We start from the raw sequence: 57,671 nt of genomic DNA, 5'->3' as shown, positions 1-57,671 counted from the left end.
GTAAGAAAACCCTCTTAAGAAATAATCTTAGGAGGGTTTCCTTTGCTTGAAATAAGCTGCAACCATCAAACAAGTAGGAGTTGGGGTTTGTTGAAGGTTACAATGCTCAGTGTCATTATTTTGAATGTACAAGTTGTTTTTCAATAATTGAACGATTTTTTTCTTTGAACATCTCATTATGAGAAGATACGACCGCATTACGATAGGCTGTTGGTTCTAGGTAAGTTTTCACCGAGTTGACCGCATTTGCGGCATCTTGGAAAGTACCTAATAGGAGATGTATTTTCCCTTCGAATGAAAGAATGTCGCCTGCTGCGAAAATACCTGGTTGTGCAGTTTCACCAGTCGCTTTTCCCTCGTAATAATAATTATCTTTCTTCGGTATCGTCATAGATTCTTCAAAAGTTAACGATGCCTCACGATTATAGCCATGACTGACAATAACTTCATCTATTTGACGTGTATAACTTTGTTTAGTTTTTGAATTTTCACATGTGACTAATTGAATAGCTGTTTTATCGGTATTGGCGGATAATTTTGTAATGGTTGTATTACATTCAATTTGGACACCGGCTGCCAGCGCCTCTTTGATAGTTGCTTCATGCGCAGAAAGTGTTTCTTTACGGTATACAACGGTTACGTTTTTGGCAATAGGGCTAAGTTCAACTGCCCAGTCAAGTGCTGCATTACCACCACCAGAAATAATAATTTCCTTGTCTACAAAGCGCTGATAGGACTGTACCGTATAGTGTAAGTTTGTCATCTCATATTTTTCAGCGCCTTCGAGCGTAAGTTTTTGAGGGTTAATAATGCCACCACCAACCGCTAAAAGAATTGTTTTCGAGTAATGCTTGTCACCTAGAGCTGTATGTATGACAAAATTATCTTCTTGACGCTCAATGTAGTCAACCTTTGTTCCAGTTAGAATGGTAGGGTCAAAAGTCTTTGCTTGCGCAATTAATTGTTTGACAAATTGTTCACCTAAAATTGGCGGATGACCACCAATATCCCAAATAAGCTTTTCTGGGTAAAGCAAGACTTTACCACCGAGTTGATCCTGACTTTCAATAAGCTTCGTTTTTAATCCCCTTAAACCACTATAAAAGGCACTATATAGACCTGCAGGCCCACCGCCGATAATTGTTACATCGTATACATCTTGCATTTTTATCGCCACATCCTTAAAAAATAATAAAAAAGTATTTGACAAAACCTTATCTGATAACTAGACTAATTTTAGTGATAATGATTATCATTAACAAACTTTGATTATCATAGCATGTCGAGAAGTAAAAAGAAAGAGAGGTTACGATTTGCGTTTACAAATTGAATCGATTCGTGTTGGTTATGATAACAAGACGATTGTGCACGATCTATCATTACAAATTCCAGATGGAAAAATTACAACTATTATTGGCTCAAATGGCTGTGGTAAATCCACACTATTAAAGGCTATTACGAGAATATTGAAGCATGATCAGGGACATGTCGTTTTGGACGGCCAAGATATTTCAAAGATGAAAACAAAAGAATTGGCCAAACAGTTGGCCATTTTACCACAAAGTCCTGAAAGTGCGCATGGGTTAACGGTGGAAGAGCTTGTCTCTTACGGTCGGTTCCCTTATCAAAAAGGCTTTGGCAATTTATCGCAAAAGGACAAAGACATGATTGAGTGGGCCTTGCAGGTAACTAAAACGGATGCATTTCGCCAACAAACGGTTGATGCACTATCTGGTGGACAACGTCAGCGTGTGTGGATTGCGATGGCATTAGCACAAGAAACGGATATTATATTTTTAGATGAACCAACTACTTATTTGGATATGGCACATCAACTAGAAGTATTAGAATTACTAAGCAAGTTAAATGAGGATGAAGGACGCACGATTGTCATGGTGCTACATGATTTAAACCAAGCAGCACGTTTTTCTGATTATATTGTGGCGCTGTCAAACGGAGAGCTTGTGAAGTTCGGTACTGCAGAAGAAGTGGTTGTACCAGAAGTTTTACAGAAAGTGTTTAATATTGATGCGGTCATTGGCAAGGATCCTAGAACGGACAAACCAATGTGCATTACATATAACTTATTACAAACAATTTAAAGGGGATTTACACATGAAAAAGTGGCTTTTACCAATGTTTATGATGGTTGTACTCGTGCTAGCAGCATGCGGCAACAAAGAAGAAAGTGCTGAAAAATCGGGTGAGGGTTCTAAAGAGGCTTCTTCAGCAGAGACGATTACGTATGAATCTGAAACAGGTCCTGTGGAAGTACCAGCTAATCCAAAACGAGTAGTTGTGTTATCTTCATTTGTTGGAGATTTATTAAAACTTGATGTTAATGTCGTTGGTGTTGATTCATGGGCGACAAAAAACCCAAACTTCCAAGATGACATTAAAGATGCAGTGGTTGTTGAAAATACAGATATTGAAAAAATTCTTGAGCTAGAACCCGATTTAATTCTTGGTTTAAGTGGTATTGAAAATGCTGATAAATTAGCTGAAATCGCTCCTACAGTGTTATTTACTTACGGCAAAGTGGATTATTTACAGCAATTTATTGAAATTGGTAAGGTAGTAAATAAAGAAAAAGAAGCAACAGCATGGGTAGAAGATTTTAAAGTACGTGCTACAGAGGTAGGTACTAAAATTAAAGAGAAAATCGGTGAGGACGCAACCGTTACTGTCGCAGAAAACTTCAATAAACAATTGTATCTTTATGGAGATAACTGGGGTCGTGGAACAGAAATTTTATATCAAGCAATGGGCTTAAAGATGCCTGAAAAAGTGAAAGAAGTGGCGTTGGAACCAGGTTATTTCGCGATTTCTCAAGAGGTATTAGGTGACTACGCTGGTGATTATGTTATTTTCAGTATGTTTATGGACCAAGATACTTCGTTTACAGAAGCTACATGGTTTAAAGATTTAGAAGCAGTGAAAAATGGTCGTTTATTTGAGGTCAATGCCAATGCATTTTACTTTAATGATCCGATAACATTAGATTATCAACTCGATTTCTTTGAAGAGAAGTTTTTACAATAAATCAGTAGAGAGTAGCGAAGGCAATGACAAAGTTTCGACAATTACCATTTTGGCTTCAGATGTTGCTTGCACTGATTTTATTACTAGCAACGGCTAGTATTTCACTGTGCGTTGGTGCAGCAAATACGAGCATTCAAGATGTCTATCAAGCCATTGTTGGACAAAGTGGTGGCAAGCATTATGCAGTGTTACGGGAAATTCGATTTCCACGTATCATTGCAGCAATTTTTGTCGGCAGTGCACTAGCAGTGGCTGGGGCCATTATGCAAGGGGTTACCAGGAATCCTTTAGCAGACCCAGGGCTTCTTGGTCTTACAGCAGGGGCGAATGCTGCACTTGCTGTAACCATGGCTTTTGTGCCAAATATCTCATACTATATCCTAATTTTTGCATGCTTCATCGGAGCGGGCATAGGGATGATGATTGTATATGGGATTGGCACATCGACGAAGAGCGGTTTTTCGCCGTTGAAGCTGGTGCTAGCAGGGGCGGCTGTTTCTGCGCTATTACAGGCCGTTGCAGATGGCACGGGGATTTTATTTAATATCGCTAAAGATGTATCCATGTGGACGAGCGGCGGTTTTATTGGTACGACATGGACAGCACTCATCATTGTACCGTTTATTGTAGTAGGGCTAGTTGTTGCGTTTGCTTATAGCCGTCAGTTAACGATTTTAAGCTTAAATGAAGATGTAGCAGTTGGCTTAGGACAAAATACTACTGTCATTAAAGGTGTTCTGATGGTGGTTGTTGTCGTTCTAGCCGGTGCTGCCGTGGCGCTTGTAGGAAATTTGGCGTTTGTCGGCTTAATGGTGCCACATATTGTACGTGCCTTTGTTGGCACAGACTATCGTTTGGTGTTACCGATGAGTGCACTTGTTGGCGGTTGGTTTATGTTAACGGCAGATTTCCTTGGCCGGATGATTAATGCACCATTCGAAACGCCTGTTGTAGCCATCGTTTCTATTATCGGACTGCCGTTCTTCCTTTTACTTGTTCGTAAGGGAGGTCGTCAATTTGCTTAATGCAGGTCGAAAAAAGCAACGAATTTGGCTATTTGTGTGGCTGATATTAACGCTAGCTATTTTTGTATTAGGCATTTCACTGGGGGCTGCCTCGGTTTCCATTGATCGCATACTACCGATTTTACTTGGAGACGGTAGTTTTAAAGAATCATTCGTCTTGTTTTCTGTGCGATTGCCAAGAATGTTTGTCTTGGCAGCGGCAGGGATGGCGCTAGCACTTGCAGGTGCCGTATTGCAGGGGGTAACACGTAATGATTTGGCAGACCCTGGTATTATTGGTATTAATGCGGGTGCTGGTGTTGGGATTACATTGTTCTACTTAATTGTCAACGGGAATTTACCTAACTTTGCCTATGTACTACCAGTCGTTGGGTTTCTAAGTGCAATGTTCACAGCACTATGTATTTACTTTTTCTCGTATAAACGGAATATAGGCGTTCAACCCATACAGTTCATTTTAGTCGGGGTAGGTGTGGCTTCTGCGTTATCGGGTGTGATGATTATTTTAATCTCCTCTGCGGAGCGCAGTGATGTGCAGTTTATCGCACAATGGTTGGCAGGCAGTGTATGGGGTACCGATTGGCCGTTCTTTTGGGCATTAGTGCCGTGGCTCGTGCTAGGCATCCCATTCATTTTCTATAAAGCGAATGTGTTAAATGTACTGGCCATGACCGAGCAAACAGCAATCGGCTTAGGCATGAATATTGGCCGTGAGCGACTACAATTATTAGTGGTGGCTGTAGCATTAGCTGCGGCGGCTGTATCAGTGACTGGTGGAATTGCCTTTATCGGTTTAATGGCACCCCACATCGCGAAACAGCTCGTAGGACCACGCTATCAATTCTTTTTACCGTTAACACTATGTATTGGGGCTAGCTTATTAATGCTTGCCGATACAATCGGACGCGTGGCGATTTCAACGGCAACTGTGCCAGCAGGAATTGTGGTAGCATGCATCGGTGCCCCTTATTTTTTATATTTATTACGCAAAAATGACTGAACGGCTCGCGCTGTTCAGTTTTTTTCTGTTCGGGCAAGGAGGAGGCCGATAGAACGGTTGAAGTGACGGATAGAACCCCAAAAGTGACGGATAGAACCCCAAAAGTGACGGATAGAACCCCAAAAGTGACGGATAGACCCCTAAAACTAGCGGATAGCGAGCCCGTATCCTAACTTTAGGCTAGACAAAAGGCGAAGTTGGGTATATAGTTACCTAGGCTAACTAATTTAATTTGTAGTGCTAAGAAAAGTAAAGGAGTGATACTTTGACGATTGAACAGAATTTTTTTAATGAGTACCGACTGATGTACCGACCGTTTACAAATCAGCTTAATGTGCAGTTGGAGAAATATCAGCTGTATAGTTCTCAGTGGGCTGTCCTGCGATTGTTGATCGATAAAGGGCCACATTCGCTTGTGGAAATTGCGAACTTTATGTTCATTGAGAAGCCAAGTGTGACGAGACTTGTACAAAAGCTTGGGGAGCTTGGGTATGTTGAAACAGTGGCAGGCAAGGATAAGCGAGAAAAGCTTGTACAATTAACCGCTCATGGTGAAACTATCGTGCAGGAAATTCAGGAACATTTAAAACCTTTTTTAGAAAAGGCATTGGCAGGAGTGCCAACGCAAGATATTGAAATTGCTACACAAGTTTTAGCAAGAATTTGTGCAAACATTCATCAGTAGGAGAGGAAACAAGTGGAAGCAACTAGACATAAACTTTGGACAAAAGATTTTTTAATCGTTTCACTTATCAATTTTACCATTACGTTAATTTTTTATTTATTAATGGTGACGATTGCGGGCTACGCTGTGGAACAATTTGGGGCTTCAACGAGTACCGCGGGACTTGTGTCAAGTATTTTTATAATAGGGACGCTATTTGGGCGACTTGGTACAGGACGGATTATTGGCGATTGGGGGAGTAAAAAGACATTATTTTGCGGACTCTTATTATTTATGTTATCAACAATGTCCTATTTTCTTGCAGGGAATTTACCATTATTAATGCTGAATCGTTTAGTGCAAGGCATTGCGCTAGGGGTAGCAAGTACGGCTACAGGTACAATTATTGCTCAAATTTTACCAGCGGATCGACGTGGTGAAGGGATTGGCTATTATAGTTTAAGTGCCATTTTAGCGACGGCTATCGGGCCATTTGTCGGAATTCTTTTAACACAGTTATTTGCAGATTATCGCATGATTTTTGCGGTCGATTCAGTTTTAGCCATTATTTGCTTTATGATGTATTTTATAGTGACAGTGCCAGATGCACCGAACAAGGCAAAAGATCTTGCGGCGAAGACAGGCTTCAAAGTGTCCAACTTTATTGAAATGCGTGCTGTGCCAATTGCATTTGTAGCGCTCGTTATTGGTTTTGCATATTCAGGCGTTATGTCGTTTATGACGTTCTATGCCAAAGAATTGGATTTAGTAACGGCGGGGAGTTACTTCTTTATCGTTTATGCAATTGTCATTTTAGCGACTCGTCCATTTACAGGGAAACTACTCGATGCAAGAGGCGCAAATATTGTTATTTATCCGTGCCTTGTGCTATTTGCCATTGGCATGTACGCCTTTAGTGCCGCAACGAGTACTGTTGTATTTTTAATAGCGGCTGCTTGTATTGGAGTCGGTTATGGGAACTTCAACTCAGTAGCACAAGCAATCGCTATTAAAGTTACACCAAATGAACGACTAGGACTTGCGACATCGACATACTTCATTTTGTATGATTTAGGATTAGGCGTAGGGCCTTATTTCTTAGGGTTTTTTGCGCCGACAATCGGCTATAGCGCCATTTTCTTAACTATGGTATTTGTTATTTTACTGTCAATTGTGCTGTATTATTTCTTATATGGAAAATATGAAAATTTGAAACAAGCAAATATTTCATAGATTAGAATCATTATATCATGGAAAAAACGTCTTTTTGCTAGTTGTTTATAAAATTCAACTGCGAAATGACGTTTTTTTCTTTAAATAAAAATACTTCTTGCAATCAATTATGATAATCATTATCATTCACATATAAAGTGAAACTTAAATCGCTGTAGAGGTCTTTATACCCTATCGATTAGTAGTCGAACGAATCGGGTACTGCCGGGTGCTTACTCTGTCACTTTAAACGAGCTGGACTTCAGCTTGATGTGGTAGACGTAGCAACCGTTTGTACGGGATAAACTAATTCGGAAGTAGGTACTTAGCATGAAAAACAAATCATTACTGTCAGTATTAGTGGTAGGTGGCATTATTATGACGGGTTGTGGTAATACAGAAGAAGCCAAAAAAGAAGAAAAACCAGCGACAGAGCAGGCACAACCAACAGCAGAGGTTGATTTAACTACTGAGCTAACAGCTTATCAACAGTTTGCTTTAGAACAAATGGATCAATTTCTCATGGAAACAGAGAACTTTGTGAAATTATTCAAAGCAGGTGATATAGAAGGAGCAAAAGCTGCATATGCTCCTGCGCGTATGTATTTCGAACGTTCTGAGCCAATCGCTGAGAGCTTTGGTGACCTTGACCCACGCATTGATGGTCGATTAGCTGATATCCAAGAAGAGGGTAAAGGTGAAGAAGAATGGACTGGCTACCACAAGCTTGAATATGCGCTGTGGGAAGAAAATACAACAGCGGGTTACGAAACAGTAGCAGATCAATTACTTGCAGACGCCAAAGAGTTACACGCACTTGTACAAACGGTAGAAGTAACACCAGATTTAATGATGACAGGTGCAGTTGACTTATTGAATGAAGTATCGACTTCTAAAATCACGGGTGAAGAAGAAATCTACTCACACACGGACCTATATGACTTTAAAGCAAATATTGAGGGTGCAGAAAAAATCTTTGAAATTCTTCGTCCTAAATTAGAAGCAAAAGATAAAGAGTTAGTAGCAACATTAGATGAAAAATTCAAAGCAGTCGATGATTTACTAGCACAGCATGCAATAGCTGATGGTGGCTACATCTCTTATGAAGAATTAACTGAAGAACATACAAAAGCTCTCGCAGCAGCAGTTAACCAACTTGGTGAACCATTAAGCCAAATGGGAATTATTTTGGAGTGATGAATAATGACAGCGTCAAACGATGAAAAATGGATCGATAAAAAAATATCTCGTCGTGACATGTTAAAGCTATCTGGCATCGGAGTGGCAGGGGTTGCTATTGGTGCTTCTGGCTTTGGCGGGGTTATGAAAGCTATGGGTTATGGTGTCTTCGAGCCTGTAGCAGATAGTATAACAGCACGTAACAAAGTAGATTTCTATGGTGCGCATCAATCCGGCATTATTACACCTGTACAAACGCATATTTATTTTGCTTCTTTAAATGTCTTAGTTACATCCAAGAAAGAGTTACAAGAGTTGTTCCAAAAATGGACACCTCTTGTTGTGCGTTTAATGAATGGCGAATTAATCGTGGATTTAACGACAAATACAAGAATACCGACAGGGGATACAGGTGAGGCAGAAGGGTTAGATGCTGCCTATTTATCTATTACATTTGGCGTTGGTCCGTCACTTTTTGACAAACTGGGCATCTCTCACTTGAAACCAGCAGAACTAGTAGATTTACCGCACTTCCCAAAAGACCAGTTACAAAAAGAATTTACGGGTGGCGATCTGTGTATTCAAGCGTGTGCAGATGATCCGCAAGTTGCCTTCCATGCTGTGCGTAATTTAGTGCGTGCTGCGTCTGGCAAAGTGGAGATTAAATGGTCGCAGGCAGGTTTTAACTCATTCCCGGCAGGTGGAGGGACACCTCGTAATCTATTTGCCTTTAAGGATGGCACGGTAAACCCTGCCATTACAGATGACAAAGATTTAAATAAAGTTGTGTGGGTGGATAAAGGCTGGTTGAAGGGCGGCTCATATTTAGTAGCACGTAAAATCCAAATGCATCTTGAAACGTGGGATCGTACTTCTTTAAAGGACCAGGAAGCAACATTTGGTCGTTATCGTGATAGCGGTGCCGCATTCGGTAAAACAAAGGAATTTGAAGATTTCGATGTAGAAGCGAAGGACGACAAAGGCGAGTATGTAATGCCAGATACATCCCATGTCCATTTAGCAAGGAAATCAGGTGCGCGGATACTACGCCGTTCGTATTCTTATGCTTCAGGTGTCATGTCCAATACAGGTGCCCATGATGCTGGGCTATTGTTTGTATCATTCCAAAAAGATCCCGCTCAGTTTACTACGGTGCAAAATAGTTTAGGGCGCATGGATAAAATGAATGAATATATTACCCATCGAGGCAGTGCAGTGTTTGCGTGCTTCCCTGGTGTACAAAAGGGGAGTTATTTAGGTGAAGCACTTTTTAACGCGCTGTAGCATCATCCTTTGTTTGTTAGTGGTACTTGCAGTGCCAGTGCAAGCAGCGCAGTCTTACAGTCACTTATACATTTCTATTAGTGATGCCCTTATGAATACAAAGCAGGACAAGGAAGCAGAAGCAAAGCAGGCACTTAAACAATTTACAATCGACTGGGCTGCCGTTACATCTGAACAAACCGAAGCGCAAGAAAAGGTTGATAGCATACTAGCACAAGCAATAGAAGCAACATCTAAAGAAGAGCGTTTATCGGCCTTATCGGCCTTATCGAATGCCTTACGTTCACTAGAAAAGTTAGAAAATCCAGTGGATGAAGCGGCACAGCGCGCAGAATTTGGCACGAAATTTAAACCCATTATGTCAGAGTTTGAGAAAGCTCTAGCTAGTGGCGACATCACTGCAATCGATGCTGCTTACAAGGAATTCAATGTTAGATGGAATAAAAACGAACGGCCAGTTCGTGAGCAAAGTATTGCTATGTACGGACAAATCGAAACACAGATGGCCTTCTTACGCATTACAATTTCCGCTGAAGAGCCGGATATCGCATTAATGCAGTCACAATACGCTGAGCTAAAACAAACGATTGAGGATTTTGTGGCGGGAGAAGAAACAGCACAAGTTGTAGAAGGCGAGTATTCGCTCACAACTTTGATTGCCTATATTGATGAGGCAAATGATTTCATTGATGCAGGCGACTATAAGGCTGCATCCGATAAAATTCGTGAATTCATTACAATTTGGCCAAGCGTAGAAATCGAAATTTCAACTCGCAATAGTAGCCTCTATACAAAAATCGAGAGTGATATGCCAATACTTGTGAGTGACTTATTAAAAAGCCAAGTCGATGAAGAAAGAGTTAAAAGTAAGTTGGATACTTTCCGTACTGAAATAGAACTGATACAAGGTGATACTGACTATACGTTGTGGGATTCTGCATTAATCTTGCTACGAGAGGGCTTAGAGGCACTGCTCATCATTTTAGCGTTGGTTTCGTTTTTAAATAAATCCGGTCAAACAGCCACGCGTAAGTGGATTTATGTTGGGGCGTTTGTTGGGGTATTATTGTCGGCTGTAGCAGCTATTTTAATGTCAACGATTTTTAACTCTGCTACTGTTGATGCGAATCGTGAAATGATGGAAGGCTATGTTGGTCTACTTGCTGCTGCAATGATGATTGGCGTTGGTATTTGGCTTCATAGTAAATCAAGCGTAACGAGCTGGAATCGATATATTTCAAAACAGATGGGCAATGCCATTTCGAGTGGCTCAGTATTCGCAATGGCTTCTGTCAGCTTCTTATCGGTGTTCCGTGAAGGAGCAGAAACATTGGTATTTTATGCAGGAATTGCCCCTAAAATGGAAACATCTCAATTTGTGTTAGGCATTGTAGTGGCACTCGTCATCTTAGTTGTCATAGCTATTGTGTTATTTAAAGCGAGTGGCAAAATTCCAATTCATAAGCTTTTTGCCGTAGCAACGGTGTTAATTTATGTCTTGGCATTTAAAATTATTGGTGTTAGTTTGCATACCTTACAATTGACAAATAAAATTTCTACAACAATCGTGGATGGTCTGCCAGTGGTTAGCTTCATAGGCTTCTATCCAACGGTGGAAACAATGATTGGACAAACGATTTTACTTGTTTTAGTTATTGTGACGATTCTATATAAGAAGAAACCAAGGAAATAACGAAAAGCTGTGGCCTCAAAACCACAGCTTTTTATTATGGAAAGGCTTTGTTTGATGGAACTGCCACTTCACGACTTTCCTATTTTTCAAGCTTGAGCGAAAAGAAGGTACAGACTGTATAAACGAACTTTACGATACTATAAGGCAATTAATAGCGTAATAAATATTTTGGGGATAATTGTCAAAATGAAAGCTATAATGAGAAAATGGAAAAATTTTTTTATCAATCATTGAGCAGAACTTGATGAGGGAATGTAAAATGAAAAAGTTTTTGACTGTTGCGTTAGTCATTGCGTTACTAGCTCCATTTTGTACAGTACAAATCAACAAGCAACTGTATGCTAAACGAATCGAAAACTATTTGATAGAGGATATGTCTTATCGGAAGGAAGCAATACAATCTATTGAATGTAAATGGCACTTTGCAGGTCTTCCAAGTTATTGGCTAAACGTTGTTTTTGCGGATGAACCAAATGTCGTCTATCTTTATTTTGCTCATAATAAAGACCGTGTAGGGCAATTTGAGCATTACACAATTGATGGCACGACTCTTACGACAGAACAATTAAAACACTTTAAGCCTTATGAATAAATTTGGGTTATTAGAAATGAAAGCGTATTTGAGCATGAAAGCTTGAATACGCTTATTGATTAATAGCTGTGAAAAATGCATTTAGGTTGAAGCGATGTTTACCCCGCACGAACAGTTAGTAAGACGCTCACCTCAAGTGGGAAGGTGAACATTAAGTAGGTGGTCGATGTACTGATCGTAAAAGCCCAATTGCTCCAACTACCAATCAGTGGGGCCAAAGAAAATCCCTACTGATTGAAGTTTCACTTCACTAGTCGTTCCAATGAGAGGGTCGCTTCAAATGACCGGGCAATATTGTTTTGCTATTGCCTTTAGCAGAGTTAATTTGCATTTGCGTAAGAAACATACTAGTAGATAAGTTTGCACCGCTTAACTCGGCATCTCGTAAATCTGCACCAATAAAATCGACGCCTCGTAAATCCGCATTTTGCAAATTCGCGGCAATTAGATAGGCTCCTCGAAGGTCAGTCGCTGCCAAATTTTTGCCCTTGAGGTTTTTCCCAACCCAATCGACCCCTCTATAATTGTATTTTCGCTTATTTTTAGCTTCACAAGCCTTAGCCATTACGCCAAGCCGTATTTGTTCACTTGTTGCTAAAAGCAATGCATTGACGGGCATTCGGTATTTCATAATATCAATGGCTAACAGTGTATCCGCATCTTGCCTTATTAGTTGCTGTAGTTGCGCTAATTGGCTGTTTAGTTTTTCAGACAAGGAACTTGATACCTCATAAGACAATGCCTCTGCCAAATACGCAATCATTTCATATAACTGTTCCATAATTGGAAATACACGAAACATTTTTGCGGCAACTTGCGGGTTTTTTCGCCAGTCTTGTCCACCAAATGTCGTTTGAGAAACCATTTGTCCAGCGCCTAAACAATCAAATACGGTACAACCCTTAAAGCCTTTTTCTCTTAGACTACTGTGAATGTGACAGCTATAATCTGCCTGCAAATTTTGGCAAGGTGTGCCCGCTGCCTTATTCATGGCAAAATCACTAGATGCTACAATATTGAGCGCCGTGCAACAAAGGCCAAAGCAGTTCTGACAATCTGCTTGTAAGCTCTCTCTCATCTTTTTCGCTGTGTTACCTTTAATTTTTTCGCCAAACATAATTGTTTCCCCTCTTAACGAATAACTGAAAATAGAATTCTATTTTTATTTTACATGATTTTTATTAAAATAACTTAACTTAATGCTGTCAAAAATGAAATTTATCCCGCAATAACGGTCAGTAAGACAACCACCTTCAAGTAGAAAGATGAGAACGAATCAACTAGGTGGTCGATCAACTGACCGTAAAAGCCCGATTGGTTCAACTAACAATCAGTGGGGATGAAGAAAACCTCCACTGATTGAAGTTTCACTTTATCCCGCATTAACGGTCAGTAAGACAACCACCTTCAAGTAGAAAGATGAGAACGAATCAACTAGGTGGTCGATCAACTGACCGTAAAAGCCCGATTGGTTCAACTAACAATCAGTGGGGATGAAGAAAACCCCCACTGATTGAAGTTTCACTTTATCCCGCATTAACGGTCAGTAAGACAACCACCTTCAAGTAGAAAGATGAGAACGAGTCAACTAGGTGGTCGAACAACTGACCGTAAAAGCCCGATTGGTTCAACTAACAATCAGTGGGAGATGAAGAAAACCCCCACTGATTGAAGTTTCACTTTATGCCAATATTTAATTTGAACTAATATGTCGCGATGTGATATAGTCGAGATACGATATAGTCACAGTGTGACATATGGAGGTGAACAATTGGAAAAGTTATTAAAAAAATATGTACCGATGACTGAAACCGCATTTTATATATTATTATCGCTTACTGAGCCTCATCATGGGTATGGCATTATCAAACGCGTAGAAGAATTAACGAACGGTCGTATAAAGCTTGGCTCGGGCACCATATACGGTACGCTAACTAAAATGCAACAGGACGCAATGATTTCAGTCTTTGCGGATGAACGCAGAAAAACCATCTATGAAGTAACGACAATTGGCAAGCAAGTAATGCAGGCTGAAATGAATCGTTTAAAGGAAGTACATGCGCATGTATTACGCTTTGAGGAGGATTTTAGGTGAAGAGGATGAAATGGCTGTGGAGCTATCGAATCGATAAAACTGAAAAATGGCTAACAGATATGGCGAGTAAGGGCTATCATTTATGTGATTTTAATGCGGTGACACGTATGTTTACCTTTGAAGAGGGGGAACCAAGTGCAGTAGCATATGCGATTCGTTTGGATAAAAATATGTTGCCCAATGCTTTGAGACAGGCGGGATGGCAGGTAGTGACGTCTTCGAGTCGATGGCAATTTATGAAAAATGAGCAAATGACAGAGGCTCCTGTCTATCCATCTCGGGAAACCATTGTAAAACGAGCTAGACTGCATACGTATTTATTTATCCTAATAGGCATATTTTTTGTAACAGCACAGTTGAATATAATTTTAATAACGGCAATCATGTCGAACGTGATTGGCGGTATAAGCTGGTGGTCGATTGCGATACCTCTTGCTATTATTACACTTTTCATTAGCTTATCAATTTATGTGTACAGGGCATACCGAAAGTTTGAAAAACAAGAAATGGATATGACTGTTCCTGACATAGGCAGCGGGCGAAAGGTGCGGAAAATGAAACTTGGCTGGATGTATTTGCCGCTGCAAACGAAGGCATGGCTCGAGGAACAAGCACGACTTGGATTAGAGTTAGAACGTGTGACTGCAGCTATTTTTACATTTCGTGAAACGGGAAGCAAATGCATTGCTTATGAAGTTAGCTTTGAGCCAAAGGTTGATAGTAGCTTCTTTACCATCCATAAGGAAATGGGCTGGCAGTTAAAGTTTACATCCAACATCACGTGGCTCCATTATTCGATTTGGGCAATGCCATATGAAAATGGAGAGAATACACCGGCATTGACCTATGATCCTAAAGAGAAGATTCGTGGTATGAAAAAAGCATTATATATGAGTGCAGGCATTGGGGGATATTTGCTCCTAGTTCTTGGTTTTTCTTTATATACGAATTTTTATAGAATGACAGAGTCCTTTTTTGAATGGTCGATTGACGGTGTATTACGTGTGCTGTTGATTTTATGTGTGGCATTGTGGGTAACAATACTTTCCAGAGCAATAATTGGCTATTTCAAAGAATTGAAAATGATCAAAGCAGGACTGTAAATAGGGAATATAGAGGAAAGAGTGATGGGATGCTACAGGTCAATGTGGAGAATGCGAGTTTAATATTAGAGGGAGGTACGTTTCGCACGTTGTTTACATCGGGCGTTCTAGATGCCTTTTTAGAGCATGACATTATGATGCCTTATGTCGTAGCAATTTCGGCAGGCGCCATCAATGCATGCTCTTATGTATCACAGCAAAAGGAACGTTCCTTACGTGTATTGATGGATTATCGTCATGATAAGCGTTATATGGGCTTGAAAAATTTTCTTAAAGAGAAGAGCCTATTCGGCTTAGATTTTGCTTATAATGTGATTCCGAATCAGTTAGATATTTTTGATTGGGATACGTACCAGCAATATAAGGGGAAATTACTTTTTGGTGTAACGAATGCAACGACGGGGCAAGTAGAGTATATGGATGCTCGAGAAATGGATCGACAATGTATGATGTTACGTGCTACATGTGCCATTCCTATCCTATTTCCGGAAATAAAACTAAATGATACTGCCTATTATGATGGTGGGTTAGCTGAACCTATACCGATTCAGCATGGCATTGAGAGAGGCTTTGACAAACATGTGCTTGTGTTAACGCGACCAAAGGGTTATCGAAAAAAGCTAGATAGGCAAAGCAAGTGGGCAATGCGATTACTTGCGAAGCGTTACCCGAGTTTAGTGAAAAGTATGGAAAAACGGGCCGATCATTATAATGCATCGTTGGCGTATTGTGAGCAGCTAGAGGAGGAAGGTAGGGCATTTATATTCCGTCCTACTGAAGCATTAAATAGCTTTGAGAAGGATACAACACAAATGCATTCCAATTATGAAATGGGTTATGCACAAGCCTTGCAGCAAATGGCAGCACTCAAGCAATTTTTAAAATAACAGTTGCCATGAACTAACAGCAAGTGATTATTATAGTAAAAGGATGAAGGAAGAGCACTGTTCTTGACAGCCTCTTCCTTGTTCCTTTCTTTGGCTATTGCAAATTATTTCGTCATAGTGTAATATGTGTCTAGTACACTATGACACGAGGTGTTTTCATTGAAAAAATTTTCAGGTCTGATGAAGAAGGAATGGGTACTTTATAGAGGGAGGCTTTTTTTCACAATCATTGGAGGACTTGCGCTTTCGCTCATAGTTCCCTATTTATTGCTACGTTTTGGAGACGGTTTTACAACGGCGCATCAACAATTATTCTTTCTCTTCACAATACTTGTATTAATGCTGGGTAACTTTTATGCCGTATTACAGTTTTTCACGAGTATGCGTTTTGATTTAAAGGCGAAAGAAATGTGGCTCCATTCAACGAGTTCCATAGCGCAACTGGTTGGTGTGAAAATTATTTTCACATTAATCGGGTATGCAATATTCAATCTACTCTTTACGTCGCTCGCGCTTTATTTTGTAAGAGAAAATTATGTGGCAACTTTTGGACAAATACTATTATTCCTGTTGCTGATTGTAGCAATGATCGTGATGTTCCAATTTATGTTATTTGTGATGCTCCTACTGTTCTTAGCTTTTTATCTACAAATGAAGCGCTTTATAGGTCGTTTTGCTATTGCCATTGCCACACCTGCCTTTTTCTTCATTATGGATGGATGGTTCCGATTTACAGAGAGTAAATATTATGATAAAATTTTCCAATTCGGTGAAATTCCAATTGGTAGGTTGGAGCGATATTTACCAAAAGCTGAAGTGCCAACCATGCAAATTGAACTTGGTTCGTTGTACTTTGTTGAAGAATTGTTTTTTATCATCGTACTTGTACTCCTTTTTATCGTCGCAACAAAATGGCTTGAGAAGGTGATATTACGATGACATTAGATTTTTCGCGTGACAAACCAATTTATAGTCAGCTCGTAGATCGCATATGTGGCGATATTCTGAAAGGGAAGCTATTACTTGGGGACCGACTGCCTTCTGTTCGAGAATATGCGGTGGAAACGGGCGTGAATGTCAATACCGTACAACGTGTGTATAAGGAGTTGGAAGCGATGGATTTAACGGAAACTAAACGCGGTCAGGGGACATTTATTACAACCAATGAAGAGCGAATAGTAGAACTACGAGAAGATATGAAAAATTTATTAGCACAAAATTTTTTGACTTCCATTGAAGCACTTGGGTTTTCAAGGGAAGAAATGCTCGTTGTTTTACACAAGAAATCGTGAGGTGAAATAAATGTTACAGTTATCCAATGTTTCTTTCCGTTATTTAAAAAAGCCTATTATTCAAGACGTGACTTTTTCTTTTCCTACGGGGCAAATCATCGGACTTGTTGGTGAAAATGGCAGTGGAAAATCGACGTTATTGAAAGTTTTGACAGGCTTGTTGCTGCCATCGAGTGGGGAAGTACTGTTGAATGGGCAATCTGTTACGCGTAGAAGTGCTGGTCAGATTGCGTATTTGCCAGACACCGATTTGTTTTTTGATTTTTATACGGGCGAGCAGCTATTTCAGCACTACGCCTCGCAGTTTGAAGATTTTTCCTACGATAAGGCCTGTATCGTTGCACAATTTTTGCATGTTGATATGGATACCAAGTTAAGGAATTTATCAAAAGGTAACCGAGGACGAATGAAAATGGCGGCAACGCTTGGCCGAGAGGTGCCGTATTATGTGATGGATGAACCATTCGCGGGTCTTGACCCAATTGTTCGTGAAGAGTTAATCAAAGGGCTGATCCAATTTACAGATATTGAACACCAAACCATTATTTTATCGACTCATGAGGTATACGAAGTTGAACCAATTTTAGATCAAATCATCCTTTTGCAAAATGGCGCTATACTTGCGCATGATGAAGTGGAGACTATTCGAGATGTGACAAATAATGATGCTCTACAATGGATGAAAACGTACTATAGGAAAGGGTGAAATCCATGCAACAACCAATTGTCCAACTACAAAACTTATCAAAAACCATAAAAGGTAAGCAATTGATTCACAATTTAAATATCGATTTATATCCAGGGCAGATTACTGGATTTTTAGGACCAAACGGAGCAGGGAAGACGACAACGATTCGGATGATGACCGGACTCATGCATCCATCAGAAGGAAAAGTCATTATCGACGGCCAATCTTTACAAGAGCATTATGAAGAAGCTATTAGTAAGGTTGGCGTCATTGTAGAAAATCCCGAAATGTATAAATATATGACGGGTTATAAAAACTTACTGCATTTTGCACGAATGCATAAAAACGTGTCAAAAGCGCGTATTGATGAAGTCGTAACACAAGTCGGATTAGAAAACCGCATTCATGAAAAAGTATCGACGTATTCACTTGGGATGCGTCAACGTCTGGGCTTAGCTCAGGCACTTTTACACCGACCAAAATTCTTAATATTAGATGAGCCGACAAATGGCCTTGATCCTGCAGGGATTCGAGAGTTTCGTATGTATTTACGTAAAATTGCAACGGAAGATGGCGTGTCTGTTTTTGTATCGAGCCATTTACTGTCAGAAATTGAGCTCATGTGTGATCGCGTAGCCGTTATTCAAAATGGGCAATTAATTGACATACGTGAAATAAAAAATGATACAGCTTCATTTTATTATATTGAGGCAACACCGAGTGAACAGGTTACAGCACAGTTACAAAAACTGGACCTCAGCTTTACGGTTGACAATAATGGTGTCGTAGTGGAAATAAAGAAAGAAGACATTCCTAACCTTATGACACAGTTCGTAAATGAAGGTATTCAGCTATTTGCTGTACAACCACATCAAAAAACATTAGAAGATCAATTCTTGGAAATGACAGGAGGTGGGCAAATTGTTGAAGCTAATTCAAAATGAATGGATGAAATTATGGCATAAAAAAGGAACTTGGGCGATGGTCGCGCTGTTAATCGTTGTGATTATTGGACCAGGTATCATGATGAAGTATTATGAATCAAAGACTGCAGAAGACTTGTCATGGCAAGAAAATGAACAACAAACGATTACAAATTATAAAGAGTCACTAACAAATGAAGAACTTACTGTAGAAGATAAAAAATATTTCGAAGAGCAAATTGCCCTTGCTGAATATCGTTTAGCAAATGATGTACCAAATCAAACGGAAGGAAGCCTCGAAAGTTTTATGTCATTTACTAGCAGTATGCTGACTTTAGTGACATTATTTACAGTGATTACGGCAGCGAGTATCGTATCGAATGAGTTCTCAACAGGTACGATTAAAATGTTGTTAACACGTCCGATGACTCGCGCAAAAATATTAACCTCTAAATTAGTTACTACTTTCCTATTTGGACTATTTTTATTCCTAGTGAATGTCATTGTCAGTGCAATTGTAGGATTCGTACTATTTGGTGTAGCAACGGGCACGGAGTTAGAAATGGTGAATGGTCAAATTGTTGAAAAGGCAGTATGGGGCGATTTAGCTTATCATTATTTACTGTCTGCGGGTGACTTTGTCATGTCTACATTGTTTGCCTTCTTAATTGGCTCTGTCTTCCGTTCAAGCTCATTAGCAATCGGCTTAACAATGTTTTTATCATTTACGGGGACAATGATTGTCATGTTCTTAAGTAAATATGAAATTGTCAAATATGTGTGGTTAACACATTCGAATTTAACGCAGTATGAAACTGGTGGTTTAATGATTGAAGGTATCACAATGCCATTCTCTCTTACTATACTCGCTATCTACGCAGTGATTTTCCTTGCGATTAGCTACGTATCCTTTATGAAACGTGATATAACAGCTTAAAAAAGATGCAGTATGAAAAATTTCGATTTTCATACTGCGTTTTTTAATCATAAAAAACAACGCGCTAACAAAACTAGCATCTTCGACACAACGTGCATTTTTTGTTTATTAAAAATGAAAATTCTGTAAATTTAAACTGCTATTCATTAAAAATAATTTTGTATATTAGGTATCCAAAAAATAACACTAAAATTAATATCCCTATATCTTTCACATTCATACCTGTTAAATTACCACTATTTCCACTATTAAAGGCATCGTTTAGTGAACCACTAGGATTATTTTTTAACTCCTTTTGTTTTAACCGTTCTCTTTTTTCTGCTGGTGTTTCTTTTGAATCCATGTCATCACCTCCAGTTTGCATTTATGCTTTCCTTAATTATATTCTACTTCATTCTAGCCCCATATTACGTACATCGTTTCTCAACAACCGTAAGAAAAAAAGAAAGATATATATAAAATGTAAATCTTTCTTCTGTCGTATAAATAAAATATTGATATGAATTAACTTGTTAAATCTTAGGCTCACTACGGATAAAAACAGCTGTAAGTTTATAGATGTTTCATAATGATTTGTTGTAGATTTGCTTGTATATTTGGTAAGTCCTGTGTTGTAATGGTCGTTCTTACATAGCTTTCATCCATATCCAATGCTTCAGCAAATAAACTACCTAGCCCTTTAGCTTTTCGGTCAATTTGCAATAATAGCTCGACTGAATAATCAGATTGTGCAAGAAATACAAGCTCAAGTTCATCAAGATGGCGTCGGTAGCTACCAGTCGGTACAAATTCAAACTCCTGTACGAATGGAAACTTTCTACGCAAGCGAGTCGAAGCCTGTTCACATTCTGCTTCACGTAAACGGAAGCCAAGGCCACTTACGGCATCGAGCACACTTTCAGCAAGCTTGGTTGGCTGAACACGAATATAGTCTTTGTCATTCGGGTCAACAGCATTTTTAATATCGAGCCCTGTCTGAACCCATACTTGTGTTTTACCAGCCGTAATCGGCGTATCAATCGGTAGTGTCAATGAAATAGGAAACACTTTATGTTCGCCAGCAGCTATTGTAAATGGTTCTGTTACTTTTATTTTTTGAATAGCGGCCACGTCTGTATACTTCTTATCGTTCGCTTCTCGTAAATAAGTAGTATGAACTGAGACATAGATGGCATCAATTTGCTGTTCGACATGCCCACCACGTACCATGATTTCCCCGTGCATGACTTTGCCCGCTCTGTATGTAGCCTTCTCTAATTTCGTATCAACCGTTGCTGCTCCAATACCGATACTTGCAAGTGCTTTGTTGAATAAAGACATGTGAATTCCTCCTATAGCATTTAGATAGCTATTTATACGCACGATTTTAGAAAAGGTTTCAAGCCGCTCAAAAATTTCGTTATAATGGGAAAAAACAAAAGAGGCATACTATGGAAACAGAGTGGTTACGGACTTTCATAAAAACAGAGAATTTTCGCGAGGTAGCAGAAAAATGCTTTGTCATGCAATCAACAGTTACGAAGCATATACAGCATCTAGAGAAGGCCTTGCAGACACAACTTTTTGATCGGCATGGCAAGCAAGTGAAGTTAAATAGCGTAGGGGCCCATTTTTTAACGCACGCGGAAAACATCAATTACAAGGTGACAATAAAAAGTCAAAACGGATCGTGCTACATACAATATTTTTCCTTTTAGGATTTTCAATTATATTTATTTTTTAGGCTACAGCTCGTCAGTTGTCGGATGGTTCTTCTTTCAATATCAAAATTTACTACGCCAAGTGGGTACAATATTAATTGTCATTTTCGGTTTGATGATTATTGTTGTAATCTCACCAAAATTCTTGATGAATGACAGGAAGAATACAGTTTAACAATCGACCAACAGGCTATATTGGTTCTTTCTTCATTGGACTTGCATTTGCGGCAGGGTGGACGCCGTGTACTGGCCCCATCACAGGTGCCGTGTTTATGATGGCATCACAAAATCCAAATGTAGGAAGGCTCTATATGCTTGCGTTCGTTTTAGGGTTTGCCATTCCATTTTTCCTGCTATCACAAGTTGTTACGAAAGTTGCATGGCTTCGAAAATACAGCCATAAGATAACAAAAATCGGTGGCTATATAATGATCGCGCTTGGGCTCCTGCTCTTTTTCGATGGTTTGACCTATATTATTATGTGGCTAAGCCCTTTCTTTAATGGATTTTCAGGTTTTTAATTTAGGGGGATAGTGGACGAAATATTAGTTTTGGCACGTGGTCACAAAAGTAGATCGTTTGTATTCATGTCAACTAACGTATGCTATGTGCAAGGGATGGTTGATTTAGTGCTTTCCTGTTGTCTTTGATTGAAACTGCCTTATAAAGGTTGAAAAAATATTAACAAAAGAATTTCGCGTTATTTCTGTGGTTCACCTACAGGAAAGGGCGGGATTTTTTTGCGTCAAATCTTATGGCAATCGCCGCTTTTTTGCAAAACGCCATCTTGATTGCAATGCTCAGGACTACAACTGGTTTAAAAATGCTACAATTTGTTTGTAATGAACAACACAAAATTTTATATAGGAAGTGTCAAAAAATGACTTATGCAATCATCTTATTTATAGTAGCAGGCATTGGAGAAATAGGAGGGGGCTATTTAATTTGGCTGTGGTTAAGAGAAGGTAAACCTTTTTACTGGGGAGTATTAGGCGGTGTGGCTTTAGCATTATATGGCGTGGTGGCTACATTTCAGTCTTTCCCAACCTTTGGAAGAGTTTATGCAGCCTATGGTGGCGTTTTCATTGTACTTTCTATTTTATGGGGATGGGGCATTGATGGGAAAAAACCTGATGTCTTGGATTGGGTTGGCGCAGGGATATGCTTAGTTGGCGTGATGGTCATATTATTTCCACGTGCATAAATCCAGAGATTACGGGCTTACAAGACCAGTTCAGCAAGTAACCTCCCTTGTTTCTAATGACATAAATTGCTGTGCGAAAGCCAACCAAGACCCCCAGGCACAAATAGCCGTGGGGGTTGCTTGTTACTGGCGGAAAAATCCTTGGGAATGGATAATTCTACTGTTGTTTATAGGCTATAAATCGTAAACGCCAGTAATCAATCATCCATTGACCATCATGATAATAGTTTGGCTTTAATATTTCCTGACATTTTGTATAGACTCGTTCTTTGTCATTGGCCGATAAATGCTGCAGTATATTATTGCTAAACATGACTAACCAATTGCGTAAGCCATCTTCGCCTTGAAGTGGCGTTGGACGCTCATATAATGTGATGACTTAATGAGCCTGAAATTATGAAGAATTAGCGTTGCACCCGATAACACCAAATCAAATGTTAGTCAGTGGAATATATTGACAAGATATTTTATAAAATGGATGGGAGATCACTAGGGAAACGGGATAGACAAGAAAATAGGTAGCTGAAGTATTCCTCAGCTACCACTGTTATTTTTCTAGTTTTGTTAATGTTTTGCCACTCCAGCCGAATGCCACTGTTAGAATCGGACCGAGTAAACAGAAGAAGGTGAAAGGTAAGTAACTTGTCGTTGGTATATCTAGCACGCTGGCGATGAAAATCCCACACACACTCCAAGGTACGAGCGGATTGACAACAGTACCAGCATCCTCCATCACACGGGAGAGGTTTTTTGGTGCAAGGCCAACCTTCGCAAACTGCGATTTAAAGGCCTCACCAGTAAGTAAAATGGACAAATACTGTTCCCCAATTAATGTATTGATACCTATTCCTGTAATTGCAGCACCTGTAATGACGGAGCCTGCACTTTTAAATAAGCTTTCAACTTTTCCTAAAATGCTTTGAATAATGCCGAGTGTGAACAGTAATCCACCCATAGTTAAGGCTAGTAATACTAACGCGATGGTAAATAACATACTATTCATACCGCCACGAGTAAGTAATGCATCTACTTCTTTATTGCCTGTTTCAGATACATAGCCTTCAAAAAGCATGTTGAAGACATTCGTAAGGGCAAGTGGTTCTTGTATGTAGGCAAGTCCAACACCAACCATCGATACGACAGCAAGTGTAATGAGCGCAGGCGCTTTATAAAATGTCATGATAACAAGAACAACAATAGGTAATAACGTATACCAATGAATATGCCCCGTTGACAGCAAGCCATTTTTAAAATGTTCAACTGTTTCAAAGGAAGTATCTGCTCCAGATGGCGATAAAATGGCGTACAGCACGAATGAAATGATGAAGGCAGGAATCGTCGTCCAGCCCATATTTTTTATATGCTCGAAAAGGTCTACACCAACCGTACCTGATGCTAGATTTGTTGTATCAGATAGGGGAGACATTTTATCACCGAAAAAAGCACCTGAAACAATGGCACCTGCCGTAATTGCTAGTGAAATATCCATTGCACCTGCAATCCCCATAAAAGCCACTCCGACAGTTGCGACTGTTGTTAACGAGCTACCAACAGAAATGCCGACGATGCTACAAATAAGAAAAACGATGGCAAAGAAAAAGCTTGGTGAAACTGTTAGAAAGCCGTAGTAGATGAGCGTTGGAATTGTGCCACCCATAATCCAACTCGAAATTAAAATGCCAATGAAGAAGAAAATAAACACTGCGCCTAGTCCGGCACTTGCACCAGCTATCATCCCAGCTTCGAGCTCACGAAACGGCACTTTTTTCATTAGTCCATATGCGATTAAAATTGAAATGACAAGGACAATTGGAATATGAGGTGTTGCTTGAAAAACCCCAATGCTAATAGCCATAGCGGCAATAATTAATAGTATAATGAAGCCTGCCTCCAAAAATCGAGGGTTACTTTTTGCTTCAATTCGAAACATGCTAATCCTCCTAATAAATACTTCTGCGCTTCAATGCGGTGAAGCCCAAAAGTATTATAGCACGCTAATAAATATTGTCAATTGATTGAAAATTCTGTCATAAAGTGATGGTTTTCTTCATCCTCCGCTGATTGTTCGTTAATGTGGGATAAAGAAAACGGTAGCGAATGGTCTTCACGCCACCGTTTTCTAATACCGAATCATTCATTTGGACCAAAATAATCCCAAGCATTCTTCACAATTAATAGACATGTCATAGCGATGAAAATAATGCGCATAATTTTAGTATCACGTTTTAACGCAAATTTTGAGCCTAAAATTGCACCGAAAATCATCACGAAGCCCATTGGCAAGCCGTATAGAAAATTAACTTCACCTAACGCTAAAAACATCGCAAGAGCTGCTAAATTAGATGTAAAGTTAAAAGCTTTTGCGTTGCCCGCCGCCTGCAAGAAATCATTGCCCATCATTAATAGTATGAAAATGAGAAATGAGCCTGTGCCCGGGCCAAAAAAACCATCATAAAAGCCGACTACAGCAAAGGCCGCAATAAAGGCGATTTTTTTCGTTGTAGTTAAAAGCTTTTGCTCAGCATGATGTCCCCAATCTTTTTTTAAAATGGTATAAGTAGCTACAAGGACGAGCATAACAAGCATGAGTGGCTTTAAGATTGCTGGTGAGACAAGATGCACCGTGTATGCACCAATCAAAGAACCGATAAAAATAAACGGAAGAATTTTACCGATTTTTTTAACATCAACTTTGCCAGCACGTAAAAAGGTAAGCATACTTGTCCCATTGCTAATTGTATTCGCTAGTTTGTTTGTGGCAATTGCTGTGCTCGGTGGTAAACCAACCGCCATTAAGGCTGGTAATGAAATAAGACCACCGCCACCGACGATTGCATTCAAAAAGGATGCGATAAATCCAAAGAATAGAAGTGTAGCAAGAGACAGTAAATTGATGTCCATATGTATTCACATCCTTTTATAAATAGTGGAGCTCATTTACATGATGGCAGGAAAATACCATCTTTCTACTAAGCGTACTGTGATTTGTAAAAAATAACAATGGTGCTTCGACATATTTCGCTAATAAAAGACGTTTACAATTCCTTAACATTTCGTATAATTCAAAAATAGTATGAAAAAATTTTTTTCAAGTATTTTTATAAAAATAAAAGAAAAAACGGTAATATTTAAAGCAAAAACAGTGTTTTTGCTAGAGGATTTAACACTTTTTAAGTAAAGTGAAGTCCTTCGAATGTAAATGTGGCGATTTTTATATTACAATTTTGTAAATTCAATTCTTTTATGTTTAAAGTTCTGTAGAATTGTGTAAAGGTTTTGTTATGATGATGCAGAAATCGACAATCTATTTTCAACAGGAGGAACTTTATGTTCAACTCAAATAAGCAAGATCCATTTTTTCAAGCGTTATTAAAAATCTCTCAAAATGTAAAAGAAGGAATCTACTATGCACATAATGCGCGCATTCAAGATATAGATGCCTTAAAAGAAATAGCAGATACGATGAAACAATATGAAACAAGTGGAGATAAACTAATCCATGAGCTTATCGTTATGCTAAATAAATCATTTATGACGCCTATTGAACGTGAAGATATTTTAGCTTTAGCCAATAAATTAGATGATGTAATCGATGGTATGGAAGGCTGTATTGCACACTTTAATATGTATAACTTAACAGAAGTGACAGAGCCAATGCGCCAGTTCTTAACATATATTGCGAAAAGTACGGATGAAATGGTCCAAGCAATGGAATTATTAAACAGTAAAAAACTTGTGGAAATGCGTAAACACGCAATTCAAATTAAAGATTATGAGCGTGAATGTGATGAAATTTTCCGTTCTTCTATGAAGCAATTATTTATCCAAGAAAAAGATCCAATGCGCCTCATCGTGTTCAAAGATATTTACGAACAATTTGAAGATATTGCAGACAGCTGCCAAACCGTAGCAAATACAATTGAAACAATAATTATGCGTAATGCGTAAGATGGAGTGTACTAAATGGATACGATATTACTGATAACAATATTAGTCGTTATTTTTGCGCTTATTTTTGACTTTATTAACGGCTTCCATGATACTGCCAATGCGATTGCAACCTCTGTATCAACACGTGCGCTAAAGCCACGTACGGCTGTCTATATGGCTGCTGTTATGAACTTCGTTGGTGCGATTACGTTTGTTGGTGTGGCAAAAGCTTTAACGAAGGACATTGTTGACCCGTTTACATTAAATGCCTATGATGGCGATATTACAGGGTCAGTCGTTATTTTAGCGGCTTTACTTTCAGCTATAACATGGAACTTATTAACATGGTACTTTGGGATACCTTCAAGTTCTTCTCATACATTAATCGGTTCAGTGGCAGGTGCGGCGATTGCGGCGGCTGGCTTTAGTGTATTAAATTACACAGGTTTTATTAAAATTCTTCAAGCACTTATTTTCTCGCCATTACTTGCGTTTGCAGCTGGTTTCTTAATGATGTCACTCTTTAAAGTGTTATTCAAAGATATGAATTTATACCGTACTAATAAGGGCTTCCGCACAATGCAAATTGGGACAGCGGCTTTGCAATCTTTTACACATGGTACGAATGATGCGCAAAAAGCGATGGGGATTATTACATTGGCTTTAATCGCAGGTGGCTTGCATCAAGGGGATGACATTCCATTCTGGGTACGTTTTGCAGCGGCTACTGCGATGGGTCTTGGAACATCGGTGGGTGGTTACAAAATCATCAAAACAGTCGGTGGCAAGATTATGAAAATCCGTCCAGTGAATGGTGTGGCAGCGGACCTAGCATCTGCTTCCATCATCTTTGGGGCAACGTTAATCCATTTACCTGTATCCACAACACATGTAATTTCTTCTTCTATTATGGGTGTGGGTACTGCACATCGTGTAAAGGGTGTCAAATGGGGCATGGCACGTAAAATTGTGACAACTTGGGTCATTACAATGCCAATCTCAGCAGCAATGGCTGCTTCGATTTACTTTATATTAAGCTTGTTTTTCTAATATATAATAAAGGAATGCACAATTTGTGTGCATTCCTTTTTTTATTTGAGAAAATGAGAGAGTGGCGGATAGAGCTGCTCAAATGATGGATAGCCCCGCTGAAATGACGGATAGAACCACTGAAATGGCGGATAGCCCCGTCAAAATCCATGGGCCCAGCAGATTGTGCATGCAAGAAAGTCCATCTATGGTAAATATAAAGAAAGTGTAAAGTTCGGAGAAAAACCTTTTTCGCATAGTAAGGTTAGTACAGGAGGAAAACAGATGACAGAAAAGCTATTACTGATCGAGGATGATACCGCCATAGGCCGTATTGTGAAGGATACATTGGTCCAAGAGGGCTACCTGGTCACTTGGGCGACAACAGGGCTTGAGGGGCTAGCTGATTTTCATGCAGATACTTTTGACTTAGTATTGGTGGATTGGATGCTACCTGAGATGGATGGTCTGACTGTTTGCCAAAATATTCGTTGGGACAGCGATGTACCAATTTTAATGATGAGCGCACGTAAGGAAGAGGCAGATAAGGTGGAGGGCTTGCAGGGCGCTGATGATTATATCGCAAAACCTTTTAGCTTAGAGGAGTTAAAGGCACGTGTGGCCTCCCATTTACGTCGTTGGAAACGTTATAACAAAAAAGAAGATAGCGAGGACATCACAGCATTTGCATATGGCTTGGCGATTGATTGGCAAAGAGAAACAGCGAACCTTGAAAATACGGAGATAGCTTTAACACAAAAGGAATTTGCCCTGTTGAAGTTACTTGCGAAAAATCCAAGTCAAACATTTACTAAGGAAGAGCTCTATCAGCACATTTGGCAACAGGCAAGTGTAGATGAAACACATACAGTAACGGTACATATTAAGGCGCTACGAGAAAAGTTAAAAGACCCAGTCAAAACGCCACATTATATTCAAACGGTATGGGGCAAGGGCTACCGCTTTATTGGTGAACCATTATGAAAATTAAAACTTGGTTATTGATTACTTTTTTCATCGTCATGATTGTACCGATTGGTGGAGCATATGGCTTATATGTGTGGATCAATGCTTATTATCACGATAAATATGTTGCGGAATACATTGAAAAGTGGACTGCCCTCAATCAAGTAAAGTCGGTATTAGCAGAGCCAACACTGTACGAAAAAAAAGCGGATTTGCAGGTGGTTGAAGCGCTTGTAAATGACCAACTTGCAATTACGTTGTACTCTAAATCAGGTTTTGTTTTCTATTCCTCTAATCCATTGACCTCCGCATTTATCTCAAAGGATATCGTTTTAAAGGACTTATACGAATTACAGCAAAAATACAATGCCTTTACGTATAAAGAACCTGTGTATCTAAAAGGGGATTTAGTGGGCATTTACGAAATCCACTTAGTGAGGGCGGACTGGGTACAAGGCGTAGAAAAACGCCTATGGCTAGTAATAGCAAGCATTGTTACACTTTTTTTTGCCATCTATACAGCTGTTATTTTGCTGCTAAACCGGAAGTTAAATCGACCTTTGCATAAATTAATGCAGCAAATGCGTGCCTTTGCCAAGGGAGAAGCAGTAGAGCATAATTTAGCGATAAGGAAAGATGAAATCGGTGAACTAGCAAATACATTTCTTGCTATGCAAAATGAGATTGAAATTGCCCGTGCTCATTTAAAAGAGGAGCAGCAGCAAAAGGAACTGATGATTGCAAGTATTTCACATGATTTGAAAACGCCACTAACGTCTATTCAAGCATATGCAGAAGCTTTGCAAAACAAGGCATTGACAGCACAACAGCAGGACGAATATCAACAAGTTATTTTTACAAAGGCTGAAACAATGAAGCATATGCTAGAGGATTTACTCATGTATACATTATTGCAGTCGACAAGCTATAATTTAGAACTTGTTGAGGTCGATGGGACAGAGTTTTTTGACATGGCGCTCTCAGATTATGAAACACTTTGTAAGGATAAAGGCTATACGCTCGATGTGATTTGTGAGGTAGATGGAATAGTTGCCGTTCATCCGAAGCAATTACAGCGTGTGTTAGATAATTTAATGAGCAATGCTTGGCGCTACGGTGAAATTGGTAGCACAATTGGTTTAGCTGCAGTAAATGCTGGAACGTATCCTGCATGGTGCTTTGATTTTGTAAAACCTGCTCTTACGAAGCAAGACGGCATGTATATGATTGTGCAAAACTGCGGACAAGGCGTGAAGGAAGAAGATATAAAAAAATTATTCGAACCGCTGTACCAAGTAGATAATGCTCGTACTGTAGTAGGGCAACGTGGTACAGGTTTGGGCTTAAATATTGCAAAACAAATAATAGAAAAACATGGTGGGACTGTAGAACTGGTATCACAAAAAGGTTACGGGACAGCAGTACTGTGCTGGTTACCACCATATATAGGAGAGAATTAACAATGAATTGGAAAAAATCATTACGTGCAGCGGGCTTAGTTACTGCACTGACATTTAGCTTAGTTGGTTGTAATACGCAAGGATCCTATTCACCTCAGGAGATTATAGATCAAGCATTACAGGAAACAAAAGAAGCAGATACGTATTACGGGGAATATACAATGGATATGGGCGAGCTTGGTGGGAAAGCACAAGTTAAAGAGTGGACTAAGGATGGAAAACGACGTATTGAGATGACTAGTGAAAATGGAGAGCATATTATTTCGGTCAATAATGGCTCACAGCTAATTACGTATGATGTAGTAGGCAATACTGTGCATAAAATGAATTATGCTGAGGGTGCATTCGATGGGCTCCAATCACCAAAGGATCAGGCAGAAATTTTGTTCAAAATGATGAAAGATTCTCATGATATTTCGATTGCAGGTGAAGAAAAAATTGCAGGAAGAGATACGTATCGAATCGTGGCAAAGGCTAAAAAAACAGATACATTACTTGGCGATATGGAAGTATGGATTGATAAAAAAACGTGGCTGACGTTAAAAACAACAACTAATAGTGCTGGAAATAAAATGACGACCGAGTACACAAAATTGGATGTTGATAAAAAAATTGATGACGCACAATTTACTGTAGATATTCCAGAAGATGCAACAGTGGAGGAAATGAGCGAGGAAGATTATGCTTCGGAGACGGTAACACTGGATGAAGCGAAAGTGCAACTAGGTCAATTTTTAATGTTACCTGAAGCAGAGGGATTAACAGTGCATACAATTTCGTTGGATAAAGGATTAGAGGAGCGCCCTGAGTTTACATTTGAATATGTAAAGGAAGAGGTACAGCAATTTTCAGTTTCAGTTTTTAAAGTTGACGCAAGCCATGCGGAACTCGATAATATTCCAGGTGAGAAAGAAATCGAAGTGCGTGGCCAAAAAGGTACAATAATGGATACAGAAAATTTCCGTTATATTAGCTGGCAGGAAAAGGGCTATCAATATGGAATTATCATTGAAAACCCAGAATTAACAACTGAGGATATTTTAGCTTATACACAACAAATGACTGTTGTTCAGTGAGGTGGCATATATGCGGAAGGCTGAATTTATAAAATGTCTGGCATTGTTTTTATTTAGCACAGGTTTTTTATATGGAGTAGGGGAAACATACAACGTTACATGGCTACAATTTCAACTTGTCGGTGAATTTCATGAGGGAGGCTTTTATTTCAGCTTCAGCTCACTGATTCCATTGCTAGGTGGGATACTTATTGTGGCACTATACGAGAAGATGTTTAAACGATTTATATAATCAAGAGAAAATCCACTCAATAAGAGTGGGTTTTTTTGCTTCACCGCCAAGCAACAAATGCTATAATATGTAAAAATATAGTTGCCAGAATAGGGGGATGGTGGATGTGGTGATAGACACAGAATATTTTACGCTACATTCTTTATGTGAAGGCATATATGCGGCTATCGCAAAGCCAGGTCAAGGTGCTTGGAGCAATGCGGGGATTGTTGATTTGGGGGATGAATTACTTGTTTTTGACGCGCTTGGCACACCTTCAGCGGGGAAGGAATTACGGTGTCAAGCTGAAAACATAACTGGCAAGAAAGTAAAGTACCTTATCAACAGTCATTACCATGGAGATCATGTCTTTGGCAATCAAGTGTTTATGGACACAACGATCATAGCTACTTCATTAACCCATAAATGGTGTGAAGAAAAAAATAAGATGGATGATGTAGAAAAGGAAGAGAGGGGTATGGAACATCACCTTCTAAAATTGAACAATCAAATTGATGTAACAGATGATGCCATTTTAAAAAAGAGCTTAATAAACCAATTTAATGAAATGTCAAAAGTATTAAGGGACCTACATAATATGAACATTTTGCTACCATCAGTCCTCTTTGAGGAAAAATTGATAATAAAAGGTGCAAGCCGAAGTGTAGAATTGTATTGTTTAGGTGGAGGTCATTCACCGAGTGATACCTTTATGTATTTACCCACTGAAAAGATAGCATTTATGGGTGATTTAATAACAAAAGATTTACACGTCCCGATATACGACTCTACGGAATTTTTGTCTATTTTGCAGGTAGTCAAACAAATGGATATCGAAATGATGGTTCCCGGTCACGGGGGCATTGGGAGAATGGCCATGTGTAATACAATATTAGATTATTTATCTTTATTAATTCAAAGAGCAACAGAAGCTCATCATAGTAAAATAACACGTGAAGACTTTATCGCTGACTTTGAAATACCTATTCAATATCAACAATGGCAAGGTGTAAATGGCATAAAAGCAAACCTGTCAAAGGTATACACTGACCTACAGCCTACACGTTAAAAGGCCCTGTAAGAGGGGCCCTTTTAACGTTACTAAAGTTGATAAAATTGCAATCATCGCCGATAGCATGACCAAAATCACCGCTAGAATAGCAACAACAGACGCTAGAACCATCAACTACTTTTGATAGTTAGGTGATTTGTTGTAGGTGTGTTTTGTTGAATGCTTCATTATATTTCAAGCCATATCCTAGCGTGCGATCTAAAAAGATATGTGATAGCCAAATAATAGATAGCATTAGTAGTAGTGAGGCGTTTAACGCAAAAGCAATCATTAACAAGATGGCTGGAAGCACGAGACTATGTCCGATATTATAAAATAAAGCACCAATTTTTGTATTGAACAGATAACCTAACATACTAAAATCAGGGACTAATAAAAGCAGAATAAACAGTAACATGGAAAAATCGAAATGCCAATAAAAATAAATACATAATAAAAATGCAATAAAATATTCGAGATAAATAACTTTACGGAGTTTCATGATTGTCACGACCTTCTTGTAAATTTTTATACATATTCTCTATCTGTAATGCGATCTTTTCTTTGTTTTCTTCGTACTTACCGTCATACATCAATGTTTGGACGAGTTGTAGAGACAGAACCGCTTGCTGATAAAAATGAATTTGCTGTTCTATGTTCATAATTTTTGCTGTGAATAACTGAACAGTTTGTTGATTGCAAGTAGGAGAGACTGGTTTATTCTCCAATAGTAGTAACTGTTTAATTTCTTGCAGTGAAAAACCTAATTTTCTTAGTACTAGAATGAATTTTATTTTTTTTTCGAACGTCACGTCATATTTTCTGTAGCCGTTATCTTGTCTCGTCGGTGTCAATAAACCCTCCTTTTCATAGTAGCGAACTGTATCAGTTGTTAATTTATATTTGTTAGCAAAATGTTTTATCTGCACAATAAGCACCTCCTGTATGCATCATAACATTGGAGTATGCTCAAAGGTCAATGATATTTAGTCATACTTTTTTGAAAAAATAAACGTACAGGTGAAACGATTAGAGTTTGGCAGTCAAGCATCATGAAAAATGGCAGAACTCCTAACAAGTCACTGTTACAGGGGCTTGTTTTCCATTTATAATAGTGTTTTAGGTTAAATTACTCAGTTGTCATTAAATAAATGAGTACAAAGAATTGTAATATTTTGAGGGGGGAGGTAGTATTAAAGAAATAAGAGATATTATAAGGAGGGGCGGTATGGAGACACAAGAATTTGAAGAATTAATGATTACTCTAGACGAATTATATAGTGCGAATCGCTATTTAGAATATATAGAATTAAGTAGTGCCGCAATTGATAATGCCTATGCGCTAGCCTTATACGATAAAGCAATGCATCTGTTAAGGTACCGTTGTATGAGCTATTTTCAAGTGGGAGATTTACAAATATCCATTAATTTACTTGAGCAATATCGCGAACTTACCTTCTTGTATGGCAATGATATCGACGTCATTCAGTATTATTCACTTGCCTCCATCTATTGGGGAACATTTGGTCATCTGAAAAAATCAGAGGAGTTTATGATGAAGGGACTGGAAATTGCGGAGCGTATTCAACATGTGGAGAGCATGGGTAAAATCTATAATAATTTGAGTGGTTTAGAAATTGAACTAGGAAAATATGGTAAGGCAAAGGAACTTGCTATAAAGAGTCTCTATTATGGCAACGAATTTGACACGCAACATGTGCAACCCTATAAAGGTATTATCCATTCGAAGACAAATTTAGCCATAGCCCATATTTGGTTGGAAGAATTTGATGAAGCTCATGCGCTATTACAGCATTTACTTGAGACCATTCAAGCACCGCCTTATAGTAAGGCGCAATTAGAAGTTTTTAATGCCTATGCCTTACTTTGTGAAAAACAGGGACGAATAGGTGAAGCGATTGATATGTATCAAAAGTCGAAGCATTTTGCCATGCAAAATAATGACTTATCGTTACTTCAGATTATTTATAATTCCTTAGTAAAGTTAATCGAAGACCAAGGGAATAAAATCATTTTGTGCGCTATTCAAAAGGAATATATAAACATTTTATTAGAAATTCAAAGGGAGAATTATACACAAGTTTTATTTGAAATGGAGTATAATGCGCAGAAAAAACAATTTGAACGAAATTCGTACATTGATCCGCTAACAAATATTTATAATCGACGCTATTTTGATGAACATGCGGAGAAGATGGTGAAAACTGCTGCTCAGGAAAAATACCAACTGGCTTTAATGATGGTTGATTTGGACCATTTTAAATCGATTAATGATTCCAATGGTCATTTATTTGGGGATGATGCACTGACCATAACAGCTACTACTCTCCAAAATTATTTTCAACCATATGAAGCAATCGTTGCTCGCTTTGGTGGGGATGAGTTTATTATCCTTACTCATTTAAAAGAAGGTGAGTCTGTTCAAAGCATTGCACAAAAGCTCTATCATACTTTAACGTCATTAGCATTAACGATCAATGACGAGGTTGTACATTTAGAATTTAGTATAGGTGTGAGTACGAATGACTGTGGGCAAATCAATCAAGTTGAACCATTAATACAGCATGCGGACAGTGCGCTTTACATGTCAAAACGCAATGGACGTAATCAAATTACACTCTATAACCAATATAGCGATGTGGTAAATGGTAAAAAATAAAATTAAAAGAAGGGGCTTTGAAACCCCTCTTTTTTTGTTTTCAAAAAATTACAATTGATGAATTAATGGAAAACGATCGTCTTGTTGCCCTCAACAATAATACGGTTTTCCAGGTGCCATTTTACGGCTTTCGTCAGGACGCGACGTTCAATTTGACGGCCAATTTTTTTCAAATCTACTATCGTATCACGATGATCCACTCGTTCTACATCTTGCTCAATAATCGGTCCTTCATCTAAGTCATTTGTGACATAATGTGAAGTTGCCCCAATCAGTTTGACGCCTCTCGTATGTGCACGCTCGTATGGGTTTGCACCGATGAATGCTGGTAAGAAAGAATGATGAATATTGATGATACGATTTTTGAAATGATTCACAAATTCAGGTGTTAATATTTGCATATAGCGTGCGAGAATCAGTAGGTCCACATCATACGCTTCAATTAAACGTATTTGTTGTTGCTCTACTTGTTGACGAATCTCTTTATGTGCAGGGATATAATGGAATGGAATATTAAACGACTCAACAATCGCGCGAGCGTCCTCATGATTGCTAATGACCACTGCAATATCCGTCTCTATATCACCATTCTGCCATTCCCATAATAACTCTTGCAGACAGTGTAGCTCTTTTGATACGAAAATGGCTGTACGTTCCCGCTTATTTAAATAACAAAATTTAGCTTCCATACCATAGTCATTTGCAATATATGTAAATTCTTCTTCCATTTTCGTTGATTTTTCTTGTAGGTTGTCACAATGGAATTCAATCCGAATAAAGAAAGTACCATTCTCAGGATCGCTAGAATATTGGCTCGACTCTATAATATTTGCATTATAATTAAATAAAAATGAAGATAGTACAGCCACAATTCCTGGTTGATCGGGGCACTTGACTAGTAAACGTGCACGATTTTCAAAGTGCATGTCCGGCTCCCTCAATATAGCCTTTACTTGGTGTTTTACGGTCATTTTTTTACAACTCCTCGTACAAAATTCGTCACTTTTTTACTTTATCAGAATAAAGCTTTATTTACAAAAAAATCAGGAAAAATAATTTGATAAAAAAATGAATCGTAAATCGACTAGCATCCGTCAGTAGTTTAGAAAGAAGGTGAGGACAGCGATGGAGATTGAACAAGTTATAACAGAGCACGGTGATTATTTACTAAAGGTTGCTTATTTATATGTGAAAAATGAAGCGACCGCTGAGGACATTGTGCAGGATGTGTTTATCGCCTTTTATCAGAAACAACAGCAGTTTCGGCAAGAATCATCATTACGTACATATTTGGTGAAAATGACAGTTAACCGCAGTCACGATTATTTACGCAGCTGGAAAAGTAAACGACTGTCACTATTTGAAAAAATAACGGGGCGCCCAACGACAATCACGCCAGAAAAAGAATTACTGGCTAAGTCTACAAAGCGAGAGTTAGTGGATGCCTTGTTTACATTATCTGTGCAATATAGAGAAGTACTCATTCTTTATTATTTCGAGGATATGAACACAGTAGAAATTGCACAGCTTGTTCGTTGTCCAGAAGCAACGGTACGAACGAGATTACAGCGTGCTAGAAAACAGTTAGCTACAGCAATTGGTGACTATGACTGGGAGGTGTTACGCCATGAATCAATTTAAGGAAGATGTGTTAACGGAGCTTCAGGATATAAAGCTTTCAGCCGAAAAAAAGCAAGCAATCGTGCAAAAAGTGCACGGGAAAAGCAAGCCGAGAAGTAGCGGCCAGTGGCAGTATCGAATTGTACTTGCGACTTTCACTGTGTTTGCCCTTACGTTTACATATTTATTATCGCAGGGCAAAGATAAGCGTACAGCTGGCAGCCAACAGGCCGCTGTCTTACAGCAAGAAACGGAAACAGCGAGCTTTTGGACATTTTTAGATTATGACCTAGTGAGAGGTATATTACTCTTTCTTTTATTTATTGGTGTCACGTCTATTATAAAACGCTTGTTGCGAAAAAAGGGGTATGGTTTACCTGTATGTATCGAGTGCGCAGAAACTTGGACCCCCAAACAAGCACGAAAATTTTATCGTAAAAATGGGCAAATAGAGTGCCCGTACTGCGGGAAAAAACAATATCGGACGAAAAAATCTGTCCAATTAGCTGGAATACTTAATATCCCTTTTCCTATGATGATTTTCATGAATCAACTTTTTGATAACTTTTTCCTCGGTATTGGCTTTTTTGGCGCAGGTGTCTTTATTTATTATTATCAATTAGCACCATATATCTTTGGTTTACAAGAAGATGATCCTATGAATGAGCCTCTTTGGTAAGAAAGTTCACTGAAGGAAATTGCTAGTTCACTATAGCAATTTCTTTTTATATAGCAATTTTTCAAAATGGATTGACAACAGTTTTCATTTGCTTTATCTTTGTGTTAACTTATTTAATTATTTAGTTAACGTACAAAGGGAGGCAGTTTCATTTGAAGAAGAGTCATACATATAATTATGTGTTAGCGGCATTTGGTGCAGCAATTATTGCCGTACTTGCGCAAGTAACGATTCCACTACCACTTATACCAATTACAGGGCAAACATTAGCAGTTGGCTTAATCGTTACAATCTTGGGCACAAAGCTTGGTACAATATCCGTATTGTTATATATTTTACTAGGTGCAGCGGGTATGCCAGTATTTAGTGGGATGTCAGGAGGATTTGCTATTTTAGTAGGGCCAACAGGCGGGTATATTGTAGGTTTCCTCGTAACGGCTATTATTATGGGGTTATACTTAGATAAATTCGGTATTACGCTGGTACAAGCAATCATTGCAAACATTATTGGAATGGCTGTGACATTGACATTCGGTACAGTATGGTTAAAAATTTTAGCGGATTTATCATGGACGGCTGCATTTATGGGCGGCGTAGCTCCATTTATCGTTGTAGGGATTGTGAAGGCGGTAGTAGCTGCATGGCTTGGTGTTATTGTACGTAAACGCTTAGAAAGAGCGCATTTAATTGAAGCAATAGCATAGGAGGAGAATAGTTTTGGCAACGTTATGGACAGGTGGAACGATTTACACGATGGCAAAAGTTGGCGAAACAGTTGAAGCTGTGCTTGAACAAGACGGAAAAATTGTGGCAACAGGCTCAGTAAAAGGCTTGTTGCCACAAGCTGCTTCTATCCAACAATTACATGGTTGTGTGATGTACCCAGGATTTGTCGATAGTCATTTACATATTATCGGTTATGGTGAAAAGTTAAAGCATATTGATGTATCAAACGTGAAAAGTAAGGATCAGCTACTCGCCATTATTCGCCAACGTATGGTTACTGCGACGCCAGAAGAATGGATCATAGCTATCGGGCTCAATGAAACACAATTTTTAGCACCAGTTTTTCCGACATTAGCTGAGCTTGATGCACTGGGTAAAGCCCATCTTATTATCAAACGTAGCTGCCATCATTTAATACTAGCTAATTCAAAGGCACTTGCTTTTGCAGGGATTACCAATGATACACCTTCACCTGAGGGCGGTATTATTGACAAGGTCAATGGACAAGTCACGGGTGTTTTAAAGGATGCGGCGTTATATATGATCGTCAATCAGATGCCACATATTACGCCTGCTTATCTTGAAGATGCCCTTGGAAAAGCTGTAACCTCACTACAATCGTACGGTCTTGTCGGAGGGCATTCTGAGGATTTAAGCTACTATGGACCGCCGATTCAGCCTATTGCTGCTTTTCGAAAAATCGTGGAGGAACAGAGATCTTTTAAAGTGCATTTACTACAACATCACGCTGTTTTTGAGGAAGTTGTGCAACTGCATGAACAATCATCATTATTTGTCGAGTTTGGAGCGATGAAAATCTTCATCGATGGTGCATTTGGTGGACGAACAGCGGCTCTCCGTGAACCATACTGTGATGAGCCTGACAATAGTGGAATGCTTGTGCATTCAACAGAGCAATTAGAGGCATATGTGCAGCTTGCAAGAAAGTATGGACAAACGGTTGCTGTGCATGCGATTGGTGATTTAGCGATTACGACAATTGTAGAGGTGTTTGCGAAATATCCGCCGCAAGAGGGGCAATTAGACCGCGTTATTCATTGTAGCTTGGTTGAGAAGGACATTTTACAAAAGCTAGCAGCGTTACCTGTAGCAGTGGATATGCAACCACAGTTTGTTCAAGGCGAATATAAAGCGGAGCTCGCAAGGTTAGGAAAACAGCGGGCGGAAGGTTTACATCCACTAAAATCGCTTCTGGCTCATGGGCTTATTGTAGCAGGAGGTAGTGATGCACCGATTGAAGAGCCCAACCCGTTACATGGAATTTACGCTGCTGTGACAAGACGAAATTTTGGCGAATTGCATGATGGCTATGGTTCGAGGGAAAAAATTTCACGCTTTGAAGCTGTACGCTTGTATACAGTAGGGGCTGCAGAAATCATCGGACAGCACCATGTGCGAGGTAAGATTGAAGCGGGCTATACGGCGGATTTTACTGTATGTGAGGAAGATATTTTTAAGGTAGACATCGAAAAAGTGCCCCATATAGACGTCGCATATACAGTAATAGAGGGGCAAATTGTCTATGCAAAAACAAAAAAACGCCGTGAAGAGTAATCTTCACGGCGATTTTTTTGTCTTAACGACTTGATTTGCATGATGACTTTCGGACAACTCTTTTACTTGTAGTTCCAAGCTATTAACACGCGAAGTGAGATTATCAACTTGTCGGAGGAGTGTGTCTTCGGGGGGCGAAGAAGCCACTGAAGACAAAGGCTTTAATTTTTTTATCATTTTTATCATAACGTAAAAAATAACTACGAAAACAAGTAGTATCATGATTGTACTTATAATGTCGCCAATGTAAAAGTTTTTCATATGTATACCTCCATTTATAAGTTTTCATATCTATTTACCGAATCAGATGGGTATAAGTTTCAAAAAATTTATATGTTTGTGCTTAATGCATAAATCCCATGATATGTAATGACATACTATAATGGACAAATTGTTTTATGGATAAGACTTTTCCCTTGAAAGGAATTGAAAGTATATTGCCATTCATATCTTATAGATAGTGAGAAAAAGTGTAGTAAGTACGTTATTGGGGAAATACATTAGTATGCGACTGGGGGTGAGTGAATGCACAAGGCAGTTCAAATTATGAGACTAGCCATCTACAATATATATAAGTATCGCATTGATTATATACAAGTTTTTGCACTGATACGGCTATTTCAATTTTTATTGATTGTGCCAGTCACAACGCTTATTTTTAAGCTAATGCTGCGAGTAACCGGCTACACACATATTACAGAGGAAAATATCCAAAGCTTTTTAGCGCATCCATTGGTTATGGGTATGATTGTTATTTGGATAATGGTAGTCCTACTATTTATTTATTATGAAATGGGTTTTCTATTTTTAATGGCATTTAATCAGCAACGTGGGATTCGTTATCAATTTTGGACAATTTGGCAACAGCTTAATCGGAAAGTCGTTTATTTTTATAGCGTTCAGGTAATTTATTTGATTGTCTATATTGCCCTGTTGCTACCACTAGCTTCATTTATGCTACCTCTGACGTTAACTCAAGCCATTTCCATTCCTCATTTTATAACAGATGAATTAATGCTTAGTCGGTCAGGAAAGCTACTTTATGCTGCTGTAGCAAGTGTACTAGTAATTGTTGGCGTACGAAGTGTCCTGACATTGCCAATATTTACGATTCAACCAAAGATTTCCATTCGTCAATCGCTCGTACAAAGTTGGCGCTTTTCAAAAAGAGGCTTGTTTGAATTACTCGTATTATTGGCGATGGTTTTAACGGGTCACTTGCTATTATTACTAGGTATTACCGTTGTCGGTACATTACCACTATATATCTTAGAACGTGTGTTGCCGAGTAGTGCTCTTTTAACAGCCGGTATGACATTGGCATTTTTGGAAATCACCTTTGTAGTGTTATTCAGTTTGTTACAGGCAATGTTTTCACAGGTAATGGTAGCAATTACCTATAATACACCGCTCTTATCGAAAGCAAAAATTTCACCAAACTTTGTGAAAAAGCGCTACAAACGATTATCGATAGTGGTTTGCATTGTATTTATCGTATTGAGTGTACTGAATGTGAAGACTTTAGAGAAAAGTGTTTATGCACCTGATACAAAAATTATCGCCCACCGAGGATACACGGCAGAAGCTGTGGAAAACACCATTGGTGGACTTGTGAGAGCGGCAGCTGCAGGCGCAGACTTGGTAGAAATAGATATTCAGCAAACAATTGATGGAGATTTTGTCGTGTTCCATGATCGGACATTAAGAAGATTAGCGGGTAAAAATGGCGTAGTAACGAATATGACCCTAAGTGAATTAGAGACCATTACAGTTCATTCAGATGGTTATAGCGATAAAATTTCGTCACTGGATGATTTTATTGAGATGGCAAAAGCTCTTGATGTGGCCTTACTGATCGAGTTAAAGGTGCAGGGCAATGAAACCGAAAATCTGTTACCAAGCTTAGTAGAGAAGTTAAAAGCCTATCAAGTACTTGATACTTATTATGTTCAGTCTGCTAGTTCCCAATTGATGACACAGTTAAAAAAATTAGCCCCTAACTTACGTGTTGGCATTGTCTATGCGCTTACTGTTGGCTCCATGACTGAGACGCCAGTAGATTTTATAGCATTAGAGGAATCTTGGGTTTCTGATAATTTAATTGCAGAATTACAGCAAAGCGATATGGATTTATTTGTGTGGACTTTAAACAAAGATCGCTCTTTACAAGAATTTATCGGAAAAAATGTTGCAGGGGTTATTACGGATCATCCAGATACAGCGTTGGATATAAGGACTAAGCAAAGTGAACATCAATATTTTTTACAACGAGTATTAAATCGGCTTCAATTCATTTTTTAGCTGCATTTACTGATGTTTATTCTCGTAATCATAAAATTGAAAAATAAACTGGTAATGTTGTAACCTTTTGCTTTATAAATCGACTACTACTATGAATTCGTGAAATAAAGGAGATGCTTTTTATGAAAATGACGAAAGTCGTACCATTTGCAATGTCAGCATTATTAATCGGAGGCGCAGTAGTCGCACCAACTGTATCAGCAAACGGAGGAGAGGCAGTCGTGACGAACGCACAAAATGATGAAGCACAAAAACCTCAAGAACAGCCAATCTTTATGCAAGTGGCAGGCACAGTTGATAATGTGGAAGTACGTGACAATGCTACATATTATACGGTTAAAGAAGGCGAAAAAATTAACGTATTTGTTGTCAATGAGGACACGCTTGTTTTCGATAATACTGGTAAAGAAGTAAAACTTCAAAAGGGTGATAAAGTAACAGCTTACACGTATGCAAATAAACCGATGATAATGATTTATCCTCCACAATACAACCCAGAAGTACTTATTGTTGAAACAGAGGAAATGGGCAGTGCCACAGTTGACTTTTTCAATAAAGATTTAGTGAACGTTGATAATACGTTAAAATTAAATGTTGGCAAAGAAACGGAACTACAAAGTTTATCTGGCAAAGATGTGACAGTTGAAGATTTAGCAGAGCAAAATTTACTTGTGTTCTATACAATTACAACAATGAGCATCCCAGCACAAACGCCACCATCAAAAGTAGTAGTTTTAGATACGATAGTGGAAGAGCCAGGTGAAGTGGACCCAGGTGAAGTGGACCCATCGCAAACTGCTGTAGAAGAAATTATCAAAAATGATTTCTATGAAGTAGAGGGTGCGACGATGGTGCCTTTACGTTTAATTGCTGAAGAACTGGGCTATAAAGTAGAATCAACAGGAAAAGGTGCAATCGTATCAAAAGGCGCATTATCGTATACGATAACACGCGGTCAAAAAGAATACGGCTACAATAAAGCTCTTCGTCACTTTGAAGTGGCACCAGCTTTATTAGAACCAACAAAAACTTATGTACCTGTAGAATTCGTTGAAGAATTAATGAAATAAAAAGCCGAAACACCCTTCTTGCATTATGTAATGGAGGGTGTTTTTGGATTTTTTTATGAGCGAATGACAGCATTACGCGCAAGAAAGGCATGAGTCGAGATAATCCCATACTTACTAATGTGGTCATTGTTCGTACGGTGAGTGAAAATGTAAAGCGCTATGTGTCATTGTAGTGGAGTAACCCAGTCGATACCATGACCTTTGTAAACTCTCATAGGTAGCGGTGCTTTGGGGTTCTTTTAATTCAAAATCCTTTCGTATACAATAATAAAGAAAAAATGCAGAAACTTGTAGGGGGATAATATGAAACAGGCATTAGTCGTAGTAGATATGCAAGAAGTATTCTTTATAAAAAAGAAGTATCAATTATTTGAATCTAAGCAAGTTGTAGCAAATATTAATCACTTAATTCAATGGGCTAGAGCGAAAGACATTCAGGTAATTTTTATACAGCATACAGATTTAGGGCAAGATGATGAAATGGCCTTTGGAAAGCCAGGATGGGAACTACATCTTGGACTACATAAACAGCAGCAAGACAAAGTGATTACCAAAACAACTTGGGATGCTTTTTATAAAACGGAATTAGCGCAATTTTTGCAGGATTCTAAGATTGATCAGCTTATTTTTGTCGGTGCGCAAACAGAATTTTGTTTAGATACTACGATTCGCAGTGCGTATAGCCATGGATACCACCGTAATATTTTAATAGAAGGTGCACATAGCACAATAAATAATCCTGTGTTGGATGCTGAACAGATCATTAAGCATCATGAATTTATATGGAATAATCGATTTGTAAAAATTCAGCCAAGCACTAGCTTTCAGTTGTAACTGGCGTAGCAAAGATAGGAGATACTATGCTTATAAACCAACAAGAATTTTATCAAAACGGGCTGCATTATACAATCAGGTCTGCATTTGAAACAGATGCGTTTGAATTATCAGCATTAAGGATGCAAATTGATGGGGAGACTGAAAACCTTGACCGAGAAAAAGGTGAGGCTATTATCGATACGAAAGATTTTCAACAATTGATTAAAGCGGACACTGACCATCCTCGAAACATATTTTTAGTGGCAGTTGCTCATCATCGAATTGTGGGGTTTTCCAGATGTGAAGGCTTTGCGTTAAAAAGATTTTCTCATAAAGTTGAATTTGGGGTACGGCATCGGAAAAAACTTCTTACAGCTATCCATTGATTGGGCAGATGCCAACGATATTAAAAAAATGGCATTGCATGTCTTAGAAACGAATGACAAAGCGATTAGGCTCTATGAAAAGCTAGGCTTTGAAGTAGAAGGACTATTGAAAAATGATAAAATACTTTCAGATGGCCATTACTATCATACAGTTGTAATGGGTAGATTTAAGGATTAATCGTTGAAGTACCACAATGTCAAAATTAAATAAACCCAGCAAAGAGAGGAAACTTGGCTGGGTTTTTTTGGTGGAATTATTTTGCGTTTGGATAAATCATTGTAACTGGATCAACATATTCATCGAATTGTTCCTCAGTTAGTAAGCCTGTAGCAATAGCTGCTTCTTTTAATGTTGTGCCTTCGTTATGGGCTTTCTTCGCAATTTTTGCTGCATTTTCATAACCGATATATGGATTTAATGCTGTAACCAACATTAATGAGTTTTGCAGGTTATGGTCAAGAACCTCTTTATTTGGCTCGATGCCAACTGCACAGTGATCATTGAATGATTTCATGGTATCAGCTAGTAGTCGAGTGGATTGTAAGAAGTTATAAATGATGACTGGTTTAAAGACATTTAGCTCAAAGTTTCCTTGTGAAGCGGCAAAGGCGATGGTTGCATCATTCCCAACAACTTGTGTTACAACCATTGTCATGGCTTCACTCTGTGTTGGGTTCACTTTACCTGGCATGATGGATGAGCCGGGTTCATTTTCTGGAATTGTGATTTCACCAATACCAGAACGAGGACCGCTGGCTAACCAACGAACGTCATTGGCAATTTTCATTAAGTCTGCAGCAAGTGCTTTTAATGCACCATGTGCGACAACAGCCTCATCATGGCTTGTTAGTGCATGGAATTTATTAGCCGCTGATGTGAAACTTTTTCCAGTTAACGCACTAATTTCTGCTGCTACACGGTCACCGAATTCAGGGTGTGCATTAATACCCGTACCAACTGCAGTACCACCAATAGCGAGTTCTTTCATATACTCAACATTGTGTTTAATCATACGCTCAGATTTTTCTAACATTGCCGACCAACCGCTTATTTCTTGCCCTAGAGTCAGTGGGGTCGCATCTTGTAGATGGGTACGGCCAATTTTAATAATATCTTTAAAGTTTGCAGCTTTGTCATCAAATGTCGCTTTCAGTAAACGAAGGCGGGGCAGTAAGTAATCTTCTACTTTCAACACAGCGGCAATATGCAAGGCTGTTGGGAACGTATCGTTTGAGCTTTGTGATTTGTTAACATCATCGTTTGGATGAATGCGATCAGCTTGACCTGCATCCTGTAAAATCTGGTTCGCACGGTGCGCAATGACTTCGTTGACATTCATATTTGATTGTGTACCACTGCCTGTTTGCCACACGACAAGCGGGAATTGATCGTCCCATTGACCGTTTAACACTTCGTCAGCCGCCTGCACAATCGCATGCGCTTTGATATCTGAAAGCTTACCAAGCTTGTTATTGGCAATAGCTGCACTTTTCTTTAAAATAGCCATGGCTTGCACGAGCTCAATCGGCATGTGTTCAGTACCGATTTGGAAGTTCTCTTTACTGCGCTGTGTTTGTGCGCCCCAAATTTTATCTGCCGGTACTTTAACTTCACCCATAGTATCTCTTTCAATACGAAAATCCATTAATAACAGCTCCTTCAAGTTATGTAAGTTTATAAATTTAAAAACGGATATTCTTAGTCTGATGTAAGAATATCCGTTTGATACATGCTTATTCAAAAAAGAGGGGGATTCTGAATTAAGCATTTGGAGAAAAGAAATAATCTATTGATAATGATAATTGTTATCAATTAAAAAGTCAATCACTTTGGTTGAAGATTTACAAATTAATTGAGAATAGTTTGCAATCGCTGATAAACTCGAATGCTAGATGAACGTCTAAGCTGTTTTGCCACATAAATTATCCGTACAAGACAATGTATTATGACTTGCTTTAGTTTATGTAATACCCCACATTGGAACGCTGCAAACTAAATACATTAGGATTAAGCATGTAAATTATCAAAGCGCTATCATTTCATTTAATGATGAAATGATAGCTTTGGCATGTAGTTTGAATGGGAATTCTAGTGATTTAAAGTGGAAAGGGAAGTAGTTATCTTTTTTTCTTACCCAAATCTTTGGTTAATGGTTGTTTTTTTGTAATTTTTTCAAACATCACATGTACACGATATTTGTGATCATCCATTTTAATAATCTCGACAACTTTTGCTTTACGACCTTTAATGTGGATTTGCTCATCAATAGCGGGAATACGCACTAACAATTGATTTAAAACGGCAATCTTATTTTCATAATAATGTACAACATTCATTTTTTACGGTCTCCTTATTGCTTATTTTAGTCAATTTATGAGGAGTACCTTGGATGTAGAACATTTGAAGTAAGTTCATTTAGCGTCAGTACATCGTTTTACGGTTCATCAGTTTTAACCAGGAAAAAAGTTAGCAACCAATGAGATTTAATAAATCCGGGTAGAAGGAGGGTTTGGGAACTCTATCCGTCAGTTCGAGCATTCTATCCGCCGCATTGTCTACTCTATCCGTCATTCACGTTGGGCTGGGCATCAATGTGAGCTCTTTTTATCCGCCATGTGTTTAATTGTGTGCTAGCGCATGTTATAATAAAGCGCTTAAGATAATTAAGACTTTTAATTATAAATGAACGGATGCCAAGAATAGCCTCCGCAAAGTGATAATATATGGAGGTGTAAAACAATGAATAAACAATGGTCGATTGATAAAATTAAAGAATTTGTTGAGAACAATTCAGAAAGTAAGTTGCTAACGACGGAATATCACGGTTATTCTCAGAAATTACTATTTAAATGTGCATGTGGCAGCAACTTTGAAAAAACATTTACGAAATTTAAAAATAAAAACCAACGTAAATGTGACGTCTGCCAACCGCCAAAAGCGTCACGCTAAATGCATAACTTATAAACAAGTGCCGATTTCTATTAATGGGAAATTGGCATTTTTTTATGTGTTGTTCAACGTTGAACAAATTCAGTTATTAGTTTATTTATTAATTCGTGAACTGGATTTATTTCGTTCAGTAATCAGACTATATTAATGAAAATTAGCAGGAACTTGTGACGAGGAAGTTGAAGTAAAAATTATGGGTAATTCACTTATCTTGTAGGCTCTGGTGAACATGAATATGTATTAAAACTACGTAATAACAATATTAAACGATCAAAATTCGCTTCATTCTTTACTTCTTGTGTAAGTCAATCCCATTGTTAGACATCAATAAAATCTAATTTTGAAGGAGACCACAGTGATGGAAATTTCTAAAGGCGTAGAAATGCTCCAACTTGATTTTCATGGCAATGTTATTCATCCTATTCTTTTAAGGGATCAAGAAATGACTGTTTTAATTGACACTGGCTTCCCTGGACAAATTGAAGAATTATGTGCGGCAATGGCTCAGGTAGGAGTGTCGTTCGATGAACTAAAAGTGATCATTTTGACACATCAGGATATCGATCATATAGGGAATCTACCTGAACTATTACAGGCGGGTGGTAGTAACATTAAAGTGTATGCTCACGATTTGGATAAGCCTTATATTCAAGGGGATTTATCTCTATTGAAAGATGGGCACATAGAGAACCCTCCGAAGGGCACAGTGGACGCTTCTTTGGAAGACGGCCAAGAATTACCTTATTGCGGTGGAATTCGTATCATCCATACGCCAGGGCATACGCCGGGCCATATCAGCCTTTATTTGAAACAAAGTAAAACACTCATTGCCGGCGATTCGATGTACAGTGTAGACGGAATAATTGCTGGAATTCATGTCCCGACAGTCCTCAATATAAATGAGGCTCAACTCTCATTGAAGAAATACCTAGAACTCGACATTGAATCTGTGGTTTGTTACCACGGAGGATTAACTAAGGGAAATATTAAAGAGCAGATTCAAATAGTCATTTCTTAATTAATAGTTAACAAATTAATTAACGGAATATTCTGTTAGTGTAGAGCGAATTAAAAAACTTAGAGTATAATATTACCTTTTACACTTAAGCAATTCTTGCTAAGAAGTCTTCTACAATAGTCCATTATCAAACAAGTGCTTTCGTCGAGTCATTGGAAAGAGTTGGTTCATCATGTAAGTGAACCAACTCTACTACAGGAGTTGTTAAAAAGTGTAGGTTACGATTGGAATGCTTGCAGTCGATTTAAGTTTGCAATAGTCCCACCATCTACACGTAAGTCTATGCCTGTAATATAGGATGCTGCATCGCTAAGGAGGAATGCCACAGCTGATGCAATTTCACAAGCTTCACCTTCACGGCGTAAAGGCGTGTTATCCAGCATTGTTTTCATTTCCTTTTGTTGGGAAGCTTCTTGACGCCCCATAGGTGTATTAATTGTACCAGGAGAGATTGAGGTGATTCGAGCTCCTTTTTCGCCCCATGTCCAAGCTTGGTCTTCAACAATTAAAAGTACACCTAATTTTGATAAGCTATATGCTGCATCAGCGTTACCTTGCGTAAATTGCTCCATTCTGTCGATAACGTTTTCAGCTAAAGGTTGTTTTAAAACTTCACTATATGGGCCTACACGGGGTGCCATATGACCACTCATTGATGAGATACATACTACAGCAGTACCTTGTGTGGCAAAGGGGAGGAACGCATCTAGGACAATTCCCGTACCAACTAAGTTTACTGCTGTTATACGTTTAGAATCAGCCATTGTTGGTGATAAACCTGCGGTGTGAACTAAACCTTTAAGTGACCCTAGTTCTGAAGCTTTTTTTGCTAATGCAGCAACGTTTTCTTTTGAAGTTATCTCAACTGTTTGATAATAAACATCCGTAATTCCTTTAGCGGCTAACTCCTTTTTTGTTTGAATTAAACGCTCTTCAGAAATATCTGCTAATAGTACCGTTCCTTTTTTACCAACTAATTCAGCAATTGCTTTCCCCATACCACCAGAACCACCTGTAATCACATAAACGTGTTTTGCCATATTTCATTCCTCCTAAACTTGTGATAACTATATTGTAAACGGTATGCATATTGACACTAACGAGACATTTTCAGCCGAAATGTCCAAAGGAGTGACTTAATTGAAAACTTCAAAAGAAACAATCATCGAAGTGCTTTTGAAGTTATTACACGAGAAAAGCTTTGAAGAATTGAAAGTAAAAGAAATTGTGCAAAAAGCAAAAATTTCGCGATCGACTTTTTATTTACATTTTGCAGACAAATATGAGCTAATGGAGGAAGTGAGAAGAGAATTAAATGACCGTTTTTTATCGTTTTACCAACAAAGACAGCTCCAGTGGGAAAAGCCAATCCCTCTACATTTATGTGAGCATATTATTAAATATCGCTCTTTTTATGAAGTGGAGTTTGAAGATTCAAATGCTATGCGTAAGTTATCCAACAAACTGACCGTTCATTTGATGCAAGTATTTGGCGACCAGGATTACGCAATATTTGCAAGTTATGGCACTAACGGTTATTTAAGTTTTTGGGTAAAAGATGGTTTCACGATTAGCCCAGCTGAAGCAGCGGAGAAGTTATTAAAGATAGGATTAACGAATTGGTCAAAAGAGCTGGATTTTGGCAACTTTTTTACGAATAACAAGTATTAAAAACAGCGTTACTATTCAACGTTGTTGGTGAACCCTTACTTAAGGCGCTAAGCATGCCAACTAGGAGGAATCTATGGTGGAGCATGAAATAAAAGTGGTCATTCATAAGTGTGATCTTGCCATAAAGCAAGAGGATTTTGATACATTGATGACTTACTATACTGATGATGCAATACTAGTTGTAAAGCCAACGAAGATTGCACGGAGCAAGGTAGAAATTAAAAATGCATTTATTGCAATTGCAAAATACTTCAATCACAGTATTGTACCAACTCAGGGGGAAATGCTTATTTTAGAAGCTGGAGATACTGCGTTAGTAATTTCTCAAACATTCCTTGAGGCAGAAAAAGAGGAAAATGACTATGCTATGGATAGAAAGGCAACATATGCATTTAAGAGAAATTCACACGGTACATGGCTTTGTGCCATTGACAACTCATATGGTACAGAGTTAATCAAATAACTAGAAAGTAAAGGTTTAAGCGTCTTGTAGCTATACGGTCATAGGGCGTTACTATTTAAAGGATTAGCGCGCTTGGATTGGACTTACCTATCAACGGGACAAGCCAGGTTAGTGAGATTAATAGGTGACTTTTAATAGGAAGTTAACGCGTAGAGACTGTTCAAAAAAGACTGTAATTTTTGTGATACTTTTTAAATATAGCTACGTTTTTAGGTCGGCATCAATTAAAAAAAGCTAAGTACATTTTTTATTGTTTCAATGCAGAAAGAATATAGTATATACTTTTATAGTCCTATATTTTCATATTTGTAGATAAAGTAGGAATTTAAAATTAATAGAAAGTTTTATTGGAGGTTTATTATGAATTACAAAATCATTAACAAACAAGTATTTGAACAGGCACAGTTGCGTTCGGTTTCAGACGTACCATTCACTGAAGAAGAACTTCAAAGCGGTATGAAGCTAGCTGTCTCTAAGGCGGATGAGACGCTAACTTTGTATTTAGTGGATGTAGACGGTCAAAAGAAATTTGAAGTACGTTGGGATGATTCATCTGAAATTTTCAACGGCTGGTATTCTGCTTGGGATAATTTTTGTTGGTGCCTAAATATAGTGAATAATTAAACATGAGCCATAATAAAATCAACTAAAAACAAATATCTATTTTGTTTTCAGTTGATTTTATTTGTTTCCGACGAATACAATGTTGCTACGGAGCAATGATTCAACTAGCGAAGCCAGACAATGAGGGATACAACATGTCTATCATGTTAGTGGATAAAGCGAAGAGAATTCTAGTAGGAATTGAAGTTGATTTAGAATAGCATTGCCACATGGTTAACAATCTCATTCACTTATATTGTCGTAATTTTGACATGGATGTGGAGTTTATCAAATTAATCGCTAAGGCTTATTTGAAATATCCTTGTACTGATAATATTAAAAGTGAAAGAGTTGATTCTACGCATCTGCAGAGTCAGCTCTGTTTTTTAGCGAGGATGACAAGATGACCTATATTGCTTGATGGAAGGAATCTCTACTTACTAACGGTGATACAAAACTATGTTAGCTAAAAGGTTTGGTCAGTCATAATTGTAAAGACTGTCTATTTTTCTTGTTTTACACGTAACAATAACAGAGCGAACTGGGGCAAGGAATGTTGTGTTGGTTGTGAAATGGAATCTATCTGTCGTTTTTCTAGCATTAATGAGCTGTTATTTTCCGCTTAAAATTGCGGCGTTGCGGATTGTAAGCTTTTCGATATGGCAATTAGTATGTTTTTTGAGTTGCTTGTCGTAGTTATTGCCAAGAAATAGAGGCCAAGATCATGGTTGAAGAGATGGTAATTGGTGCATTATTTGCATGAATAATTGGCATGTGTATGGTTTGTAGCGAGAACTTCGCGATAAAAATGGAATTGTTATTTACAGTATATGAGTGCTAGTTGTAAGTGGTGGTGCGGAATGGAGGCAGTAATTTACATAAGGCAGTCAAAAAAAGTGAAGCCACAGGGATGGCATCTATGATTTGGGTGCATTGTTATCACAGCATAATTTTATGATTGATTTTCGCATGCTATATTTTGTTTTCGAATTATTTCTCGGGAAATATAGGATGTATAATGGCTGTAATATCGGTATTCTACGTGCTTTTAAAGGTTTTTGGCGATTAGGTATTCGGTATCGCTCTAAAATTACAAAGATGATGATTTTATGCGTTGTCCTAATATTCTAACTTTTTTGCCTGGATGCTTGTTGCCAATCCGATCTAGACGCATATGTCACCTATTGGCAGTAGCCTGTTCTATATTTTCAGTGCAATTTCGTTTGTTTTGGAGAAAAGGAAGGTTTCAGAGAGCGCGCGAGCGTTATAATAGGATTAAGGGGAGTGAAACTGGATGTATTTGAAATCATGTAAAGTATTAAAAGATGAGATGTGTGGGAAACATGGTTATCCGTTTAATATAGCGAGTTTGCAGGATCTCCAAGAGCTAGAGTTTCCAACCAATGTGACGTTCTTTGTTGGGGAAAATGGTTCCGGCAAATCGACTTTACTGGAAGCTATAGCGGATCGTTGCGATTTTAATACAGCTGGTGGCGGACGACAGAATATGTATGAAGTACATAAGGCAGAATCTGCACTTGGGGAATATATTCGTTTATCTTGGTGGCCAAAAGTGTCAAACGGTTTTTTTCTAAGAGCAGAGACGTTTTATCAATTTGCAAGTCACATTGACTTGTTAGAACATCCGAATAAGTATGCGGCATATGGTGGCAAGTCTTTACACCATCAATCCCATGGCGAGTCGTTTTTATCGCTGTTTATGAACCGCTTCAAAGATAAGTCGATTTATTTACTCGATGAGCCGGAAGCTGCATTATCACCAACACGACAGTTAAGTCTACTTAAAATTATGAAGGATTTAGAGCAGGAAGCACAATTTATTATTGCTACACATTCACCGATTTTATTAGGTTATCCAAATGCAACCATATATAGTTTTGATGATGGAGGAATTGAATCGATTCGCTATGAAGACACCATTCATTATGTTGTAACGAAGCGATTTTTAAATGCCCCCGAAACAATTTTTGCTGAGTTATTTGATGAGGAGAGGGAATCATGAATCAACGTAAGGGCTTAGTCATGAGAGAAATTCGTCTAGATGAAATGGCACAGTCGATTGATTTACTTAATTATGTGTTTCAAATGTCAATGTCTATCCATAAGGATCGTCGTTTTGTAAATGCGAAAAGTAAGCAGTTTAATGTGGGGCATGCCATTGGTTGGTTTGATGGCACTCAATTAGTGTCACAAATATTAAATCTACCATTTCAAGTAAATATTCATGGCAAGCTTTATGAAATGGGCGGAATTACGGCCGTAGGTACGTATCCGGAGTATTCGGGGCATGGTTTAATGGAAAGTCTCATTATGGAATGCCTACAACAAATGCGCAATGAACAACGATATGTATCCTATTTATTTCCATATTCTATACCGTATTATCGCAAAAAGGGTTGGGAAATTATGAGTGATATTGTGGAATTTCAAGTCAAGGATACGCAGCTACCACATTATCCAGGTTTAAACGGTAAAATACGTCGTGTTGACCCAAAACATGAGGATGTCGTAACGATTTATGCCCGCTATGCGAAAAAAACACATGGTGTAATGGTACGTAATAGTATTGCTTGGAATGAGAAATTCCAAGAGGATTTCTGGGAGGAAAAATTCATTGATAGTGATGTCAAACTACAGGCAGCAGTCTATTACGATGAAGACGATAATCCCCAAGGGTATTTGTTTTACCGCATCATGGAAGAAAATTATTATATCGATGAAATCGTTTATTTGCAGGAAGAGGCGCGGAAAGGTTTATGGAATTTCGTATCTGCTCATAGCTCGATGGTTTACAATGTGTATGGCAAAACAACGGGGAACGAAGCCGTAGCTTTTTTACTAGAGGATAGCGAGATTATTCAAAAAGTATCACCGTACTTTATGGCACGTATTGTGGATGTGAAGGAGTTTTTACTACGATATCCATTTATAGGTAATAACTTTCAGCTGCGCTTAGCCGTAAGTGATCGCATTGTCGCTTGGAACAATGGTACGTTTATTGTAACCGTACAGGATGGCGAAGTATTGGTCGAAAAGCTGAGTGAACTATTATCCGAAAATGCAGTGCAGCTAACGGTGCAAACCCTTGCGACGATGTTACTGGGATATAAACGACCATACTATTTAGAGAAGATCGAACGTTTACATGGCAACGCGCTTGATATTGCATTGTTAGAGGCTGTGCTACCTATTGGGATTCCAACGTTTATCGATTACTTTTAAGAGATGGCTCATAATAGAAGGAATTTGCACGACGATATTTTTGTGTAGATTCCTTTTTTTAATTGCCATAAAATAAGTGTTTCAGTGCTCTTACTTGTGGCATAATTAGTGAATGGAGGGGATTTATAGTATGCCAAAATGTATTGAATGTAAGGAAAAGTGGACTTGGAAGCAGTCGATGCGTTCGATTGTAACGTTTTCGCGCTTTATTGGATGCCCATATTGCGGGAAAAAGCAGATGCTGACATCCATGACACGTATTTCAATTTTACTGTTGGTGTTTGTGCCGTATATTACAATGCCATATGTTATTGATGACGAAGTGAAAGGTTCGGCAGTAGCAATAGGGGTGGCTATGTATTTATTGTCTTTACTCATCATGATGCCGTTTTTAATGGATGTGCGAGAAGTACCGAAGCATTTACAAAAATACGCACAAAAATAATACATATTCAGGCTTTCACCATCTTCTGTGTGAAGGCTTTTCTTATACGATCACTTCAACCGAAACGTTTATGTCTATATGCAAATCTTCGCGCCAGATGTAAAAAAGTGATAGAACCACATTTATTTGAGGAAGCTTTACATTATTTTGAGAAGTATTATTCATCGCTTCCGACTCTTGATGGCCCTAGTTTTATGCCTAGAGATTTTCGAACAGCCAAGATTTTAGGGATTTTTTAGGATTTGAAAACCGCATGGTAGGCGATATTGATTTGAAAGTGTTCGAATTGGTGCTACCAAAATGGATTTCACAAAATTAAATCAGGCTTTTTTTAGTCAATATTCTGGTACAAAGAAGGCTTATAAACAAGGATATTCCTCAATCCGTCTCCTTACGGCGTTAACTTACATCCTATCAATTTTCACATGCTTTTACTTCTATTGGCTGGTCTCAACAAAGAGGTAGCTAGGAACATAACCAAACCGTTTACATAATGTCTTGGATAACCGGTCCATATCGCTTCGCCTGCGATTAGTTGGTACACCAAGCCTTTTTTAAAAGCTGCATCCCAAGTTGAATCTCATCCAACTTTAAATTACTAAAACCCAATTGTATAATCGGTTCATGACTTGGTTGTTGTAGAAAGTATGGGCTAGTAGGATATACTTTTACGCCATACTCCAAGGCAGACTGAATAAGTTGCTGTTCTGTATGATGTGTATGAAACTTTATCAATACATAAAGTCCAGAATGCTCTCCTACGATTGTAATGTGGTCACCGAATTGCTTTTTTAGAGTTTCTACCAAAAAGCTCATTTTGTGTTTATAAATGAGGCGCATTCTTTTGATATGACGTGTCCATTCACCTTTTTCCATAAATGACGCCATTGTTAATTGGTGAAGGGACGAAGCATTCTGTTCAAAATGAGCAAAATAACGCTTATAACGACCAATAAGCGATTTCGGCAACACCATATAGCTTAAGCGAATGCCTGGTAAAAAGGATTTTGAAAATGTCCCCACATAAATGACGTGTGATTTGTCAAGAGAAGCGAGGGCAGGAAACGGCTGTTGTGCATAACGAAATTCGCTATCGTAATCATCCTCGATAATAAAGCCATCTACCTCTTTTGCCCAATGGATTAACGCTTGTCGTTGTTGAATCGACATAGATACACCATAGGGGAAATGATGGGAGGGTGTGACATAGATTAAGCGAGATTGTAAGTGAGCTAATTGCTGAAGCTGTGTGCCGTTTTCATTAACGGCCAATGGCTCCATGGTGAAATTGTGAAGTTGAAAGGCTTCTACTTGCCCCGATATACCCTGGATTCTCCACAATAATGCTATCAAAATCCTCTTTTAGTAGAAAACCAAGATACACGAGTAGTTGCTGTGTACTGCTACCAATGATTATGTCTTCCTCGTTAATTTTTACCCCACGTGCTTGTAGTAAGTAATGCACCAACTGTTCTTTTAAGCGTTGTTCACCAAAAGAATCTCCATAAACATAACTGTCCTTTAGCTGTAATATTTGATTAGCCATTTGTCGCCATGTTTTCAAAGGGAAATATTGTTGATCGACAGAGCCTGCCCGAAAATCTACGATGCTAGCTTGTCGCACTTTTTGTGCTGGTTGATAGGGCATCATTTCTTCCTGCGAAAAGATCATTTCGAGGGTATTTACAAAATAGCCTTTTCGTCCTTCGCCACGGATATAGCCCTCAGCAACTAGCTGTTCATAAGCAGTTAATGTGGTGTTGCGACTGACTTGAAGAGTATCGGCAAGTTTTCGAATAGAAGGTAGACAATCATTGGACTTCAAATTTCCCTGCTCAATTAACGTCTTGATCTGCTGATAAATTTGTTTATATTTCGCTTCCCCAGTGGTAAATAGGAAGATAAAATCTTTCATTAAAACTCCTCCTTGACATGTTAAAAAGATTGAAATTGTTTCTTTTTATATGTCAGAATCTTCACTATTATAGTACAGGAATAACAGATGAAAGGAAATGAGGAAATGTTAATGAAAATTTGTCTATTAACACCGGAAACAATTAAAGAAGCTGTGCCATTATTTAGTGCATATCGGCATTTTTACGGACAGCAAACAAACGATGAGGCGTCCGAGCAATTTTTAACAGATCGCTATACAAAAAGGGAATCTATCTTATTTTTAGCTTATATGGATGAGCAAGCAGTTGGCTTTGTACAGCTATACCCTACATTTTCATCAGTTGCGATGAAAAAAGCTTATATTTTAAATGATTTATATGTGGCCGAACATGCACGAAAGCTAGGTGTAGCACAGAGTTTAATCGAGCGGTGTTATGATTATTGTGAAGACAATGATGCGCGCTATATCGCTCTAGAAACAGCAACGAGCAACGTACAGGCACAAAAATTGTATGACAAGCTTGGGATGAAAATAGATAACGAGGTGTTTCATTACACCAAGTATTGGCAATGACAGAGATAGGGAATGATGGTGAATGTGATGGCACAAAAGATTCAAGTATTAACCACTTATGAGGAATGGATTCAAGCGTTTCCTATCATGAATCAACTACGAACAGAACTAACACTTGAAAGTTACCTTCTATTACTCGAGGATATGCGAAAAGATGGTTATACATTGTATGCCCTCTACGACAACAAGCAAATCGTTGCACTAGCAGGTATAAGTTGGCGGGTAAATTTTTATAGCGAACGTCATATTTTTGTTTATGATTTAGTAACCGATGCAGCCTATCGTTCATGTGGCTACGGTGAAAAATTATTACGCGCTATTCATCAGTGGGGCAAAGAAAATGGAGCTCATTATATTGCCTTAGAATCTGGCGTCAACAGAAACGATGCACATCGGTTTTATGAAGAAAGACTAGGGTATGAAAAATGGTGCTACTCTTTTCGAAAATCTTTGTTAACAGATAAAAACTAAACTAAATCGAAAATGAAAAATGTACGCGACTAGATGAAAGCTAGTCGCTTCAGACTGTAGACAAAAGCCATCGAGAAGTTCACTCTCGATGGCTTTTGTCATTTTTCTTTCTCTTTCATTTTTAATATTTGGTAAATTACTGCCGTATCCAACATACTCTTCGAGCATAGATGCTCTCTTAAGCTGTCTGCCACGTCCAAGTAGCCAGTTTCTTTAAATTCATGGCAGCAAAAGTAAGCAT

At 38.5% G+C, this 57,671-nt stretch carries 57 protein-coding genes and 3 pseudogenes; 47 read left to right on the top strand and 13 right to left on the bottom strand.

Annotated elements, in window-relative coordinates; translation table 11 throughout:
- Positions 1 to 115: 115 nt before the first annotated feature.
- Positions 116 to 1,165, bottom strand: coding sequence for an NAD(P)/FAD-dependent oxidoreductase (locus tag C9J35_RS05740; protein ID WP_107923762.1), 1,050 nt, complete (start codon positions 1,163 to 1,165; stop codon positions 116 to 118).
- A gap of 148 nt (positions 1,166 to 1,313) precedes the next feature.
- Between C9J35_RS05740 and C9J35_RS05735 the strand changes: the two genes are divergently transcribed.
- From C9J35_RS05735 to C9J35_RS05690, 10 genes are all read left to right on the top strand, one after another.
- Positions 1,314 to 2,102, top strand: a complete 789-nt coding sequence (locus C9J35_RS05735; protein ID WP_107923761.1) for an ABC transporter ATP-binding protein — start codon at positions 1,314 to 1,316, stop codon at positions 2,100 to 2,102.
- A 13-nt stretch (positions 2,103 to 2,115) separates the two neighbouring features.
- Positions 2,116 to 3,042 carry an iron-hydroxamate ABC transporter substrate-binding protein gene (locus tag C9J35_RS05730; RefSeq protein WP_107923760.1) on the top strand — a complete coding sequence of 309 codons (927 nt, stop codon included), beginning with the start codon at positions 2,116 to 2,118 and terminating at the stop codon, positions 3,040 to 3,042.
- Positions 3,043 to 3,065: 23 nt separating this feature from the next.
- Entirely contained in the window at positions 3,066 to 4,067 is a 1,002-nt protein-coding gene (locus C9J35_RS05725; protein ID WP_107923759.1) for a FecCD family ABC transporter permease, read from the top strand.
- Positions 4,060 to 5,067 carry a FecCD family ABC transporter permease gene (locus C9J35_RS05720; RefSeq protein ID WP_107923758.1) on the top strand — a complete coding sequence of 336 codons (1,008 nt, stop codon included), beginning with the start codon at positions 4,060 to 4,062 and terminating at the stop codon, positions 5,065 to 5,067. Before C9J35_RS05725 ends, C9J35_RS05720 begins: the two co-directional genes overlap by 8 nt.
- 265 nt (positions 5,068 to 5,332) lie before the next feature.
- Positions 5,333 to 5,752 carry a MarR family winged helix-turn-helix transcriptional regulator gene (locus tag C9J35_RS05715; protein ID WP_107923757.1) on the top strand — a complete coding sequence of 140 codons (420 nt, stop codon included), beginning with the start codon at positions 5,333 to 5,335 and terminating at the stop codon, positions 5,750 to 5,752.
- A 12-nt stretch (positions 5,753 to 5,764) separates the two neighbouring features.
- On the top strand, positions 5,765 to 6,964 hold the full coding sequence (locus C9J35_RS05710) for an MFS transporter (RefSeq protein WP_107923756.1): 1,200 nt from the start codon (positions 5,765 to 5,767) through the stop codon (positions 6,962 to 6,964).
- Between the two features lie 309 nt (positions 6,965 to 7,273).
- On the top strand, positions 7,274 to 8,140 hold the full coding sequence (gene efeO / locus C9J35_RS05705) for an iron uptake system protein EfeO (protein WP_107923755.1): 867 nt from the start codon (positions 7,274 to 7,276) through the stop codon (positions 8,138 to 8,140).
- Between the two features lie 6 nt (positions 8,141 to 8,146).
- Positions 8,147 to 9,406, top strand: coding sequence for an iron uptake transporter deferrochelatase/peroxidase subunit (efeB, locus tag C9J35_RS05700; RefSeq protein ID WP_107923754.1), 1,260 nt, complete (start codon positions 8,147 to 8,149; stop codon positions 9,404 to 9,406).
- A complete protein-coding gene (locus tag C9J35_RS05695; RefSeq protein WP_107923753.1) occupies positions 9,381 to 11,099 on the top strand; it encodes an FTR1 family iron permease in 1,719 nt (572 codons plus the stop codon). Before efeB ends, C9J35_RS05695 begins: the two co-directional genes overlap by 26 nt.
- A 259-nt stretch (positions 11,100 to 11,358) precedes the next feature.
- The gene (locus tag C9J35_RS05690; RefSeq protein WP_054769959.1) at positions 11,359 to 11,691 is read left to right on the top strand and encodes a DUF3139 domain-containing protein; all 333 of its coding nucleotides are present in this window, start codon (positions 11,359 to 11,361) and stop codon (positions 11,689 to 11,691) included.
- Between the two features lie 250 nt (positions 11,692 to 11,941).
- Here C9J35_RS05690 and C9J35_RS05680 read toward each other — a convergent pair whose 3' ends face one another.
- A complete protein-coding gene (locus C9J35_RS05680; RefSeq protein ID WP_107923751.1) occupies positions 11,942 to 12,808 on the bottom strand; it encodes a pentapeptide repeat-containing protein in 867 nt (288 codons plus the stop codon).
- Positions 12,809 to 13,492: 684 nt separating this feature from the next.
- Here C9J35_RS05680 and C9J35_RS05675 point away from each other — a divergent pair.
- The 8 genes from C9J35_RS05675 (at position 13,493) to C9J35_RS05640 (ending at position 19,616) form a co-directional block, all read left to right on the top strand.
- The gene (locus C9J35_RS05675; RefSeq protein ID WP_054768485.1) at positions 13,493 to 13,786 is read left to right on the top strand and encodes a PadR family transcriptional regulator; all 294 of its coding nucleotides are present in this window, start codon (positions 13,493 to 13,495) and stop codon (positions 13,784 to 13,786) included.
- Positions 13,787 to 13,791: 5 nt separating this feature from the next.
- Positions 13,792 to 14,889 (top strand): DUF2812 domain-containing protein, encoded by a 1,098-nt coding sequence (locus C9J35_RS05670; RefSeq protein WP_235616216.1) that lies wholly within the window; start codon positions 13,792 to 13,794, stop codon positions 14,887 to 14,889.
- 29 nt (positions 14,890 to 14,918) lie between these two features.
- Positions 14,919 to 15,776 carry a patatin-like phospholipase family protein gene (locus tag C9J35_RS05665; RefSeq protein WP_107923748.1) on the top strand — a complete coding sequence of 286 codons (858 nt, stop codon included), beginning with the start codon at positions 14,919 to 14,921 and terminating at the stop codon, positions 15,774 to 15,776.
- A 159-nt stretch (positions 15,777 to 15,935) separates the two neighbouring features.
- Positions 15,936 to 16,715: a hypothetical protein gene (locus tag C9J35_RS05660; RefSeq protein ID WP_107923747.1), complete on the top strand. Its 780-nt coding sequence runs from the start codon at positions 15,936 to 15,938 to the stop codon at positions 16,713 to 16,715.
- Positions 16,712 to 17,068, top strand: coding sequence for a GntR family transcriptional regulator (locus C9J35_RS05655; RefSeq protein ID WP_107923746.1), 357 nt, complete (start codon positions 16,712 to 16,714; stop codon positions 17,066 to 17,068). The genes C9J35_RS05660 and C9J35_RS05655 overlap by 4 nt, the downstream gene beginning before the upstream one ends.
- Before the next feature lie 10 nt (positions 17,069 to 17,078).
- Positions 17,079 to 17,774 (top strand): ATP-binding cassette domain-containing protein, encoded by a 696-nt coding sequence (locus tag C9J35_RS05650; RefSeq protein WP_107923745.1) that lies wholly within the window; start codon positions 17,079 to 17,081, stop codon positions 17,772 to 17,774.
- A 5-nt stretch (positions 17,775 to 17,779) separates the two neighbouring features.
- Positions 17,780 to 18,700 (top strand): ABC transporter ATP-binding protein, encoded by a 921-nt coding sequence (locus C9J35_RS05645; RefSeq protein WP_107923744.1) that lies wholly within the window; start codon positions 17,780 to 17,782, stop codon positions 18,698 to 18,700.
- A complete protein-coding gene (locus C9J35_RS05640; RefSeq protein WP_107923743.1) occupies positions 18,678 to 19,616 on the top strand; it encodes an ABC transporter permease in 939 nt (312 codons plus the stop codon). Before C9J35_RS05645 ends, C9J35_RS05640 begins: the two co-directional genes overlap by 23 nt.
- 139 nt (positions 19,617 to 19,755) lie before the next feature.
- On the opposite strand, the gene C9J35_RS05635 is transcribed toward C9J35_RS05640, so the two are convergent.
- Positions 19,756 to 19,959: a DUF6366 family protein gene (locus C9J35_RS05635; protein WP_107923865.1), complete on the bottom strand. Its 204-nt coding sequence runs from the start codon at positions 19,957 to 19,959 to the stop codon at positions 19,756 to 19,758.
- Between the two features lie 209 nt (positions 19,960 to 20,168).
- Positions 20,169 to 20,936: a sporulation protein gene (locus C9J35_RS05630; RefSeq protein WP_107923742.1), complete on the bottom strand. Its 768-nt coding sequence runs from the start codon at positions 20,934 to 20,936 to the stop codon at positions 20,169 to 20,171.
- Between the two features lie 110 nt (positions 20,937 to 21,046).
- Here C9J35_RS05630 and C9J35_RS05625 point away from each other — a divergent pair, with 110 nt between their 5' ends.
- From C9J35_RS05625 to C9J35_RS05615, 3 genes and pseudogenes are all read left to right on the top strand, one after another.
- On the top strand, positions 21,047 to 21,313 hold the full coding sequence (locus C9J35_RS05625; protein ID WP_107923741.1) for a LysR family transcriptional regulator: 267 nt from the start codon (positions 21,047 to 21,049) through the stop codon (positions 21,311 to 21,313).
- Positions 21,277 to 21,837: pseudogene (locus C9J35_RS05620) on the top strand (cytochrome c biogenesis CcdA family protein); the annotation flags it as partial. The gene C9J35_RS05625 and the pseudogene C9J35_RS05620, both read left to right, overlap by 37 nt.
- A 359-nt stretch (positions 21,838 to 22,196) precedes the next feature.
- Complete coding sequence (locus C9J35_RS05615) at positions 22,197 to 22,520, top strand: YnfA family protein (RefSeq protein WP_107923740.1); 324 nt, start codon at positions 22,197 to 22,199, stop codon at positions 22,518 to 22,520.
- Positions 22,521 to 23,067: 547 nt separating this feature from the next.
- Here C9J35_RS05615 and nhaC read toward each other — a convergent pair.
- On the bottom strand, positions 23,068 to 24,450 hold the full coding sequence (gene nhaC / locus C9J35_RS05610; RefSeq protein ID WP_107923739.1) for a Na+/H+ antiporter NhaC: 1,383 nt from the start codon (positions 24,448 to 24,450) through the stop codon (positions 23,068 to 23,070).
- Between the two features lie 200 nt (positions 24,451 to 24,650).
- Entirely contained in the window at positions 24,651 to 25,421 is a 771-nt protein-coding gene (locus C9J35_RS05605) for a sulfite exporter TauE/SafE family protein (RefSeq protein WP_107923738.1), read from the bottom strand.
- 426 nt (positions 25,422 to 25,847) lie between these two features.
- On the opposite strand from C9J35_RS05605, the gene C9J35_RS05600 reads away from it, so the two are divergent.
- The 7 genes from C9J35_RS05600 (at position 25,848) to C9J35_RS05570 (ending at position 32,261) form a co-directional block, all read left to right on the top strand.
- A complete protein-coding gene (locus tag C9J35_RS05600; protein WP_107923737.1) occupies positions 25,848 to 26,468 on the top strand; it encodes a DUF47 domain-containing protein in 621 nt (206 codons plus the stop codon).
- A 15-nt stretch (positions 26,469 to 26,483) separates the two neighbouring features.
- Positions 26,484 to 27,500 carry an inorganic phosphate transporter gene (locus C9J35_RS05595; protein ID WP_107923736.1) on the top strand — a complete coding sequence of 339 codons (1,017 nt, stop codon included), beginning with the start codon at positions 26,484 to 26,486 and terminating at the stop codon, positions 27,498 to 27,500.
- Between the two features lie 264 nt (positions 27,501 to 27,764).
- A complete protein-coding gene (locus tag C9J35_RS05590) occupies positions 27,765 to 28,463 on the top strand; it encodes a response regulator transcription factor (RefSeq protein WP_107923735.1) in 699 nt (232 codons plus the stop codon).
- A complete protein-coding gene (locus tag C9J35_RS05585) occupies positions 28,460 to 29,905 on the top strand; it encodes a HAMP domain-containing sensor histidine kinase (protein WP_107923734.1) in 1,446 nt (481 codons plus the stop codon). The genes C9J35_RS05590 and C9J35_RS05585 overlap by 4 nt, the downstream gene beginning before the upstream one ends.
- Positions 29,906 to 29,907: 2 nt before the next feature.
- Entirely contained in the window at positions 29,908 to 30,981 is a 1,074-nt protein-coding gene (locus tag C9J35_RS05580) for a LolA family protein (protein WP_107923733.1), read from the top strand.
- Between the two features lie 10 nt (positions 30,982 to 30,991).
- Positions 30,992 to 31,213 carry a hypothetical protein gene (locus C9J35_RS05575; protein ID WP_054768491.1) on the top strand — a complete coding sequence of 74 codons (222 nt, stop codon included), beginning with the start codon at positions 30,992 to 30,994 and terminating at the stop codon, positions 31,211 to 31,213.
- A gap of 106 nt (positions 31,214 to 31,319) precedes the next feature.
- Positions 31,320 to 32,261: an MBL fold metallo-hydrolase gene (locus C9J35_RS05570; protein WP_167395926.1), complete on the top strand. Its 942-nt coding sequence runs from the start codon at positions 31,320 to 31,322 to the stop codon at positions 32,259 to 32,261.
- Positions 32,262 to 32,391: 130 nt separating this feature from the next.
- Here the strand turns inward: C9J35_RS05570 and C9J35_RS05565 are convergent, their stop codons facing one another.
- A complete protein-coding gene (locus tag C9J35_RS05565) occupies positions 32,392 to 32,745 on the bottom strand; it encodes a DUF4260 domain-containing protein (protein ID WP_054768494.1) in 354 nt (117 codons plus the stop codon).
- Positions 32,732 to 33,172 (bottom strand): MerR family transcriptional regulator, encoded by a 441-nt coding sequence (locus C9J35_RS05560; protein ID WP_054768495.1) that lies wholly within the window; start codon positions 33,170 to 33,172, stop codon positions 32,732 to 32,734. The genes C9J35_RS05565 and C9J35_RS05560 overlap by 14 nt, the downstream gene beginning before the upstream one ends.
- 299 nt (positions 33,173 to 33,471) lie before the next feature.
- Here C9J35_RS05560 and C9J35_RS05555 point away from each other — a divergent pair, with 299 nt between their 5' ends.
- A complete protein-coding gene (locus C9J35_RS05555; protein WP_107923731.1) occupies positions 33,472 to 34,923 on the top strand; it encodes a tetratricopeptide repeat-containing diguanylate cyclase in 1,452 nt (483 codons plus the stop codon).
- A 62-nt stretch (positions 34,924 to 34,985) separates the two neighbouring features.
- Here C9J35_RS05555 and purU read toward each other — a convergent pair whose 3' ends face one another.
- On the bottom strand, positions 34,986 to 35,894 hold the full coding sequence (gene purU / locus C9J35_RS05550; protein ID WP_107923730.1) for a formyltetrahydrofolate deformylase: 909 nt from the start codon (positions 35,892 to 35,894) through the stop codon (positions 34,986 to 34,988).
- Positions 35,895 to 36,048: 154 nt separating this feature from the next.
- On the opposite strand from purU, the gene C9J35_RS05545 reads away from it, so the two are divergent.
- The 8 genes and pseudogenes from C9J35_RS05545 (at position 36,049) to C9J35_RS05505 (ending at position 44,274) form a co-directional block, all read left to right on the top strand.
- Positions 36,049 to 36,564 carry a sigma-70 family RNA polymerase sigma factor gene (locus tag C9J35_RS05545; protein WP_107923729.1) on the top strand — a complete coding sequence of 172 codons (516 nt, stop codon included), beginning with the start codon at positions 36,049 to 36,051 and terminating at the stop codon, positions 36,562 to 36,564.
- Entirely contained in the window at positions 36,551 to 37,222 is a 672-nt protein-coding gene (locus C9J35_RS05540; RefSeq protein ID WP_107923728.1) for a TIGR04104 family putative zinc finger protein, read from the top strand. The genes C9J35_RS05545 and C9J35_RS05540 overlap by 14 nt, the downstream gene beginning before the upstream one ends.
- A 152-nt stretch (positions 37,223 to 37,374) precedes the next feature.
- Entirely contained in the window at positions 37,375 to 37,926 is a 552-nt protein-coding gene (locus C9J35_RS05535; RefSeq protein ID WP_054768496.1) for a biotin transporter BioY, read from the top strand.
- Positions 37,927 to 37,939: 13 nt separating this feature from the next.
- On the top strand, positions 37,940 to 39,523 hold the full coding sequence (locus tag C9J35_RS05530) for an amidohydrolase (RefSeq protein WP_107923727.1): 1,584 nt from the start codon (positions 37,940 to 37,942) through the stop codon (positions 39,521 to 39,523).
- A gap of 525 nt (positions 39,524 to 40,048) precedes the next feature.
- Entirely contained in the window at positions 40,049 to 41,824 is a 1,776-nt protein-coding gene (locus tag C9J35_RS05520; protein WP_107923725.1) for a glycerophosphodiester phosphodiesterase, read from the top strand.
- A gap of 122 nt (positions 41,825 to 41,946) precedes the next feature.
- Positions 41,947 to 42,894: a stalk domain-containing protein gene (locus tag C9J35_RS05515; RefSeq protein WP_107923724.1), complete on the top strand. Its 948-nt coding sequence runs from the start codon at positions 41,947 to 41,949 to the stop codon at positions 42,892 to 42,894.
- A gap of 303 nt (positions 42,895 to 43,197) precedes the next feature.
- A complete protein-coding gene (locus tag C9J35_RS05510) occupies positions 43,198 to 43,728 on the top strand; it encodes a cysteine hydrolase family protein (protein WP_107923723.1) in 531 nt (176 codons plus the stop codon).
- A 26-nt stretch (positions 43,729 to 43,754) separates the two neighbouring features.
- A pseudogene (locus tag C9J35_RS05505) lies at positions 43,755 to 44,274 on the top strand (GNAT family N-acetyltransferase).
- 76 nt (positions 44,275 to 44,350) lie between these two features.
- Here C9J35_RS05505 and fumC read toward each other — a convergent pair.
- Both fumC and C9J35_RS05495 read right to left on the bottom strand, forming a co-directional pair.
- Positions 44,351 to 45,742, bottom strand: a complete 1,392-nt coding sequence (gene fumC, locus C9J35_RS05500) for a class II fumarate hydratase (protein WP_054768498.1) — start codon at positions 45,740 to 45,742, stop codon at positions 44,351 to 44,353.
- A 472-nt stretch (positions 45,743 to 46,214) separates the two neighbouring features.
- Entirely contained in the window at positions 46,215 to 46,433 is a 219-nt protein-coding gene (locus C9J35_RS05495; RefSeq protein WP_107923722.1) for a hypothetical protein, read from the bottom strand.
- Positions 46,434 to 46,836: 403 nt separating this feature from the next.
- On the opposite strand from C9J35_RS05495, the gene C9J35_RS05490 reads away from it, so the two are divergent.
- Together C9J35_RS05490 and C9J35_RS05485 are read left to right on the top strand one after the other, a co-directional pair.
- Entirely contained in the window at positions 46,837 to 47,046 is a 210-nt protein-coding gene (locus tag C9J35_RS05490) for a hypothetical protein (RefSeq protein WP_054768499.1), read from the top strand.
- 358 nt (positions 47,047 to 47,404) lie between these two features.
- The gene (locus tag C9J35_RS05485; protein WP_054768507.1) at positions 47,405 to 48,064 is read left to right on the top strand and encodes an MBL fold metallo-hydrolase; all 660 of its coding nucleotides are present in this window, start codon (positions 47,405 to 47,407) and stop codon (positions 48,062 to 48,064) included.
- Positions 48,065 to 48,282: 218 nt separating this feature from the next.
- Here C9J35_RS05485 and C9J35_RS05480 read toward each other — a convergent pair whose 3' ends face one another.
- Positions 48,283 to 49,104, bottom strand: coding sequence for an SDR family oxidoreductase (locus C9J35_RS05480; RefSeq protein WP_107923721.1), 822 nt, complete (start codon positions 49,102 to 49,104; stop codon positions 48,283 to 48,285).
- Between the two features lie 100 nt (positions 49,105 to 49,204).
- Here C9J35_RS05480 and C9J35_RS05475 point away from each other — a divergent pair, with 100 nt between their 5' ends.
- The 6 genes from C9J35_RS05475 (at position 49,205) to C9J35_RS05450 (ending at position 54,489) form a co-directional block, all read left to right on the top strand.
- Entirely contained in the window at positions 49,205 to 49,735 is a 531-nt protein-coding gene (locus tag C9J35_RS05475; protein WP_107923720.1) for a TetR/AcrR family transcriptional regulator, read from the top strand.
- A gap of 73 nt (positions 49,736 to 49,808) precedes the next feature.
- Positions 49,809 to 50,198, top strand: a complete 390-nt coding sequence (locus C9J35_RS05470) for a YybH family protein (protein ID WP_438941199.1) — start codon at positions 49,809 to 49,811, stop codon at positions 50,196 to 50,198.
- 360 nt (positions 50,199 to 50,558) lie between these two features.
- The gene (locus C9J35_RS05465; RefSeq protein ID WP_054768504.1) at positions 50,559 to 50,822 is read left to right on the top strand and encodes a hypothetical protein; all 264 of its coding nucleotides are present in this window, start codon (positions 50,559 to 50,561) and stop codon (positions 50,820 to 50,822) included.
- Positions 50,823 to 52,095: 1,273 nt separating this feature from the next.
- Positions 52,096 to 52,824 (top strand): AAA family ATPase, encoded by a 729-nt coding sequence (locus C9J35_RS05460; RefSeq protein WP_107923719.1) that lies wholly within the window; start codon positions 52,096 to 52,098, stop codon positions 52,822 to 52,824.
- Entirely contained in the window at positions 52,821 to 54,044 is a 1,224-nt protein-coding gene (locus C9J35_RS05455; protein WP_107923718.1) for a GNAT family N-acetyltransferase, read from the top strand. Before C9J35_RS05460 ends, C9J35_RS05455 begins: the two co-directional genes overlap by 4 nt.
- A gap of 130 nt (positions 54,045 to 54,174) precedes the next feature.
- The gene (locus C9J35_RS05450) at positions 54,175 to 54,489 is read left to right on the top strand and encodes a TIGR04104 family putative zinc finger protein (protein ID WP_054768505.1); all 315 of its coding nucleotides are present in this window, start codon (positions 54,175 to 54,177) and stop codon (positions 54,487 to 54,489) included.
- A 531-nt stretch (positions 54,490 to 55,020) separates the two neighbouring features.
- Here the strand turns inward: C9J35_RS05450 and pdxR are convergent.
- Positions 55,021 to 56,404 (bottom strand): annotated as a pseudogene (pdxR, locus tag C9J35_RS05445) (MocR-like pyridoxine biosynthesis transcription factor PdxR).
- A 111-nt stretch (positions 56,405 to 56,515) separates the two neighbouring features.
- Here pdxR and C9J35_RS05440 point away from each other — a divergent pair.
- Positions 56,516 to 56,959, top strand: a complete 444-nt coding sequence (locus C9J35_RS05440) for a GNAT family N-acetyltransferase (protein WP_054768508.1) — start codon at positions 56,516 to 56,518, stop codon at positions 56,957 to 56,959.
- Between the two features lie 27 nt (positions 56,960 to 56,986).
- A complete protein-coding gene (locus C9J35_RS05435; protein ID WP_107923864.1) occupies positions 56,987 to 57,430 on the top strand; it encodes a GNAT family N-acetyltransferase in 444 nt (147 codons plus the stop codon).
- Positions 57,431 to 57,671 lie beyond the last annotated feature (241 nt).

Source organism: Lysinibacillus parviboronicapiens (genome assembly GCF_003049575.1).
Lineage (GTDB): Bacteria > Bacillota > Bacilli > Bacillales_A > Planococcaceae > Lysinibacillus > Lysinibacillus parviboronicapiens.
The sequence above is the reverse complement of the archived record's forward strand: the minus strand, read 5'-3'. Positions and strand labels throughout refer to the sequence as shown.

Bases quoted from the DNA above. Each gene is read 5' to 3' on its own strand.
- C9J35_RS05510 (WP_107923723.1), top strand. From the start codon at position 43,198: ATGAAACAGGCATTAGTCGTAGTAGATATGCAAGAAGTATTCTTTATA.
- C9J35_RS05450 (WP_054768505.1), top strand. From the start codon at position 54,175: ATGCCAAAATGTATTGAATGTAAGGAAAAGTGGACTTGGAAGCAGTCG.
- C9J35_RS05725 (WP_107923759.1), top strand. From the start codon at position 3,066: ATGACAAAGTTTCGACAATTACCATTTTGGCTTCAGATGTTGCTTGCA.
- C9J35_RS05565 (WP_054768494.1), bottom strand. From the start codon at position 32,745: ATGAAACTCCGTAAAGTTATTTATCTCGAATATTTTATTGCATTTTTA.
- C9J35_RS05650 (WP_107923745.1), top strand. From the start codon at position 17,079: ATGTTACAGTTATCCAATGTTTCTTTCCGTTATTTAAAAAAGCCTATT.
- C9J35_RS05630 (WP_107923742.1), bottom strand. From the start codon at position 20,936: ATGTCTTTATTCAACAAAGCACTTGCAAGTATCGGTATTGGAGCAGCA.
- C9J35_RS05460 (WP_107923719.1), top strand. From the start codon at position 52,096: ATGTATTTGAAATCATGTAAAGTATTAAAAGATGAGATGTGTGGGAAA.
- C9J35_RS05545 (WP_107923729.1), top strand. From the start codon at position 36,049: ATGGAGATTGAACAAGTTATAACAGAGCACGGTGATTATTTACTAAAG.
- nhaC (WP_107923739.1), bottom strand. From the start codon at position 24,450: ATGTTTCGAATTGAAGCAAAAAGTAACCCTCGATTTTTGGAGGCAGGC.
- C9J35_RS05635 (WP_107923865.1), bottom strand. From the start codon at position 19,959: ATGGATTCAAAAGAAACACCAGCAGAAAAAAGAGAACGGTTAAAACAA.
- C9J35_RS05575 (WP_054768491.1), top strand. From the start codon at position 30,992: ATGCGGAAGGCTGAATTTATAAAATGTCTGGCATTGTTTTTATTTAGC.
- C9J35_RS05465 (WP_054768504.1), top strand. From the start codon at position 50,559: ATGAATTACAAAATCATTAACAAACAAGTATTTGAACAGGCACAGTTG.
- C9J35_RS05600 (WP_107923737.1), top strand. From the start codon at position 25,848: ATGTTCAACTCAAATAAGCAAGATCCATTTTTTCAAGCGTTATTAAAA.
- C9J35_RS05435 (WP_107923864.1), top strand. From the start codon at position 56,987: ATGGCACAAAAGATTCAAGTATTAACCACTTATGAGGAATGGATTCAA.
- C9J35_RS05490 (WP_054768499.1), top strand. From the start codon at position 46,837: ATGAATAAACAATGGTCGATTGATAAAATTAAAGAATTTGTTGAGAAC.
- C9J35_RS05470 (WP_438941199.1), top strand. From the start codon at position 49,809: ATGGTGGAGCATGAAATAAAAGTGGTCATTCATAAGTGTGATCTTGCC.
- purU (WP_107923730.1), bottom strand. From the start codon at position 35,894: ATGACCGTAAAACACCAAGTAAAGGCTATATTGAGGGAGCCGGACATG.
- C9J35_RS05615 (WP_107923740.1), top strand. From the start codon at position 22,197: ATGACTTATGCAATCATCTTATTTATAGTAGCAGGCATTGGAGAAATA.
- C9J35_RS05690 (WP_054769959.1), top strand. From the start codon at position 11,359: ATGAAAAAGTTTTTGACTGTTGCGTTAGTCATTGCGTTACTAGCTCCA.
- C9J35_RS05655 (WP_107923746.1), top strand. From the start codon at position 16,712: ATGACATTAGATTTTTCGCGTGACAAACCAATTTATAGTCAGCTCGTA.
- C9J35_RS05730 (WP_107923760.1), top strand. From the start codon at position 2,116: ATGAAAAAGTGGCTTTTACCAATGTTTATGATGGTTGTACTCGTGCTA.
- C9J35_RS05740 (WP_107923762.1), bottom strand. From the start codon at position 1,165: ATGCAAGATGTATACGATGTAACAATTATCGGCGGTGGGCCTGCAGGT.
- C9J35_RS05440 (WP_054768508.1), top strand. From the start codon at position 56,516: ATGAAAATTTGTCTATTAACACCGGAAACAATTAAAGAAGCTGTGCCA.
- C9J35_RS05540 (WP_107923728.1), top strand. From the start codon at position 36,551: ATGAATCAATTTAAGGAAGATGTGTTAACGGAGCTTCAGGATATAAAG.
- C9J35_RS05585 (WP_107923734.1), top strand. From the start codon at position 28,460: ATGAAAATTAAAACTTGGTTATTGATTACTTTTTTCATCGTCATGATT.
- C9J35_RS05665 (WP_107923748.1), top strand. From the start codon at position 14,919: ATGCTACAGGTCAATGTGGAGAATGCGAGTTTAATATTAGAGGGAGGT.
- C9J35_RS05605 (WP_107923738.1), bottom strand. From the start codon at position 25,421: ATGGACATCAATTTACTGTCTCTTGCTACACTTCTATTCTTTGGATTT.
- C9J35_RS05670 (WP_235616216.1), top strand. From the start codon at position 13,792: ATGAAATGGCTGTGGAGCTATCGAATCGATAAAACTGAAAAATGGCTA.
- efeO (WP_107923755.1), top strand. From the start codon at position 7,274: ATGAAAAACAAATCATTACTGTCAGTATTAGTGGTAGGTGGCATTATT.
- C9J35_RS05485 (WP_054768507.1), top strand. From the start codon at position 47,405: ATGGAAATTTCTAAAGGCGTAGAAATGCTCCAACTTGATTTTCATGGC.
- efeB (WP_107923754.1), top strand. From the start codon at position 8,147: ATGACAGCGTCAAACGATGAAAAATGGATCGATAAAAAAATATCTCGT.
- C9J35_RS05555 (WP_107923731.1), top strand. From the start codon at position 33,472: ATGGAGACACAAGAATTTGAAGAATTAATGATTACTCTAGACGAATTA.
- C9J35_RS05625 (WP_107923741.1), top strand. From the start codon at position 21,047: ATGGAAACAGAGTGGTTACGGACTTTCATAAAAACAGAGAATTTTCGC.
- C9J35_RS05580 (WP_107923733.1), top strand. From the start codon at position 29,908: ATGAATTGGAAAAAATCATTACGTGCAGCGGGCTTAGTTACTGCACTG.
- C9J35_RS05515 (WP_107923724.1), top strand. From the start codon at position 41,947: ATGAAAATGACGAAAGTCGTACCATTTGCAATGTCAGCATTATTAATC.
- C9J35_RS05680 (WP_107923751.1), bottom strand. From the start codon at position 12,808: ATGTTTGGCGAAAAAATTAAAGGTAACACAGCGAAAAAGATGAGAGAG.
- C9J35_RS05590 (WP_107923735.1), top strand. From the start codon at position 27,765: ATGACAGAAAAGCTATTACTGATCGAGGATGATACCGCCATAGGCCGT.
- C9J35_RS05480 (WP_107923721.1), bottom strand. From the start codon at position 49,104: ATGGCAAAACACGTTTATGTGATTACAGGTGGTTCTGGTGGTATGGGG.
- C9J35_RS05595 (WP_107923736.1), top strand. From the start codon at position 26,484: ATGGATACGATATTACTGATAACAATATTAGTCGTTATTTTTGCGCTT.
- C9J35_RS05645 (WP_107923744.1), top strand. From the start codon at position 17,780: ATGCAACAACCAATTGTCCAACTACAAAACTTATCAAAAACCATAAAA.
- fumC (WP_054768498.1), bottom strand. From the start codon at position 45,742: ATGGATTTTCGTATTGAAAGAGATACTATGGGTGAAGTTAAAGTACCG.
- C9J35_RS05675 (WP_054768485.1), top strand. From the start codon at position 13,493: ATGACTGAAACCGCATTTTATATATTATTATCGCTTACTGAGCCTCAT.
- C9J35_RS05495 (WP_107923722.1), bottom strand. From the start codon at position 46,433: ATGAATGTTGTACATTATTATGAAAATAAGATTGCCGTTTTAAATCAA.
- C9J35_RS05455 (WP_107923718.1), top strand. From the start codon at position 52,821: ATGAATCAACGTAAGGGCTTAGTCATGAGAGAAATTCGTCTAGATGAA.
- C9J35_RS05520 (WP_107923725.1), top strand. From the start codon at position 40,049: ATGCACAAGGCAGTTCAAATTATGAGACTAGCCATCTACAATATATAT.